The sequence below is a fragment of the Cypionkella sp. TWP1-2-1b2 genome, from assembly GCF_049896245.1.
Lineage (GTDB): Bacteria > Pseudomonadota > Alphaproteobacteria > Rhodobacterales > Rhodobacteraceae > Cypionkella.
Genome location: NZ_JAFCTX010000002.1, coordinates 1 through 56,164, shown reverse-complemented (window position 1 = coordinate 56,164; position 56,164 = coordinate 1). Strand labels below are relative to the sequence as shown.

The 56,164-nt window shown below is 60.1% G+C and carries 56 protein-coding genes; 28 read left to right on the top strand and 28 right to left on the bottom strand.

Annotated features, from left to right (window positions below):
• Positions 1-216 precede the first annotated feature (216 nt).
• From fdxA to ACP7AP_RS01460, 4 genes are read right to left on the bottom strand one after another with little or no spacing between them, the layout of a single operon-like run.
• A complete protein-coding gene (fdxA, locus tag ACP7AP_RS01475) occupies positions 217-555 on the bottom strand; it encodes a ferredoxin FdxA (RefSeq protein ID WP_304926256.1) in 339 nt (112 codons plus the stop codon).
• A 46-nt stretch (positions 556-601) separates the two neighbouring features.
• Positions 602-919: an RNA-binding S4 domain-containing protein gene (locus ACP7AP_RS01470; protein ID WP_426031505.1), complete on the bottom strand. Its 318-nt coding sequence runs from the start codon at positions 917-919 to the stop codon at positions 602-604.
• A 15-nt stretch (positions 920-934) separates the two neighbouring features.
• Entirely contained in the window at positions 935-3,853 is a 2,919-nt protein-coding gene (locus ACP7AP_RS01465) for a helicase-related protein (RefSeq protein ID WP_426031503.1), read from the bottom strand.
• A 15-nt stretch (positions 3,854-3,868) separates the two neighbouring features.
• Positions 3,869-4,384, bottom strand: coding sequence for a tetratricopeptide repeat protein (locus ACP7AP_RS01460; RefSeq protein ID WP_426031501.1), 516 nt, complete (start codon positions 4,382-4,384; stop codon positions 3,869-3,871).
• A 108-nt stretch (positions 4,385-4,492) separates the two neighbouring features.
• Between ACP7AP_RS01460 and ACP7AP_RS01455 the strand changes: the two genes are divergently transcribed.
• Positions 4,493-4,780 carry an SCP2 sterol-binding domain-containing protein gene (locus tag ACP7AP_RS01455; protein WP_426031499.1) on the top strand — a complete coding sequence of 96 codons (288 nt, stop codon included), beginning with the start codon at positions 4,493-4,495 and terminating at the stop codon, positions 4,778-4,780.
• Complete coding sequence (locus ACP7AP_RS01450; protein ID WP_426031497.1) at positions 4,777-5,709, top strand: alpha/beta fold hydrolase; 933 nt, start codon at positions 4,777-4,779, stop codon at positions 5,707-5,709. The genes ACP7AP_RS01455 and ACP7AP_RS01450 overlap by 4 nt, the downstream gene beginning before the upstream one ends.
• Before the next feature lie 91 nt (positions 5,710-5,800).
• Here the strand turns inward: ACP7AP_RS01450 and ACP7AP_RS01445 are convergent, their stop codons facing one another.
• From ACP7AP_RS01445 to ACP7AP_RS01430, 4 genes are read right to left on the bottom strand one after another with little or no spacing between them, the layout of a single operon-like run.
• Positions 5,801-6,526, bottom strand: a complete 726-nt coding sequence (locus ACP7AP_RS01445; protein WP_426031495.1) for a proteasome-type protease — start codon at positions 6,524-6,526, stop codon at positions 5,801-5,803.
• A gap of 29 nt (positions 6,527-6,555) precedes the next feature.
• Complete coding sequence (locus ACP7AP_RS01440; protein WP_426031493.1) at positions 6,556-7,365, bottom strand: transglutaminase family protein; 810 nt, start codon at positions 7,363-7,365, stop codon at positions 6,556-6,558.
• Positions 7,365-8,312, bottom strand: a complete 948-nt coding sequence (locus ACP7AP_RS01435; RefSeq protein ID WP_426031491.1) for an alpha-E domain-containing protein — start codon at positions 8,310-8,312, stop codon at positions 7,365-7,367. The genes ACP7AP_RS01440 and ACP7AP_RS01435 overlap by 1 nt, the downstream gene beginning before the upstream one ends.
• Positions 8,313-8,315: 3 nt before the next feature.
• Entirely contained in the window at positions 8,316-9,728 is a 1,413-nt protein-coding gene (locus ACP7AP_RS01430; RefSeq protein WP_426031489.1) for a circularly permuted type 2 ATP-grasp protein, read from the bottom strand.
• Between the two features lie 222 nt (positions 9,729-9,950).
• On the opposite strand from ACP7AP_RS01430, the gene ACP7AP_RS01425 reads away from it, so the two are divergent.
• Complete coding sequence (locus ACP7AP_RS01425; RefSeq protein WP_426031487.1) at positions 9,951-11,792, top strand: M3 family oligoendopeptidase; 1,842 nt, start codon at positions 9,951-9,953, stop codon at positions 11,790-11,792.
• On the opposite strand, the gene ACP7AP_RS01420 is transcribed toward ACP7AP_RS01425, so the two are convergent.
• The 6 genes from ACP7AP_RS01420 to ACP7AP_RS01395 form a co-directional block, all read right to left on the bottom strand.
• Positions 11,789-12,745, bottom strand: a complete 957-nt coding sequence (locus tag ACP7AP_RS01420) for a hypothetical protein (RefSeq protein WP_426031485.1) — start codon at positions 12,743-12,745, stop codon at positions 11,789-11,791. The two genes, ACP7AP_RS01425 and ACP7AP_RS01420, sit on opposite strands and share 4 nt — an antisense overlap.
• The gene (locus tag ACP7AP_RS01415; RefSeq protein ID WP_426031483.1) at positions 12,742-13,731 is read right to left on the bottom strand and encodes a Gfo/Idh/MocA family protein; all 990 of its coding nucleotides are present in this window, start codon (positions 13,729-13,731) and stop codon (positions 12,742-12,744) included. The genes ACP7AP_RS01420 and ACP7AP_RS01415 overlap by 4 nt, the downstream gene beginning before the upstream one ends.
• A 60-nt stretch (positions 13,732-13,791) precedes the next feature.
• Complete coding sequence (gene pssA / locus ACP7AP_RS01410; RefSeq protein ID WP_426031481.1) at positions 13,792-14,589, bottom strand: CDP-diacylglycerol--serine O-phosphatidyltransferase; 798 nt, start codon at positions 14,587-14,589, stop codon at positions 13,792-13,794.
• On the bottom strand, positions 14,586-15,278 hold the full coding sequence (locus ACP7AP_RS01405; protein ID WP_426031479.1) for a phosphatidylserine decarboxylase: 693 nt from the start codon (positions 15,276-15,278) through the stop codon (positions 14,586-14,588). Before ACP7AP_RS01405 ends, pssA begins: the two co-directional genes overlap by 4 nt.
• Before the next feature lie 101 nt (positions 15,279-15,379).
• Positions 15,380-16,276: an RNA polymerase sigma factor RpoH gene (rpoH, locus tag ACP7AP_RS01400; RefSeq protein ID WP_426031477.1), complete on the bottom strand. Its 897-nt coding sequence runs from the start codon at positions 16,274-16,276 to the stop codon at positions 15,380-15,382.
• A gap of 251 nt (positions 16,277-16,527) precedes the next feature.
• Positions 16,528-17,562, bottom strand: a complete 1,035-nt coding sequence (locus ACP7AP_RS01395) for an RluA family pseudouridine synthase (protein WP_426031745.1) — start codon at positions 17,560-17,562, stop codon at positions 16,528-16,530.
• Between the two features lie 43 nt (positions 17,563-17,605).
• Here ACP7AP_RS01395 and ACP7AP_RS01390 point away from each other — a divergent pair, with 43 nt between their 5' ends.
• The 9 genes from ACP7AP_RS01390 to ACP7AP_RS01350 all read left to right on the top strand — a co-directional run bounded on the left by ACP7AP_RS01390 (position 17,606) and on the right by ACP7AP_RS01350 (position 27,924).
• Positions 17,606-17,923 carry a DUF6476 family protein gene (locus tag ACP7AP_RS01390; protein WP_426031475.1) on the top strand — a complete coding sequence of 106 codons (318 nt, stop codon included), beginning with the start codon at positions 17,606-17,608 and terminating at the stop codon, positions 17,921-17,923.
• 73 nt (positions 17,924-17,996) lie between these two features.
• Complete coding sequence (locus ACP7AP_RS01385) at positions 17,997-19,745, top strand: response regulator (RefSeq protein ID WP_426031473.1); 1,749 nt, start codon at positions 17,997-17,999, stop codon at positions 19,743-19,745.
• A 114-nt stretch (positions 19,746-19,859) separates the two neighbouring features.
• Positions 19,860-21,293: an amidase gene (locus ACP7AP_RS01380; protein WP_426031471.1), complete on the top strand. Its 1,434-nt coding sequence runs from the start codon at positions 19,860-19,862 to the stop codon at positions 21,291-21,293.
• A 180-nt stretch (positions 21,294-21,473) separates the two neighbouring features.
• Positions 21,474-22,541: an ABC transporter ATP-binding protein gene (locus ACP7AP_RS01375; RefSeq protein ID WP_426031469.1), complete on the top strand. Its 1,068-nt coding sequence runs from the start codon at positions 21,474-21,476 to the stop codon at positions 22,539-22,541.
• Positions 22,542-23,453, top strand: coding sequence for an ABC transporter permease (locus tag ACP7AP_RS01370; protein WP_426031467.1), 912 nt, complete (start codon positions 22,542-22,544; stop codon positions 23,451-23,453). It abuts the gene before it with no gap.
• On the top strand, positions 23,443-24,246 hold the full coding sequence (locus tag ACP7AP_RS01365) for an ABC transporter permease (RefSeq protein WP_426031465.1): 804 nt from the start codon (positions 23,443-23,445) through the stop codon (positions 24,244-24,246). The genes ACP7AP_RS01370 and ACP7AP_RS01365 overlap by 11 nt, the downstream gene beginning before the upstream one ends.
• Before the next feature lie 25 nt (positions 24,247-24,271).
• Positions 24,272-25,297 carry an extracellular solute-binding protein gene (locus ACP7AP_RS01360; protein WP_426031463.1) on the top strand — a complete coding sequence of 342 codons (1,026 nt, stop codon included), beginning with the start codon at positions 24,272-24,274 and terminating at the stop codon, positions 25,295-25,297.
• 28 nt (positions 25,298-25,325) lie between these two features.
• Positions 25,326-26,369: an extracellular solute-binding protein gene (locus ACP7AP_RS01355; RefSeq protein ID WP_426031461.1), complete on the top strand. Its 1,044-nt coding sequence runs from the start codon at positions 25,326-25,328 to the stop codon at positions 26,367-26,369.
• A gap of 136 nt (positions 26,370-26,505) precedes the next feature.
• Positions 26,506-27,924: an amidase gene (locus ACP7AP_RS01350; RefSeq protein WP_426031459.1), complete on the top strand. Its 1,419-nt coding sequence runs from the start codon at positions 26,506-26,508 to the stop codon at positions 27,922-27,924.
• Positions 27,925-27,927: 3 nt separating this feature from the next.
• On the opposite strand, the gene ACP7AP_RS01345 is transcribed toward ACP7AP_RS01350, so the two are convergent.
• The 3 genes from ACP7AP_RS01345 to ACP7AP_RS01335 form a co-directional block, all read right to left on the bottom strand.
• Positions 27,928-28,893, bottom strand: a complete 966-nt coding sequence (locus ACP7AP_RS01345) for a Stealth CR1 domain-containing protein (protein WP_426031457.1) — start codon at positions 28,891-28,893, stop codon at positions 27,928-27,930.
• The gene (locus ACP7AP_RS01340) at positions 28,890-29,783 is read right to left on the bottom strand and encodes a glycosyltransferase family 2 protein (RefSeq protein ID WP_426031455.1); all 894 of its coding nucleotides are present in this window, start codon (positions 29,781-29,783) and stop codon (positions 28,890-28,892) included. Before ACP7AP_RS01340 ends, ACP7AP_RS01345 begins: the two co-directional genes overlap by 4 nt.
• Before the next feature lie 86 nt (positions 29,784-29,869).
• Entirely contained in the window at positions 29,870-30,967 is a 1,098-nt protein-coding gene (locus ACP7AP_RS01335) for an acetoin utilization protein AcuC (protein ID WP_426031453.1), read from the bottom strand.
• 167 nt (positions 30,968-31,134) lie between these two features.
• On the opposite strand from ACP7AP_RS01335, the gene ACP7AP_RS01330 reads away from it, so the two are divergent.
• The 3 genes from ACP7AP_RS01330 to ACP7AP_RS01320 are packed head-to-tail and all read left to right on the top strand — an operon-like array spanning position 31,135 to position 32,759.
• The gene (locus ACP7AP_RS01330) at positions 31,135-31,635 is read left to right on the top strand and encodes an NUDIX hydrolase (RefSeq protein WP_426031451.1); all 501 of its coding nucleotides are present in this window, start codon (positions 31,135-31,137) and stop codon (positions 31,633-31,635) included.
• Between the two features lie 51 nt (positions 31,636-31,686).
• Entirely contained in the window at positions 31,687-32,121 is a 435-nt protein-coding gene (locus ACP7AP_RS01325; RefSeq protein ID WP_426031449.1) for a DUF1178 family protein, read from the top strand.
• Complete coding sequence (locus tag ACP7AP_RS01320; protein WP_426031447.1) at positions 32,121-32,759, top strand: SDR family NAD(P)-dependent oxidoreductase; 639 nt, start codon at positions 32,121-32,123, stop codon at positions 32,757-32,759. Before ACP7AP_RS01325 ends, ACP7AP_RS01320 begins: the two co-directional genes overlap by 1 nt.
• A gap of 180 nt (positions 32,760-32,939) precedes the next feature.
• On the opposite strand, the gene ACP7AP_RS01315 is transcribed toward ACP7AP_RS01320, so the two are convergent.
• Positions 32,940-33,263: a 2Fe-2S iron-sulfur cluster-binding protein gene (locus ACP7AP_RS01315; protein ID WP_426031445.1), complete on the bottom strand. Its 324-nt coding sequence runs from the start codon at positions 33,261-33,263 to the stop codon at positions 32,940-32,942.
• A 220-nt stretch (positions 33,264-33,483) separates the two neighbouring features.
• Between ACP7AP_RS01315 and ACP7AP_RS01310 the strand changes: the two genes are divergently transcribed.
• Genes ACP7AP_RS01310 through ACP7AP_RS01300 form a run of 3 tightly spaced genes read left to right on the top strand, consistent with a single transcriptional unit; the run spans position 33,484 to position 35,159 of the window.
• Positions 33,484-34,035, top strand: a complete 552-nt coding sequence (locus ACP7AP_RS01310; protein ID WP_426031443.1) for a peptidoglycan-binding domain-containing protein — start codon at positions 33,484-33,486, stop codon at positions 34,033-34,035.
• Positions 34,032-34,673 carry an HD domain-containing protein gene (locus tag ACP7AP_RS01305; RefSeq protein WP_426031441.1) on the top strand — a complete coding sequence of 214 codons (642 nt, stop codon included), beginning with the start codon at positions 34,032-34,034 and terminating at the stop codon, positions 34,671-34,673. The genes ACP7AP_RS01310 and ACP7AP_RS01305 overlap by 4 nt, the downstream gene beginning before the upstream one ends.
• Positions 34,674-34,676: 3 nt before the next feature.
• Positions 34,677-35,159: a hypothetical protein gene (locus tag ACP7AP_RS01300; RefSeq protein WP_426031439.1), complete on the top strand. Its 483-nt coding sequence runs from the start codon at positions 34,677-34,679 to the stop codon at positions 35,157-35,159.
• 240 nt (positions 35,160-35,399) lie between these two features.
• Here ACP7AP_RS01300 and ACP7AP_RS01295 read toward each other — a convergent pair whose 3' ends face one another.
• The 6 genes from ACP7AP_RS01295 to rpiA form a co-directional block, all read right to left on the bottom strand.
• On the bottom strand, positions 35,400-36,824 hold the full coding sequence (locus ACP7AP_RS01295; RefSeq protein WP_426031743.1) for a Do family serine endopeptidase: 1,425 nt from the start codon (positions 36,822-36,824) through the stop codon (positions 35,400-35,402).
• A 337-nt stretch (positions 36,825-37,161) separates the two neighbouring features.
• A complete protein-coding gene (gene hflC / locus ACP7AP_RS01290) occupies positions 37,162-38,100 on the bottom strand; it encodes a protease modulator HflC (protein ID WP_426031741.1) in 939 nt (312 codons plus the stop codon).
• Positions 38,097-39,272, bottom strand: a complete 1,176-nt coding sequence (gene hflK / locus ACP7AP_RS01285; RefSeq protein WP_426031437.1) for an FtsH protease activity modulator HflK — start codon at positions 39,270-39,272, stop codon at positions 38,097-38,099. The genes hflC and hflK overlap by 4 nt, the downstream gene beginning before the upstream one ends.
• Positions 39,273-39,359: 87 nt before the next feature.
• Entirely contained in the window at positions 39,360-40,739 is a 1,380-nt protein-coding gene (gene gorA / locus ACP7AP_RS01280) for a glutathione-disulfide reductase (protein WP_426031435.1), read from the bottom strand.
• Entirely contained in the window at positions 40,736-41,197 is a 462-nt protein-coding gene (locus ACP7AP_RS01275) for a hypothetical protein (protein WP_426031433.1), read from the bottom strand. The genes gorA and ACP7AP_RS01275 overlap by 4 nt, the downstream gene beginning before the upstream one ends.
• A gap of 1 nt (position 41,198) precedes the next feature.
• On the bottom strand, positions 41,199-41,987 hold the full coding sequence (rpiA, locus tag ACP7AP_RS01270; RefSeq protein WP_426031431.1) for a ribose-5-phosphate isomerase RpiA: 789 nt from the start codon (positions 41,985-41,987) through the stop codon (positions 41,199-41,201).
• 177 nt (positions 41,988-42,164) lie between these two features.
• On the opposite strand from rpiA, the gene ACP7AP_RS01265 reads away from it, so the two are divergent.
• The 4 genes from ACP7AP_RS01265 to ACP7AP_RS01250 all read left to right on the top strand — a co-directional run bounded on the left by ACP7AP_RS01265 (position 42,165) and on the right by ACP7AP_RS01250 (position 46,893).
• The gene (locus tag ACP7AP_RS01265) at positions 42,165-43,493 is read left to right on the top strand and encodes an Nramp family divalent metal transporter (RefSeq protein WP_426031429.1); all 1,329 of its coding nucleotides are present in this window, start codon (positions 42,165-42,167) and stop codon (positions 43,491-43,493) included.
• Positions 43,494-43,723: 230 nt separating this feature from the next.
• Entirely contained in the window at positions 43,724-44,362 is a 639-nt protein-coding gene (locus tag ACP7AP_RS01260; protein WP_426031427.1) for a glutathione S-transferase family protein, read from the top strand.
• Positions 44,363-44,375: 13 nt separating this feature from the next.
• Positions 44,376-45,755 (top strand): L-serine ammonia-lyase, encoded by a 1,380-nt coding sequence (locus ACP7AP_RS01255; RefSeq protein ID WP_426031425.1) that lies wholly within the window; start codon positions 44,376-44,378, stop codon positions 45,753-45,755.
• Positions 45,756-45,972: 217 nt separating this feature from the next.
• Positions 45,973-46,893 carry a DMT family transporter gene (locus tag ACP7AP_RS01250; RefSeq protein WP_426031423.1) on the top strand — a complete coding sequence of 307 codons (921 nt, stop codon included), beginning with the start codon at positions 45,973-45,975 and terminating at the stop codon, positions 46,891-46,893.
• On the opposite strand, the gene ACP7AP_RS01245 is transcribed toward ACP7AP_RS01250, so the two are convergent.
• Positions 46,850-47,506: a thiamine diphosphokinase gene (locus ACP7AP_RS01245; RefSeq protein ID WP_426031421.1), complete on the bottom strand. Its 657-nt coding sequence runs from the start codon at positions 47,504-47,506 to the stop codon at positions 46,850-46,852. The two genes, ACP7AP_RS01250 and ACP7AP_RS01245, sit on opposite strands and share 44 nt — an antisense overlap.
• A gap of 143 nt (positions 47,507-47,649) precedes the next feature.
• On the opposite strand from ACP7AP_RS01245, the gene ACP7AP_RS01240 reads away from it, so the two are divergent.
• A complete protein-coding gene (locus ACP7AP_RS01240) occupies positions 47,650-50,241 on the top strand; it encodes a hypothetical protein (protein ID WP_426031419.1) in 2,592 nt (863 codons plus the stop codon).
• An 86-nt stretch (positions 50,242-50,327) separates the two neighbouring features.
• Here the strand turns inward: ACP7AP_RS01240 and ACP7AP_RS01235 are convergent, their stop codons facing one another.
• On the bottom strand, positions 50,328-50,561 hold the full coding sequence (locus ACP7AP_RS01235; protein WP_426031417.1) for a DUF2842 domain-containing protein: 234 nt from the start codon (positions 50,559-50,561) through the stop codon (positions 50,328-50,330).
• Positions 50,562-50,648: 87 nt separating this feature from the next.
• The gene (locus ACP7AP_RS01230; protein ID WP_426031415.1) at positions 50,649-51,941 is read right to left on the bottom strand and encodes an adenylosuccinate synthase; all 1,293 of its coding nucleotides are present in this window, start codon (positions 51,939-51,941) and stop codon (positions 50,649-50,651) included.
• 135 nt (positions 51,942-52,076) lie between these two features.
• On the opposite strand from ACP7AP_RS01230, the gene ACP7AP_RS01225 reads away from it, so the two are divergent.
• Positions 52,077-52,472, top strand: a complete 396-nt coding sequence (locus tag ACP7AP_RS01225; protein WP_426031413.1) for a DUF6524 family protein — start codon at positions 52,077-52,079, stop codon at positions 52,470-52,472.
• A gap of 3 nt (positions 52,473-52,475) precedes the next feature.
• Here the strand turns inward: ACP7AP_RS01225 and ACP7AP_RS01220 are convergent, their stop codons facing one another.
• Positions 52,476-52,844 carry a hypothetical protein gene (locus tag ACP7AP_RS01220; RefSeq protein WP_426031411.1) on the bottom strand — a complete coding sequence of 123 codons (369 nt, stop codon included), beginning with the start codon at positions 52,842-52,844 and terminating at the stop codon, positions 52,476-52,478.
• Positions 52,845-52,961: 117 nt separating this feature from the next.
• Here ACP7AP_RS01220 and ACP7AP_RS01215 point away from each other — a divergent pair, with 117 nt between their 5' ends.
• From ACP7AP_RS01215 to ACP7AP_RS01200, 4 genes are all read left to right on the top strand, one after another.
• On the top strand, positions 52,962-53,354 hold the full coding sequence (locus ACP7AP_RS01215; protein WP_426031409.1) for a VOC family protein: 393 nt from the start codon (positions 52,962-52,964) through the stop codon (positions 53,352-53,354).
• 179 nt (positions 53,355-53,533) lie between these two features.
• Entirely contained in the window at positions 53,534-53,971 is a 438-nt protein-coding gene (gene secG, locus ACP7AP_RS01210) for a preprotein translocase subunit SecG (RefSeq protein ID WP_426031407.1), read from the top strand.
• 152 nt (positions 53,972-54,123) lie between these two features.
• Positions 54,124-55,767 carry a CTP synthase gene (locus tag ACP7AP_RS01205; protein WP_426031405.1) on the top strand — a complete coding sequence of 548 codons (1,644 nt, stop codon included), beginning with the start codon at positions 54,124-54,126 and terminating at the stop codon, positions 55,765-55,767.
• A 37-nt stretch (positions 55,768-55,804) separates the two neighbouring features.
• A complete protein-coding gene (locus ACP7AP_RS01200; RefSeq protein ID WP_426031403.1) occupies positions 55,805-56,083 on the top strand; it encodes a hypothetical protein in 279 nt (92 codons plus the stop codon).
• Positions 56,084-56,164: the final 81 nt, after the last annotated feature.

Here is a 56,164-nt window from a genome sequence, read left to right as displayed (position 1 = left end):
CTTCTATTTTCGACTAGATTTTCACCCCAAGCGGGCAGCTTTGAGGTTTGTGCAGGCATCCGTGTTTATTTGTAACTTCTGCATAACACAAAAATGCACTGATTCCAACCACTGCGACAGATCAGCGCCGGCGCTTTACCAGTTGGAATCACGGTATTTTCAGGGTTCTGCATGATTTGTGAGGGCTGCTATGCCGAATCAGCGCATCTCCGCAGCTCAGTTGCCCTGCCCCGGCGCTTCCGAGAAATACTTCTCCCGCTTGCCGGTTTCGCCATCGCGGTCTTCATAGCCCGGCATCGGGTCTTTTTTGGTAACGATCACCGGCCACATTTCGGAATATTTACGATTGAACGTGACCCAAGCGTCCATATCCGGTTCGGTATCCGGGCGGATTGCGTCTGCGGGACATTCCGGCTCACACACACCGCAGTCGATGCATTCATCCGGGTGAATGACCAGCATGTTTTCGCCCTCATAGAAGCAATCTACCGGACACACTTCGACGCAATCGGTGTATTTGCACGCAATGCAGTTGTCGATCACAACGTAGGTCATGGCAGGCTCCTCTTTCCGCGCTGTCTGACTACTAAAGCTGGCGCGATCATTCAAGCGGTGCATCGGCGGTTGGGGCAAGATCATCGTAAAGCTGTTGCGCTTCTTGCGCGGGGCCACGGCGGTCTGACAGCGCCCGCACCCGGAGCAAGCGCAGGTTGCGGCCCTGCGAGAAGGCCAGCGTATCACCTTCCATCACGCCATGACCGGGCTTTTTACAGCGCTGGCCGTTCAAGCGCAGATGGCCGGACTCAATCACCTCAGCGGCAAGTTCCCTGTTCTTGAAGAACCGTGCCGCGAAAAGCCATTTGTCCAGCCGAAGTTTCGGTTGAACATCTTTTCGTGGTTTTGCCCCCGGCCCGGCCAATCAGATCCCTAAAGTTCAGAGCTTGGCCTTCAACGCCATCAAAGCGGCGAAGGGATTGTCGGGGTCAATCGGCTTTTCAACGCGCGGTGGGCGCTGTTCGTAGGTTTTCGGCTTGGTGTCGCGGTCATTCGGCTTGCCGCCATGCGGTTTGTTGCCTTTGTAGCCTTCGCGCTTTTCGCCATCACGGCGCGGGCCACGATCTGCTTGTGCAGGCTTGTCACCGTCAACACGCGGCGCGCGATCAGGGCGTGGGCCACGGTCGCCGCTGGGCGAATCGCCTTCCTTCTTCGGGCCGCGGTCTGGCCGAGGCCCGCGATCCGGGCGCGGGCCGCGTTCAGCCGCAGGCGCATCCAGGCTGCGCGGTGCGCGTTCGGGACGCGCGGGGCGTTCCGGGCGCGGGCGTGGTTTTGGCGCCCAAGTGAAGGTGTAGAACGTCTCCATCTCGGGGGCCGCTTCCGGGTCGGGCAAAACGAAAGCCGATTCGCCTTCGGGGATCGGCTGCACAGGCGCATCAGGATCAACCGCGACCGGAACCGGCACCGCCTTGATCTTGGCACGCTCAGCCTTTTCGCCCTTGTAACCCAAACCGCCCATCAAATCGTTGAACTGCTCCAGCGTCATCCCGGTGATCGACAGCATGTCTGGCGTGGCTTCAAACCCCGCGCGGCTGTCCTTGGTGCGCAGAATGTCGGCTAGACGCTCCAGCATATCAATGCGGATCGCCCGCGCGCCTGACGGGTGATAGCCCGCCAAAGTGTAGTGCATTTTCGGCACCGCAGGAATGTTCGGAATGGTCACCAGCCCCGGAGGCGGGCTTTCAGGAAACTCATCAAGGCCGTTCCACAAAGACCACAGCACCAGCCGCAACCGCGTGGGTGCAGGCTTTAGCAGCGCAGGCAGGAACACGGTGAATTGACCAAACCGCACACCATGTTTGCGCAAAGCGCCACGGGCCTCTTGGTCCAGCTCTTTGACTTCATTAGCGATATTTTCGCGCGGGATCACGCCCAGACTTTCGGCCAAACGGAAGGCGAAGCCGCGTGCAAGCCCGGTGAGGGTTTCGTCTCGGCCCATCGCCAGCAAAGGCTCAAAGTTTGCCGCCACCTTGCGGTCAATAAAATGCTGCAAACGACGGCGCACTTTATCGGCGACATCCGGGCCAGCTTCTTCATCGACAAACGCCTCGGCACCGGGACGCGCAGGTTCAGCGCCCTTCACCAGCTTGCCCATCGCCTGAGTGCCCCACATCAGGCCCCCCTGCTCGGTAAAATCCAGCTCGGTATCCGGCGCGTTATAGAACCGATCCGCCCGCAGATGGAATTCGGGCTTCAGCGCCGCGAAGGCCGCTTGCCGCAGCGTTGCCGCCTCTTCGTTAGATTCGGTCGCATCCTGACGGAAACGGAACCCCTCAAGACGGCCGACGAACTCGCCTGCAACCGTCACTTCGCCTTTGTCATTCACCTCGGCCACGAGGGTCTCCTTCTGCTTCAACCGCCGCAACAGCACGGACGTGCGCCGGTCAACAAATCGTTGCGTCAAAGCGCCATGCAGCGCATCCGACAATCGGTCTTCTACAGCGCGCGTCTCGGCGCGCCAATGGCTTTCGTTGTCTACCCAGCCCTTGCGCTGCGCAACATAGGTCCAGGTGCGGATATAGGCCAGACGTTTCGAGATGGTATCAATGTCGCCACCGGCTTTATCTATCCGCGCGATGGCCTTTTCCAGCCAATCCGACGGGATGCGGGTTTGTGCGAGGCCCCGCCCGGTCAGGAAATCGAAAATGCGGGCGAGCAGAGTGAAGTGCTCATTGCCCGCCACGTTGCGGAAATCGGGGATGCGGCAGACTTCCCACAGCAGTTTGATGCGCTGCGGCGTGTTCAGCTTTTCTTTGACCTCGGACAGTTCGGACAGATATTTCAGCGCCAGCACATCATCGGCATCGCGTGCGCGGGCCAGCCATTTGTTCTGCGTTGGGGCTTCGAGGGAGCGGACCAGCCGATCAACCGAGCCAAACTCCAGATCATGGTTGCGCCATTCCAGCTTGCGCACCGGATCAAAGCGATGTTTCTGAATCGCTTCGACGGTTTCTTCGTCCATCGGGCGCACCTCGCCCGTCACGCCAAAAGTGCCGTTTTCCTGATAGCGTCCCGCCCGCCCGGCAATCTGCGCCAGCTCCTGCGGATACAAAGCCCGCATCCGCCGCCCGTCAAATTTCGACGTGGCCGCGAAGGCGATATGCTTGATATCAAGGTTTAGCCCCATGCCAATCGCATCGGTTGCCACCAGATAATCGACATCGCCGTTCTGATACAAAGCCACCTGCGCGTTGCGGGTGCGGGGCGACAAAGCCCCCATAACAACCGCACACCCACCCTTGGTGCGGCGGATCAACTCGGCAATCGCATAGACGTTTTCCACCGAAAACCCAACGATGGCAGAGCGTTCCGGCATCCGGCTGATCTTTTTCGACCCCGTGTAGGTCAGCTCGGAAAACCGCTCGCGCTTGATGAACTGCACATTTTTCACAAGCCCCGCAATCGCAGGCCGCATGGTTTCCGCCCCCATGAACAGCGTCTCATGCAAGCCCCGCGCCCGCAAAAGGCGGTCGGTGAACACATGCCCCCGCTCTGGATCAGCGCAAAGCTGGATCTCATCCACCGCGACGAAATCCGCACCCAGATCCAGCGGCATCGCCTCAACCGTGCAGACCCAATACTGCGCCCGATCTGGCACGATGCGCTCCTCGCCCGTCACCAGCGCCACCACCGACGGGCCACGCGACGCCACAATCCGGTCGTAAACCTCGCGCGCCAGCAACCGCAAAGGCAGGCCGATTACCCCGGTGCGATGCCCCAGCATCCGCTCTATCGCGTAATGGGTTTTCCCGGTGTTGGTCGGCCCAAGCACCGCCGTCACCTGTCCGGCAGCCATCATATCTGTGGCCCTGCCCTATAGATCTTTGCCCTGAAGCTCGGTTTCGATCCGGCTTACGGCTTCTTCAACACCCGGCGCATGCGGGTCAATCTTCAACGTCGCCTTATAAACCTCTAGTGCCTGCGCGGACTTGCCGAGTTCCTCAAAGATCGAGCCCAAGCCCGACAAAGCCCCGAAATGCTTCGGATTCAGCGTCAAAACCTTGCCGATATCCGCAATCGCTGGGCCAAACTCGCCCAATTGATAATACGCGGTTGCGCGGGCATTCCAACCTTCGGCGAAATCCGGCGCATGATCGACCAAAGCCGTTAAATGCTGCACGGCCAGATCGGGCTGGCCGTTCGCCATCGCATCCTTGCCACGCTGCAACAGCAAATCCATCGCAGGCGAGCCGGATTTCGACCATTCCATCCAGATATCGGATTCGATCTGTTTGGCCTCGCCCTCATCGGCCTTTTGCAAACGTGCAAAAAGATCGTCAAGTTTGTCGGTTTGCGCGGCCACCGGCAGGCATGACGACAAAACCAGCATAAATGCCGCAACGATACGATTGTGTAACGAATGATGCGCTTTCATAAGGGTATAGGTAACGCAACGGGCGGGGAATTCCAGCCCCGCCTGCACAGATCGGAGAATGTGATGAGCGATGTGATCTCGACCGCCGTGGCGGCTTTGGCGAAAAAGCTACCCAACGGCTTTGATGGCGTGGCAAAGTTTGTGCTGGTGGGTGAAGGTTCGATTATGGTCGATCCTTCGGGCGCACGGGCGGGCGATGAGCCTTCGGATGTGACGCTGACCGCTGAACCCGAGGTTTTTCAAGCCATGCTGGCGGGCGAGATGAATCCGACCACGGCTTTTATGACCGGAAAACTAAGTGTTGAGGGCAGCATGGGCCTTGCCATGCAACTCGGCGCGGCGATGTCGTGAGCGACGCGCCGCTTTACGACATTGCTGAAGGGCCTGAGGGAGGCCGCGCTTTTTGGCTGAATGCTGCCGATGGCGTGCGCTTGAGGGTTGGGCTTTGGACGCATCCGGGCGCACAAGGCACAGTTTTGTTGCTGCCAGGGCGGACGGAATATGTTGAGAAATATGGCCGTGCGGCGGGTGATTTGCGAGCGCGTGGCTTTGCCACTTTGGTGATAGATTGGCGTGGTCAGGGTTTGGCAGACCGCGCTTTGGATGATCCGATGGGCGGTCATGTCACTGATTTTGCTGAATATCAGCTTGATTTTGATGAGATGGTGGGCTTTGCCCGTGCGCAGGGTTTGCCCGAACCTTATTACCTGATGGCGCATTCGATGGGCGGTTGCATTGGGTTGCGCGCATTGATGCGCAACGCTCCGGTCAAGGCTGCGGCGTTCTCGGCGCCGATGTGGGGCATTCTGATCGCGGCTTGGATGCGTCCGATGGCCGTGGCGCTGACCACCGCCTCGCGTTGGTTCAAGTTTGACAGCCGATATGCGCCGGGCACCGGAGCGAAGTCTTATGTGCTGACCGCACCGTTTGCGGGTAATTCGCTGTCCACTGACCCCGAGATGTGGGAATATATGCGAAAACAAGCGCTTGCCCATCCAGAGCTCGGTTTGGGGGGGCCGAGTTTGGGTTGGCTGAAGGCGGCATTGACCGAATGTCACGCGCTGACCTTGCTGAAATCACCTGCTATCCCGGCAATGACAGCGCTGGGATCACAAGAGAAAATCGTCGATACCGCACCGATTCATACCCGCATGGCGGTCTGGCAAAACGGCACTTTGGACCTTTATCCGGGTGCCGAGCATGAGGTGCTGATGGAAGGTGCCGCAGCGCGGGCGCGTTATTTTGACACCGCAGCGGCGCTGTTTTTGAAACATCGCTAAGCCCGGATTCGGCGTTGGTTAATGACAAATGAATGACCCAGAAAGCGGCCATATAACGGCCATAAGCGGGCCATACGCAGGCCCGTAAATCTTACAGCGTGATCTGGGTGAAGCCGTCCCGCAACGCCTTCGACCACGCTTCTGACATCAGCCGGAAACTTTCATCCCCCGCCTCAATCCGCCGCCTGCGACCGACCCGGCAGGCGTCTTTCTCGATGATGCTGAGGTCAAGCGGCATCCCGACCGACAGGTTCGAGCGCAACGTCGAATCCATCGACAGCAGCACGGCTTTTTCGGCATCGGCCAAAGAGGTGCCGGGCTTTACCACCCGGTCCAGAATCGGCTTGCCATATTTATGCTCGCCGATTTGCAAGAATGGCGTGTCTTCGGTGGCCTCGATGAAATTGCCCTCGGGGTAGATCAGAAACAACCGCATCGCGCCGCCCTTGCGCTGTGCGGCGACGATCATGCTGGCCGAAGCGCTTTGCTTCATTGTGGCCATTTTCTCATCAATCTCTTGCCGCACGGTTGAGAGCATGTTGCCGATGATCAGCGCCACCTTCAGCATGGTTGGGGCCTTCATAATCGAGCTTGTCTCGGTCGCGTCCGGGTCGTCAATCGCCTCACGCAGCCGCGCGATTGTCGTCTGTGTGACCGACAGTGACCCCGCCGTGACGATTGAAATCACCCGTTCGCCCGGTTCTTCAAAATGAAACATTTTGCGGTAGGTCGCGATGTTGTCCAAACCGGCGTTGGTGCGGGTATCCGACAGCAAAACCATGCCCGCATTCAACAAAAGTCCGACGCAATAGGTCATGGCACGCTCCGATCTTAGGTCGGGGGAGCCTATTGCTCCTGCGTCTGGACCGCAACCGTCACCGACAAGATTTCCGAGCCTGAACCGCGTGAAATTCCGCGAATTGGGGCTGCATCTTGTGCATCAAGCCCTGATCCGATCCGAATATAGCGATCATCAGGGCAGCATCGGTTCGCCGGATCAAAGCCGATCCAGCCGATACCTGCGATGTAAAGTTCGCCCCAGGCATGGGCGGCCTCGTGATCCATGCCATCTTGACCCGATTGCAAATAGCCCGAGACGTAGCGGGCCGGAATCCCGCCCGCGCGTGCGGCTGAAATCAGCGCCTGGGCGTGATCTTGACACACGCCTTCGCCTTGCGCCAAAGCCTCTGCCGCTGTGGTACGCGCACGGGTAGAGCCGGGTTTGTAGGCAATCGCATCGGAAATCGCGTCCGTCAGGTTATGACAGCCCGCAAGGGGCGATTGGGCGGCGGCGATGATCTGGCCCAGTTCCAGCAGCGCGGCATCGGCGAAGGTGGCTTCGGTGTTGCGCAGATAGGCTTCTGGCGGCACCAGTTCTTTGTGGCCGCGCAAAATCCCTGCCAGATCAGTGGTTTGCACCCGGCCTGATACGCGCACTTCAATCTCATCCACCGGGCCTGCGACAGTCCAGCCCTGCACCCAATCACCTGCGCCATCGCGAAACGCGCTGCCTAACTCGCCGCCGGTCATCGTGACCGACCAATCCAGCACCTTCTGGCCGTCAAATTTTGACGGCATCAAACGGTGGCTTTGCACCACGCCGCGCACCGGGCGGTCATAGCGATACACCGTGACATGTTCGACGCTGAGCAACATTACTGCATATCCCCCGAGAGATAGGAATTGTGGATGATCGCACCCAAACCTGCGGCCTCGTGGATGAAGCGAGACAGAAACTCGTGCAGACCTTCTTCAAAAATCTGCTCGGTCGACTGATTCTCCAGATCATGCAGCAACCGGGCGGCCACGGATTGCGCCTCTGTTTCGCGACCGTAGAGTTTGGCCAGACGAGTCAGATGGTTGTTGACCCCCGCCATGCAGGTGATCAGGCTGCGTGGGCATTGCGGATTCAAAATCAGGAAATGCGCGATCTTGCCCGAGGTGATCTCTCCACCGTAGGCCCAATGGAACGCCCGGTTGGCCGACATCGCGCGCAAAAGCATCGACCATTGATCGTTGTCGAGGCCCGATCCGACATAATCGGCGCGCGGCAAAAGGACGTAATATTTCACGTCCATCAGCCGCGCGGTACTGTCGCCGCGTTCCAGATAATAGCCGATATTCAACACGTTATAGCCATCATTGCGCAACTGGGTTGCATCAATGGCCCCGCGCACCATCGCGGTGTGCCGCATCACCCAATCTGTCAGGCGCGACAGTTCATGCGGCGTGGTCTGTGCGGAAAGCTGGCGTAGTTCCTGAAACGCGGTGTTCAGCGCATCCCAGACTTGCGTGGTCAAGGCGGTGCGGATGATGCGGGCATTTTCGCGGGCATTGGTGATGCAGGAGGCCACGGAGTTTGGATTGTCACGATCAAAAAACAGATAGGATTCGATCTTTGACTGCATCGGCGCACCGTATTTGGCGACATAGCCGTTGGTATTGCCGCTTGCGCGCAGAAGGCTGTCCCAATCGTTGCGATAGCCTTGGGCCGAGGGCAGCAAGGATATGCGCGCGCCCACTTCCAACAAACGTGCAGCGGTTTCTGCCCTCTCCATATTGCGGGCGATCCAGTAGAGGTTGTCGGCGGTTCTTGAAAGCATGATTTACTCCGCCAATACCCAAGTGTCTTTAACGCCGCCGCCTTGGCTAGAGTTCACCACAAGGCTGCCTTCGCGCAAGGCCACGCGGGTCAGGCCGCCGGGGACCAACTCAATACGTTCGCCAACCAGACAATAGGGGCGCAAATCGACGTGGCGGGGGGCGATGCCTTCCTCAACGAAGGTGGGCGTGGTGGACAAAGCCAAGGTCGGCTGGGCGATGTAATTGCTGGGATTGGCAAGGATCAGCGCGCGGAAATCTTCGACCTGCTGCTTGGTCGATTTCGGCCCGACAAGCATCCCGTAACCGCCCGAGCCGTGGACTTCCTTGACAACCAGTTCCGCCAAGTTTTCGGAGACATATTTCAGATCAGACACATCACCGCATTTCCATGTCGGCACGTTGTTCAGGATAGGCTCTTCACCCAGATAAAATCGTATCATTTCCGGTACATAGGTGTAAACCGCCTTGTCATCCGCAACCCCCGCCCCCGGCGCCGAGCAGATCGACACCCCGCCCGAGCGATACACATCCATCAGCCCCGGCACGCCCAGCATGGAATCGGCGCGGAAGCACAGAGGGTCGATGTAATCATCGTCCAAGCGACGATAGATCACATCGACGCGTTTTGGGCCTTCGGTGGTGCGCATATATACAAACGCGCCGTTGACGAATAAATCCTGCCCCTCGACCAGTTCGACGCCCATCAGATCAGCGAGGAAGCTATGCTCATAATAAGCCGAGTTGAAATGGCCCGGCGTCAGGATCACCACCGTCGGGTCGCGGTCACATTTGGCGGGGGCCACCGACGCAAGGGTGCGGCGCAGTTTGTCGGGGTAGCTGTCAATCGGCTCAATGCGGTTTTCGCGGAACAAATCCGGGAACATCCGCATCATCATCTCGCGGCTCTCCAGCATATAGCTGACCCCCGACGGCGTGCGGCAGTTGTCTTCCAGTACATAGAACTCACCCGGTCCGGTGCGCACGATGTCGATGCCAACGATGTGAGAATACACACCTTTTGGCGGGACAAAGCCGCAGACTGATTTCTCATAGGCTGCGTTCTGATACACCAGCTTGGCGGGGATTCGGCCCGCACGCACAATCTCACCACGACCGTAAACATCGACCAGAAACGCATTCAACGCCCGCGCCCGCTGTTTGATGCCACGCTCCAGCTTCGCCCATTCATTGGCGGTAAACACACGGGGGAACATATCGAACGGGATCAGGCGATCCGGGTCGCCGCCCTCACCATAGACCGCGAAGGTGATACCAATGCGGCGGAAAAGCGCCTCGGCTTCGGCCTGTTTGGCCAGCCGGATGTCGGCGGGCATGTCCGCGCTCCAGCCTTCCAAACCGGCATATGGCGGGCGCACCGCATTATTTTGGAACATTTCGTTGAAACAGGGGGTCATGCCGTGCCGCCTTTTCGTGCTGATTGATTCAAGTAAAGGCTGCGCGCTGTGCGCCGTAAAGAGCAGAAGATTGAAAGCGCTTCGATTTTCACACATCCGCCCGAAATAACCGCCAATCGCCGCCTAAATTTTAGGCATCCGGTTTTGCTCACCTTTCCGCGCGCCGCCTTGCACAACGCCCCTTTTGCCCCCTAGATACGTCCAACAAGCAAAGAGGTTCCCATGTCGCACGCCCTACACCGCCCCGGTCAACAACGCCCGGTTTTTGACGCCCGCATCGGCTCGAACTCGTTTGGCGATCTGCCCGATTGGGATTTGAGCGACCTTTACCCTGCCCCCGATGCGCCGAAATTGACGCGCGATATGGCGTGGCTGGACAAGGCTTGCGCTGATTTTGCCACGAAATATGAAGGCAAGCTGGCTGACCTGAGTGCCGCCGAATTGCTGGCCTGCGTGACGGAGTATGAGGCGATTGACGTGATCGCGGGCCGGATCGGGTCTTATGCGGGCCTGCGCTATTACCAGAATACGATGGATTCCGAGCGCGCCAAGTTCATGGCCGATGTGCAGGACAACATCACCAATTTCACCACGCCACTGGTGTTTTTTAGCCTTGAATTCAACCGCTTGGACGATGAACTTCTTGCAAAACTGACCGCCGAGAATGCGGCGCTTGCCCGCTATAATCCTGTGTTCGCCCGCATGCGCGCGATGCGGCCGCATCAGTTGTCCGATGAGATGGAGAAATACCTGCACGACGCCTCGGTCGTGGGGGCTTCGGCATGGAATAAGCTGTTTGATGAAACCATGGCAGGGCTGATGTTCACCGTGGCAGGTGAGGAGGAAGCGCTGAACCTTGAGGCCACGCTGAACCTGTTGACCGATGCAGACCGCGCCAAACGTGAGGCTGCCAGCCATGCTTTGGCGGAGGTTTTTGACAAACATATCAAACTGTTCGCGCGCGTTCATAACACTTTGGCGAAAGAGAAAGAGATCGAAGACCGCTGGCGCAAAATGCCCAGCCCGCAATATTCCCGCCACCTTGCCAACCATGTCGAACCCGAGGTGGTCGAGGCTTTGCGCAACGCTGTCGTCGCGGCCTACCCCAAGCTTTCACACCGTTATTACAAGCTGAAAGCCAAATGGATGGGGCTTGATCGGTTGCAAACTTGGGACCGTAACGCACCATTGCTGACCGAAGCGCCACGCTTGGTGAACTGGGCTGAGGCCACCGAAACGGTTCTCAGTGCCTACGCCGCCTTCGATCCCCGTATGGCCGAAATCGCCAAGCCGTTCTTTACCGATGGCTGGATTGATGCAGGCGTCAAACCCGGCAAGGCTCCGGGGGCGTTCGCACATCCGACCGTCACCACAGTGCATCCCTATGTAATGTTGAACTACCTCGGCAAACCGCGCGATGTGATGACGCTGGCGCATGAATTGGGCCATGGCGTACATCAGGTTCTGGCGGCGGGTCAGGGCGAGTTGCTCTCCTCCACTCCGCTGACTTTGGCCGAAACCGCCAGCGTCTTTGGCGAGATGCTGACCTTCCGCAAGCTGCTTGACGGGGCGAAAACGCCCGCCGAGCGCAAAACTCTGCTCGCGGGCAAGGTTGAAGATATGATTAACACTGTGGTGCGCCAGATCGCGTTCTATGATTTTGAATGTAAACTCCACGCCGCCCGTGCCGAAGGTGAACTCACCCCGGACGACATCAACGCACTCTGGATGTCAGTGCAGGCGCAGTCTTTGGGCGAAGTGTTTGATTTCGTAGATGGATATGAAACCTTCTGGGCCTATATCCCGCATTTCGTCCACTCACCGTTCTACGTCTACGCCTATGCCTTTGGCGACGGTTTGGTGAACGCCCTCTATGCTGCCTATGCCGACGGGCTGCCAGATTTCCAAGAGAAGTACTTTGACATGCTGAAAGCCGGTGGCTCGAAGCATCACAAGGAATTGTTGGCCCCGTTTGGTCTAGATGCCAGCGATCCGAAATTCTGGGACAAAGGCCTGTCAATGATCGCGGGGTTCATCGACGAATTGGAAGCGATGGAAGACTAACGCTGCGCAAAGTAGCCTGTTGCTGTGATCTTGGCCAAGACATCCTGACCAAGGCTGGGGGATTTCAGCGACAGGCAGTTTTGCTTGTAAAACCAATAAAGAAATTCTGCATATGGCCAGTCACGGGCCTCGGCACGGGCGATGGCGGCATCAAAATCATACCTGCTGCGCACAACTTCGGTGCAATGGTGAAAATCCGCCTGTCCGCAGGTGATCACCGGGCGGCCATGCACCATGGCTTCAATCCCGACGGCGGAGTTGATCGTGACCACCAGCGCACAGGCATCCAGAATATCGTGGATATTGGCATAGCTGATCTGAAGCCGCGCGTCTTTTTGGCTTTGACGCAGCAGCCATCCAAATGTGTCAAAATTAATGTCCATCGGATGCGGTTTCACGATGATGGGGCGCGGATCCGCGCGAGATAACAAGGCTTTGATCATCCGTCGCATCGTGACGTAAAGCGCCTCAGTGACGCCGCGATGGCTTTCGGTTTGTAGAAATACGGCGATGCAGCCCTGCGGCAAGGGCAGCTTTTCGATGGGCTGATCATAGCGCGATTTGCGCTTGGCGGCGGTGGTGGCGTAGAGGTCTGCCTGAAATTGTTTCGCCGCGAAACGATCGATCACCGCCGCGTCAAACGGTTCAGCTGCAATCGACGACAGATAGCGGGTGCCGTCAGGATCAAGATAGCAATACGGTGCGATATAGGCGGACCCGAAGTTCAGCGCCCTAGGGTGCCGGATTTCGCCGCGATCAAAGATGTGGAATGCCTGATCCGCCTCGATTTGCGCCAATGCGGTGTCGCGGTTGTGCAGCACCAGTTCACAGACAGCACCCAGAGGCGTCAGCGCCTGCATAAGCGGGCCATAAGCCTGCCTGCGCTCCCAAGCAGAGTCCAGCAGCCGTTTGGGCACATGGAAGCTGAGTGGGAACGCGGGGTGTATGCTCACAGGGTGATTTCAACCCCAACCTTGAACACTGTGTCGATCATCGCTTGGGTGCCCTTCACAAACTCCAGCGGGCATGGATAGGCCGCGCCTTCGCGCACCGAGCGGCCAAATGCCTCGACTTGCAGCACATAATGGTTCGCGGTTGGGAAGCGTTCGGTGATCACCTTGTTGCCGTTCTGGTGCAATTCAGTCTCGGCAATATCGTTGGTGTTGGCGTTGAACGGGCCGCCATCCAGCCGGATCATGCCTTTGTCGCCTTGGAACGTCACCACTTGCCGATTGTATAGCCGCATCGAGGTGATCGACTCGTAGGTGAAGCGGCCATGCGGGCCATCCATGATGCCCGACACTTGCGCAAAGGTATCGACGCCGTTTTCAAGGATCAGCCGCGCTGCAATATCAACGGGTTCTGATCCGGTGACAAAGCGCGCCGAGCCAAAGGTATAGACGCCGATGTCGCGCAAAGACCCGCCGCCCACTTCGGGACGATTGCGGATGTTTTCCATATCGGTCAGGCAATAGGTGAAGGCGGCATCGACGTGGCGCAGGGTGCCGATCTCGCCGGCCTCCAGCCATTTTTTCGCCAACTGCCACTGCGGATGATGCACGATCATATAGGCTTCTGCCGCAAGCAAGCCCGAGGCATCCCGCGCCGCGATGATCTGATCGATCTCAGATGCCTGCATCGCAATTGGCTTTTCGGTCAGCACATGCTTGCCTGCCGCCAAAGCTTTCAGGGTCCATTCAACATGCAGATGGTTCGGCAGCGGCACATAAACCGCGTCAATCGTGGGGTCGGCGAGCAGAGCATCGTAACTGGAATGGATCTTGATGCCGGGGCAAAACGCCTGAAACCCGGCGGCTTTTTCCGGGCTGGATGTCGCCAAAGCCGCCAGCTCCGCACCTTTTGCCGCATGTATCGCCGGAGCCATCTGCTCTTTGGCGAAATTCGCAGCCCCCAAAATACCCCAACGCACTGGCTTCATCTTTTCAATCCCTTATGTTTCGCTGCGAAACTAGCGGGCCTGACATGTTAGCGCAATCGCTTAGGCCTCGGGTGTCACGTCTTCCACAGGTTTGCGCGGTTTTTTGACGAAACTGTAGACCAGTGCCGCGAGATAGGCGCAATCTACCAGAGCCAGCGTTGTCCAAGGATAGGTCAACAACGCCGCGACCAGACCGACGAAGGCGAGCAGCACAAAACTGACATTCTCGGCATAGATCGTGGCGCGTTTGAACGACGGCGTGCGGAAACGCCCCACCATCAGCCAGCCCACCAGCGCCATCCACAGCGCCACAAGGCCAGTGGCATGCGGCTGCCCGTCGTCCAGCGCGAAAGCGAGAAACATCGGCAGCATCACCAGCAGTGCGCCCGCTGGGGAAGGCACGCCTTGGAAGCTGTTGGAATCATTGTCAGGTTGGCGATTTCCGATATTAAAGCGGGCAAGGCGCAACAAGCAAGCGACGGCATAGATCAGGCAGGCGATCCAGCCCTCGGCACGCATGCCCTGAAGCGCCCAAAGATAGGTGATAAGCGCCGGAGCCACCCCGAAATTGACCAGATCACAGAGGCTATCAAGTTCAGCCCCCATATCGGATTCGCTTTTCAAAAACCGCGCGAGGCGGCCATCAAGGCCATCCATCACCGCCGCCGCGATGATCAGCGCAACCGCCAGACCAAATCGCCCCTCAATCGCAAAGCGCACCGCTGTCAGCCCCGCACAGAGCGCCGCCACGGTCATAAAATTCGGGATCAACTGCACGATATGCAGCTTTTTGCGCGGACGCCGCCCGGCCTTTGCAGGCTGAGGTTCGGCAGGCTGCGGCGCGGCGGGCACCTTCATTCCCGCACTGCCGCGCGGCGCAGCATGTCGCGGTCCAACTCGGCCAGAACGGTTTCGCCGCCGAGCATGGTTTGACCCAGCGCGACCAAGGGTTCGACCCCATCGGGCAGATAGACATCAAGGCGCGACCCAAAGCGGATCAGGCCGAAACGTTCACCTGTGCGCAGCGACTGACCTTCCGACACGAACGGCACGATGCGGCGGGCGACAAGGCCTGCAATCTGCACCACGATCAGGTGGCGACCATCGGGAAGCTCCAACAGCAGGCTGTTGCGCTCATTGTCTTCCGAGGCTTTATCCAGCGAGGCATTGAGGAATTTACCCGGACGATACGCCATTTTGGCGATGCGTGCGGCAATCGGCGCGCGGTTCACATGGCAGTTGAATACCGACATGAACACCGAAACCCGCGTCAGCGCATCATTGCCCGCGCCAAGTTCCGGCGGCGGCACCGCGCGTTCAATCAAAGACACCACGCCATCGGCGGGTGAGACGATCAGGCCACGCCCCTGTGGGACCGAGCGTTTCGGATCGCGGAAAAAGTAATAGCACCAGACGGTTGCGCCAACGCCAAGCCAACCCAACGGGTCCCATATCCAAAACAACACTAAGGTGATGACGGCGAAGATGCCGACAAACTTATAGCCCTCGCGGTGCATCGGTTTCAGAAAGGTTTCCAGCATGGTCATAGGGTGGCCCTTTTATGGCACATCAGTTTGATCCAGCTATCTAGCCTTTGCTCACGCATGGCGCAACCTTTGGGCGCAAGATACGCCCAAAGGAGTTTGTCTTAGGCCGGGATTACCATGCCTTTGCCAACGGCCAATGAGCGCATCCGCTCTTGCAGCTTTTCAAACGCGCGGACTTCGATCTGACGAATACGCTCACGGCTAACGCCGTAGCTTTCCGACAGTTCTTCCAGCGTGATCGGGGTTTCCGACAGGCGCCGCTTCATCAGCACGTCTTTTTCGCGGTCATTCAGCGCCGACATGGCTTGGTGCAGCAGGTCCATGCGGATGTCGAATTCATCGCGCGCCTCATAATCGCCAGCCTGATCGCTATCTTCATCTTCCAACCAATCCTGCCACTGCGTGGTGCCTTCACCGTCGGAACCAACCGTTGCGTTCAGCGAAGCATCACCCCCCGACAAACGCCGATTCATATCAACGACCTCGTGTTCCGACACGTTCAGATCGGTGGCGATGCGGGTGACGTTTTCCGGCCGCAGATCGCCTTCCTCCAACGCGCCAACCTTGGCTTTGGCTTTGCGCAGGTTGAAAAACAGCTTTTTTTGCGCCGAGGTGGTGCCGAGTTTGACCAAAGACCACGAGCGCAGGATGTATTCCTGAATACTCGCGCGGATCCACCACATCGCGTAAGTCGCGAGGCGGAACCCCTTTTCCGGGTCAAAGCGTTTGACAGCCTGCATCAAACCGACGTTTGCCTCAGAGATAACTTCGGCCTGCGGCAGACCATAGCCGCGATAGCCCATGGCAATTTTGGCGGCCAGTCGCAGATGACTTGTCACCATGCGATGCGCGGCTGGGCTGTCTTGGTGATCGACCCAGCGTTTGGCCAGCATGTATTCTTCTTCGGGTTCAAGCAGCGGAAATTTGCGGATTTCCTGCATGTAACGGTTCAGCCCCTGTTCGGGGCTGGGTGCTGGCAGATTTGCATAGGTGCTCATGTTTGACGCTCCCTCGTTGGTCCGGTGCAGTTTCGCCCCCGGACAGTCGAATTTATATATGCCAGACGCCGCCTTCAAGCATCATAGGCATAACTTGTTTAACGAAAGATGGTTCCACTTCCGTCGCAGCGGAAGGTTTGTAACATTCCGGTCACGGGAATGTTAGCGAACGCTCCTCAAGCCTATCGGCTTTCCTCGCTGTCACAGGCGCGGCGTAAGCGAAGAAAGCCGTCAGGCTTGATGAGCGGCCCTCAGCGGCGCAAAGCCGCCAGCAGCCCCTCCAGATCAGCGGGCAAGGGCGAGGTGAATTCCAGCATCTCGCCCGTCACCGGATGCGCGAAGCCCAAGGTTGCCGCGTGCAAGGCTTGGCGGGGGAAGCTGTTGCCGAGTTCCGCCACTTCAGGCCCGAACAGTTTGGGCGAGACTTTTTTCTTGCCGCCATAGGTCTGATCGCCGACCAAGCCATGGCCCGCATAGGCCATATGGACGCGGATTTGGTGGGTGCGTCCGGTTTCCAGCCAACATTCCATCAGGGCAGCACCACCCTTAAAATCTTCCATCACCCGCGTGCGGGTCACGGCGTGGCGGCCCGAATTCCACACAACGGCTTGGCGTTGGCGGTCGGTCTTGTGGCGCTCCAGATGGGTGGCGATTTTCAGGATGCCGCCTGCTTCAAAGGTGATACCCTTCAGGCCACGGATGCGCGGATCATAGGCTGAAGGCACGCCGTTCACCACCGCGAGATAGCGGCGATTAACGGTATGGGCCTCAAACTGCGCAGCCAATCCGTGATGCGCGCGGTCGGATTTGGCGACCACCAACAGGCCCGTGGTGTCTTTGTCGATGCGGTGGACGATGCCGGGGCGACGCTCACCGCCAATGCCAGACAAGGTATCGCCGCAATGGTGCAACAGCGCGTTGACCAAGGTACCGGAAGGTGTTCCAGGGGCGGGATGCACCACCATGCCTGCAGGCTTGTCTATCACGATCAGGTCGCCATCTTCCCAGATCACGGACAACGGAATATCTTCCGGCAGGGTCGCCACATCGACGGCGGGGGCGAGGATCAGGGTGTAGACCTCACCCGCTTTCACCTTGGTCTTCGGGTTGGTCACCGCCACGCCATCGCGCAAAACGTCGCCTTCGTCGATCATCTTCATCAAACGCGAGCGCGACAGTGCAGCTTGCTCTGGCACCGCGGCCGCAAGCGCCTTATCAAGACGAGGAGTCGCGTCTTCGCCAATCACGATGACCAGACGGTTGCTCGCCACGTCGTCGTCTCCCATTTCTGCGCCATCAACAGCGTCTTCGTCTTCATAAGGGCTCGCCATGTCTGACACTCCGATCGAGCCGGGCTTGCCGCCCTCGCTCCGCTTGCTGAAAGTTTTGGTGATCGTGCTGATGATCACCATGATTGGCGGTGTCATAACCGTGGTCGGCCTGCTTGTCACCCGTATGCCGAACGCAAACAGCTTGACCCCCGCCCTGCCGGCAAGCTTGCAAATGCCCGCCGGGGCCACAGCGCAGGCGATCACCATGGCGCCCGGTTGGATCGGCGTTGTCACCACCGACAACCGCATCCTGATTTTCACGCCGCAAGGCGCATTGCAGCAAGAGATCGCCATAGCGCCAATTCCCGCGCCATAACCCAAGCTTTGTCTTGACCAGATACAGCCCGTGATCTTTGCTGAGCCAGACAGAGTTTGAGGATGCCCGCGCGATGAAAATATTGCGGTTCTTAATGCCGGGCCCCGATGCAGCTGCGCAAATCAGCACCCAATTACAGATGCTTACTGCGGTAGAGCCCACCCGCCTTTTAAGCACATCTGTCGCTTTTGGCCTGATGGCGCTGTTTCTGCCGCCTTGGCTGGTGCTGGCGGCGCTGGGAGTGGATATGGCGCTGGAGGGGCTCGGATTTCAGCTGATGCGCGCACTTGATCCAAGCAGCCAACCGCGCCGCTACCTCGCAACCGTGGCGGCGGTTTTTCTTACCGAGACATCTTACACTTTGTGTTGCGCGTTGATCTGGCAGCAGGACACCGAATTTGCCAAAGCGGCGGCGGCGGGGCTACTCAGCATGACGTTGTTTCAGCTGAGCACGGTGCGGGCGATCCACATGCCGTTCGGCATCGCAGGCATGACTGCGGCCACGCTGACGGCGCTGATCGGCAACGGATTTTACTGGCTGGAGAAACAGGATTGGATGGGCTTTGCGGCCTCATCCGTAGCCCTGCTGGCTGCCATTTCTTATGGCTTGGGGGCGATGCGATCCAATCATGCGCTGCATGTGGAAATCAGCAGTCGCGGCGTCAGGGCGGATGCCGCCAACCGCGCCAAGGGCCACTTTCTGGCGCAGATGAGTCACGAGTTGCGCACCCCGCTCAACGCGATAGTTGGTATGGGCGAGTCGGAACTGCTGCACACGCCCAGCCCTGCCACGCAGGCAAGGATGCACACGCTGGTCAGCTCGGCTCTGGATCTGGCGGCCATCCTTGATGACATTTTGCAAATGGCTGCGATTGAAGAAAACCAACTGCCGCTCCGCCCGATCATCGCCAGACCGAAAGAGGTGGTTGAGGCCACGGTGGCGCTGTTCCAGCCAGTCTTTGCCAAAGCCGGGCTTTGGCTGCGGTTGGAGTTTACCGCGCCGCGGTTGCCAGATGGCCACCTTGCCCCCGATCTGCCGGAAACCGCCGAATTCGATCCGCAGCGCTTGCGGCAATGCCTGTCAAACCTTTTGTCCAATGCGTTGAAGTTCACCAAAACCGGCGGTGCGACCTTGCGGGTCAGCTACCGCGCACAACCTTTGCCCCACGCCGGCCAAGCTATGGGCGGTCAGTTGCAGATAGATGTCTCGGACACCGGCAAGGGCATCCCGGCGCATGAACACGGCCTTGTGTTTCAACCCTTCCAACGCGGGGCGGGCGCGCACAGCGGCACCGGTCTTGGGCTGGCGATCAGTCGTAGCATCGCCCAGCATATGCAGGGCGATCTGGTGCATTTGCCAAGTCAGATCGGCGCGCTGTTCCGGCTCAGCGTGATGATCCGCCCGGTCACGACACCCGCCTACCTGCCTGCACATGCGGCCAATCTGTCCGGGCACCTTATCTTGGTGGTGGATGACATCGCCACCAACCGCTTGGTCGCCGCGACCTATCTGCGCGGTATGCAGGTGCGTGTCGACGAGGTGGAAAGCGGGGCCGCAGCCCTGCAAGCCATTGCCACCCAGCGCCCCGACCTGGTGCTGCTTGATCTGCACATGCCGGGTCTGTCGGGGATCGAGACTCTGGCCGCGATCCGCGCCTTGCCGGGGCCGCATTTGCCGGTGGTGGCGATGACGGCGGATGCCTCTACGGCCGACCGCGCACTGTATCTCGCTGCGGGCCTGGACGGCTATCTGACCAAACCGCTGACGATGGAGGCGCTGCGGCTTGGCCTTGCCAAACACCTGACTAGCCCAAACATCTGACAAGCGCTGCGCCCTTGGCCTAACCGCCGCCTGTTTGCGACATCGCTGGTCATCCCGGACGGGACGCAACCGCTTTGTCGGCGTCAACTGCGCCAAACAAGCGGGAGAATCGGGATGATGGGTGATCTGGGCGCGCGCGATGCGACGGAATTGGCGGGGATGGTGGCATCGGGGCAAGTGACGCCGACCGAACTGCTGGACGCAGCCCTTGCAGCGGTCGAGGCGCGCAACCCCGCGATCAACGCCGTGGTGCTGATGCAAGAATCCGCCGCCCGCCGTGCGATTGCCGAAGGTTTGCCGCGCGGGCCGTTCCGGGGTGTGCCGTTCCTCTTGAAAGACCTTGGCTGCGAGGCGGTGGATTTCCCCGGCCATAACGGCTCGCGTCTGCTGATGAACACCACCTACGCGCGCGATTCCGCGATCTGGGAACGGATCAGGGCAACGGGCGTGGTCAACTTTGGCCGCACCACCAGCCCCGAGGGCGGCGTCGGCGCTGTCACCGAAGCCGCAGTCTATGGCGGCCCGACCCGCAACCCGTGGAACCTAGATTATACCTCGGGCGGCTCATCCGGCGGCGCGGGCGCTGCGGTGGCCGCCGGAATTGTGGCCTTCGCGCATGGCTCGGACGGTGGCGGTTCTGTACGTATCCCAGCATCCTCCTGCGGGTTGTTCGGCTTCAAATCCACCCGAGCCCGACTGCCCGATGGCCCCTATTCCGGTGAAGGCTGGGCGGGTATGGCGATTGACGGCTTTTTGACCCGCTCGGTGCGTGATACCGCGATCATGCTGGACGCCTGCGAAGGGCCTGACCTTGGAGCGCCCTATGTCGCACCTGCGCTGGCGCATGGTCATGCAGCCGCGATCAGTCGCCCGCCGCGCCGCCTGCGCATCGCACTCTGTGATACCACCTTCACCGGTGAAGCGATTGATCCAGAGGTGGCGCAAGCCGTGCGCAATGCGGGAGTGCTGCTGGAAAGACTTGGTCATCATGTCGAGCAGGGTCGGCCGAGCGCGGATGTAGATATGATGATGCGGGCCTGGACGGATATTGTCGGTGTCGGCACCGCTTTGTCGATCCAGAAAGCGCTGAACGGTCGCGCCCTGACGCCCGATCTGGTCGAAGGCATCGGCCGCTCCGCTGTCGCCTATGCTGCCACCCTGCCCCCAACCCGCTATCTGGAAGCCGTGGGCGAGATACACAGCTTCGGTCGCCAGATGGCCGAATACTTTGCCAGTGGCACCGACATTCTGCTGTCCGCCACCCTCGCCGAGCCACCTGCCCGCGTTAGCCGCTATCACCACAACCGCGACGACTATGTGAATTACCGTATCGGCCCCGGCGGCATCTTCTCTTACTCGCCGTTCTGCGCCGTGTTTAACGCCAGCGGACAGCCTGCCGCCTCGCTGCCATTAGGCCAATCTACGACAGGTTTGCCCATCGGCATCCATCTGGCGGCATCCTACGGGAACGATGAAGAATTGATCGCGCTCTGCGCTGAAATCGAATCTGCGGCACCTTGGAACACCCGCCGCGCCGCAATGGCTTAAGCCACGCCTAAGCACTGCCAAGCCTAAGCCTTTGCGCGCGTTATCATCCTGCCGCGCGCTTAGGCATCCGCACAACCTAAGCGGCAACTGCCTGGTCTTTCGGCACAAGGGGCGAAGTTTATGTTGCGCAGGGGCTTGCCCGCAGCACAATATGATCAAAACCAACGGGAGCGAGTCACCTTGAGTCAACTGAACGCCGTCGAGGCCCGCAATGCCGTAAAAGCCTTCGGACAGGGCGATAACACCGTCCGCGCGCTGAATGATGTGTCGGTCGAAATCCGCAAGGGCGAATTCTTCACCCTGCTCGGGCCATCTGGCTGCGGCAAAACCACTCTGCTGCGGCTGATCGCCGGGTTTGAGATGCCGACCTCCGGCACCATCCTGCTCGATGGCCAAGACATCACCTACCTGCCGCCGAACAAACGACCGGTGAACACGGTGTTCCAAAGCTACGCCTTGTTTCCGCATCTGACGGTGGCGCAGAACATCGGCTTTGGTCTGGAAATGCAGGGCCGCCCGCGCGCCGAGGTCAAGGCGACGGTGGACCGGATGTTGGCACTGGTGAAGCTGGAGGCGATGGCCTCGCGCAAAACCTCGCAGCTTTCGGGCGGCCAGCAACAGCGCGTCGCCCTTGCCCGCGCTCTGGCGCCCTCGCCGAAAGTGCTGCTGCTGGATGAGCCGCTCTCTGCGCTCGATCTGAAACTGCGGCGTGAAATGCAGGGCGAGTTGAAACGCCTGCAAACCGAAACTGGCATCACCTTCATCTTCGTCACCCACGACCAGGAAGAAGCCCTGACCATGTCTGACCGCATTGGCGTCATGTCGGCGGGCAAGCTGCAACAGGTTGGCACCCCGCGTGAAATCTACACCCGCCCTTTGAACCGCTTTGTCGCCAGTTTCATCGGCGAGACCAATTTCATGCCCGCCACCTCGGACGGCACCACCCTGACGCTGGCGGGCGGCTATAAAATGCCCGCCCCCGCGGCCACAAAATCCGGCGCGGTCACCGTCACCGTGCGCCCCGAACAAGTGAAGCTGACCCCCACCGCCGAGCCCGGCACCCTACCCGCCACCGTGCGCGGCGTGGTCTACATGGGCACAGACATGAACTACCAACTGCATCTGGCCGATGGCACCGAGATTGAAGCCTGCGTGGTGTCAGACGTGACGGGCGAGGCAGCACTCTGCGCAGGCCAAACCGTGGGCGTCACCTTCACGCCGGGCTCCGCGCAAGTGTTGGAGGACTGAATGAGCGCCGCTGAAAAAGCCCAGGCCGCGCAATCCACCCGCAACGGCTGGTTGCTGTCCACCCCCGCGCTGGTGATCCTGACGCTGTTCGCCGTTGGCCCCTTGATGATCGTGGCGGTTTATTCCTTCCTCGCCCCCGGCCAATATGGCAATGTCGAATGGAAGTTCTCGCTGGACGGTTGGCGCGGCATCCTTTGGACCAAGGATATCTTTGACGACACTTACGGTCTTGCCGATGCCAATGTAACGATCTTCTGGCGCTCGATCAGACTGTCGGTGCTGACCACGCTGCTGACCTTCGCTGTGGGCTTTCCGACGGCTTGGTTCATCGCCACCCGTCCGACCAAATCGCGGGCTTTGTGGTTGTTTCTGATCACCATTCCGTTCTGGACCAACCTGTTGATCCGCACCTATGCGATCAACGAGGTGATCCGCAATGAAGGCCTGCTGAACACCTTGCTGCTGAAACTCGGCGTGATCACGGCGCCGATCCAACTGCTGTATACCGACACCGCCGTGTTCATCGGCATGGCCTATGTCTATCTGCCGCTGATGGTTCTGCCGTTGTTCGCCGCCATCGACCGATTTGACATGCGGCTTTTAGAGGCGGGCTATGACCTTTACGCCAGCCGGATGCAGGTGTTGCGCCGGGTGATCCTGCCCATCGTCAAGCCCGGTATCATTGCGGGCTCGATTCTGGTGTTCGTGCCCTCCCTTGGCGCTTACGTCACCCCCCGCGTGCTCGGCGGTGGCAAGCAGATGATGATCGGCAACTTTATTGACCTGCAATTCGGTCAGGGCCGCAACTGGCCGTTAGGCGCTGCCTTGTCGCTGACGCTTTTGGTGATCGTGACCGCCGCGCTGCTGATCTATGTGAAATACGCAAACCGGGATACCGCTCATGGCCACTAAAACCTTCTCAGTCGCCAAACTGCCCGGCTTCACCACCACCGCCGTGCTGGTGTTCATAGCGCTTTACCTGCCGATCTTCACGCTGGTGGCCTATTCCTTCAACGCCAGCCAATCGGTTGCGGTCTGGGGCGGGTTTTCCTTGGATTGGTATGCCAAGGCCTGGAACAATGATCAGGTCAAAGACGCCACCGTGCGATCCTTGATCATCGCCGTTTCTGCCGCCGTGATGTCCACCGCTGTCGCCACTATGGCGGCTTTGGGCACCACCCGGCGCAAGGCGTTCAAGGGCCAGACCTTTATCTATGTGATGATCAACCAGCCGCTGATGGTGCCGGAGATCGTCACCGCCGTGTCGTTGCTGATCTTCTTTGGCATGATCAAACAGGCGACAGGTATTCAGGGCATCGGCTATGTGATCTTCGCCCATGCCGCCTTTTGCATCCCCTTCGCCTATCTGCCGATCCGCGCCCGGCTTGAGGGCATGGATCTGACGCTGGAAACCGCCGCCGCAGACCTCTACGCCTCACCTTGGCAGACCTTTCGCCATGTCACCCTGCCCTTGCTGCTGCCCGGCGTGATCGCAGGCGCGATGCTGGCCTTTGTGATCAGTCTGGATGACGTGGTGATCACCGAATTCGTCAAATCCGGCGGCCAAGACACGCTACCGACCTATATGCTTGGCCAAATGCGCCGCCAACTCACGCCGGAGATTAACGCGATTTCCTCAATGCTGCTGTTGCTGACGGTGGTGCTGCTGACCGCGTTCTTCCTGCTGACCCGCAAAAACGACTGACCCCAACCATCGGAGCCTCCCCCGGATGAAAAAACCCGCTCTTGCCGCCGCCTTGCTACTGACCACTGCCCTACCCGCCCTCGCAGAAGGCCAACTGAACCTGTTCAACTGGGGCGATTACACCTCGCCGGAACTGCTGGAAAAGTTTGAAAAAGAGACTGGCATCAAGGTCACTGTCACCGATTACGACAGCAACGACACCGCTTTGGCCAAGGTTTCGGCAGGTGGTGCTGGCTTTGATCTCGTGGTCCCCTCAGCGCATTTCGTGCAGATCTATGTCGAGAAAGGCCTGATCCAGAAGCTTGACCTGACCCGCCTGCCGCACCACGATAACATCGCACCGGAATGGATGGATGTGGAATGGGACAAGGGCCGCAACTACACGGTTCCGTGGCAATGGGGCACGACGGGGATTTCAGTGGATACCTCGGTTTACAAGGGCGATCCCAACACCTCCGAGCTGTTCCTGAACCCGCCGGATGAGTTGAAGGGCAAGATCAACGTCGTGCCCGAGATGAACGAAGTCGTTGGCCTTGCCGTGATGTGGGCGGGTGGCAAACCCTGCACCGAGGATGTCGCCGTGCTGAAAAAGGCGCATGACGCGCTGATGAACGGCAAGCAATACTGGACCTCGATGGATTACGGCACCACCGAACATATGGCCAATGGCGATTGGGCGGCATCGGTGAACTGGTCGGGCGAAACCTTTCGCTCGCGGCTGAAAAATCCCAATGTGGTCTATGGTTATCCGAAAGAGGGCTATCCATTGTGGATGGACTCGGTGGCGCTTTTGTCGGACGCTCAGAACGTCGATGAAGCCTATAAATTCCTCGACTTCATCAGCCTGCCAGAAAATGCCGCCCTGATCTCGGCCTTCGCGCGCTATCCCAACGGCATCACCGGATCGGCAGAGTTCATGCCCGCAGACATGGCCACCGCGCCGGAAGTCAACATCCCGGCCGAGTTCAAAGCGGCGGGGCATTTCATGCCAGCCTGCTCTGGCAAGGCGCTGGAATATATGACGGCAATCTGGACGGATCTGCAAAAATAACACGAGACTGAAACCAAGGGAGACGACAATGACAAAAACAAACGTGTCGAAACAGCTTTTCTCAGCCACCCTTCTGTTGCTCGCCAGCACCGCGCTGGCAAGCGCGGAGGGCACGCTGCAACTGTTCAACTGGGGCGACTACACCAGCCCCGAACTGCTGGCGAAGTTTGAAAAAGAGACCGGCATCAAGGTGACGGTCACCGATTATGACAGTAACGACACTGCACTGGCCAAGATCGAGGCGGGCGCTTCGGGGTTTGACCTTGTGGTGCCCTCGGCGAACTTCGTGCCGATCTTCATCGAGAAAGGCCTTATTCAAGAGCTTGATCTGACCAAACTGCCGCATCACAGCAATATAGCACCCGAATGGATGGATGTGCCTTACGATCCGGGCCGGAAATTCACCATTCCGTGGCAGTGGGGCACCACCGGCATGGCGGTGAACCAGAAGGCCTATTCCGGCGATGTGAACACCAGCGCGATCTTCCTTGATCCGCCGCCCGAACTGATCGGCAAGGTCAACGTGACGCCCGAGATGAACGACGTGCTGGCGCTGGCCACGATGTATATGGGCGGCGAGCCCTGTTCGGAAGACGCCGAACTGATGAAAAAGGTCCGCGACAAACTGCTGGAGGCCAAGCCGAAATGGGGCTCGATGGACTATGGCATGACCGAGAAAATGTCGAGCAATGACGTGATGGCCTCGGAATATTGGAACGGCGCGATCTTCCGCGTGCGTTTGGCCAACCCGGATGTGAAATATGGCTATCCAAAAGAAGGCTATATCAAGTGGATGGATCAGGTCGCCTTGCTGAAAGACGCCAAGAACGTCGAGGAAGCCTATAAGTTCCTTGATTTCATCAGCTTGCCGGAAAACGCCGCATTGATTTCGTCGTTCGCCCGCTACGCCAATGGCATCAGCGGGTCCGAGGCTTTCATGCCGGAAGACATGAAGACGGCCCCGGAAATTGTGGTTCCGGCCGAGTTCGAGGCAGCGGCGCATTTCCTGCCCGCCTGCACCGGCAAGGCGCAGGAATATATCACCGCGATCTGGACCGAGTTGCAAAAGTAACCTGCGGGATCTGATAGCGATGCGGGGGTACACCCCCCGCATCCTTGTTTAAGCGCTTTGGCGCAAGAATGGAGAGGGCTTTCCGCCCCCTCCAAACCTCCCCCCGCATAACGCCTTGGGGGAGTTGAGCCAGAGGATGACCACATTGGCATTGCATGAGTTGTCAGCCTCCGAGTTGTCGCGGATGATTGCCGCCCGCAAGGTGGCCCCCTCTGAAGTGATGGCAGCACATCTCGACCAGATCGCAGCGGTCAATCCGGCGATAAACGCGGTGATTTCGCTGCGGGATCGCGATGAATTGCTGGCCGAGGCCAAGCGCGCCGATGATGCCACGCCCGCAGGCTGGCTGCACGGCCTGCCGCTTGCGGTGAAAGATCTCTGCGCCACCAAGGGCTTACGCACCACCTATGGCTCACCTTTGTTTGCCGATTTCATCCCCGCGAAGGACGATCTGCTGGCTGCCCGGATGCGCGCGGCAGGCGCGATCTTCATCGGCAAAACCAACACGCCGGAATGGGGCCATGGCAGCCATTCCTTCAACCCGGTGCATGGCGTCACCCGAAATCCCTATGATCTGGCTGTGACCGCAGGCGGTTCTTCGGGCGGTGCGGCAGCAGCACTGACCGCGCGGCTGGTGCCTGTCGCGGATGGCTCGGATATGATGGGGTCGTTGCGAAACCCGGCGGCGTTTTGCAATGTCTACGGCTTTCGGCCCTCTTGGGGCTTGGTGCCGGGGGATGCCGAAGGCGACACCCATATGGCGACTTTGGCGACCGAAGGGCCGATGGCGCGCACTGTGGAAGATGTCGCGAACCTGCTGACGGTGCAGGCCGGGGTGAACCCGGAAGTGCCATTTGGCCGCGCGGGCAGCAATTTTGCCAGCCAGCTTGCCACCGACCTGAAAGGCAAACGCATCGCATGGCTCGGCGATTGGGGTGGTGCGTATCAATTCGAGCGAGGGATTCTCGACCTCTGCGAAACCGGCCTTCGGGTGTTCACTGATCAGGGTGCCAAGGTTGAAGCCATCGCCGCGCCCTTCCCGGCTGAGAAGCTGTGGCAGGCGTGGACCACCCTGCGCGCGATGCTGAACGCGGGTGGCATGAAGCCGCTTTACGACGATCCGGCCAAGCGCCTGCAGCTGAAACCCGAAACCATTTGGGAAATCGAACAGGGACGCGGCCTGACGGCGCAGGCCGTCTATGAAGCCAGCACGATCCGCAGCCGCTACTACGCCCATATGGCCCGCCTGTTCAGCAAATATGACGCCGTTATTCTGCCGACCGCCCAAGTCTGGCCGTTCCCGGTGGAGTGGCGCTGGCCGCAAAGCATCAACGACCATGCGATGGACACCTATCACCGCTGGATGGAAGTGGTGATCCCGGTCAGCCTGATCGGCCTGCCCGCGTTGAACGTGCCGGTGGGGTTTAATGCGAGTGGCCTGCCGATGGGGATGACGATTGCGGGGCCGGTGGGGGCGGATGCCAAGATATTGGCGATGGGGCAGGCCTATCATCTGGCCACCGATTGGCCCGGCAAGCGTCCGCCGCAGCTTTAAGCGCTATAGAATCCGCCGCCGCAGGAAGCCCAGAATATCCGCCTGCACCTGCGGCGATGCCTGATCGAGACTGTTGACGCAGATGAACAGCGCATCATCGCGCGAGTCCGCCTCAGCGAGCTTTTCAGCGATGCGCTGCGGCTTATCGACATCAGCGCGGAAATAGACGGTGTTGTCCGACGCCGCTATGCTGGCTGTCCCCGCCGCCAGTTCAAGATGATTGGCCAAACTCGCCGGGTTAAACTGGCTGCCATGCCGGAAGCGCGGTGCCATATTCGCCTCGATCACACCCGGATGTGCCGCCTCAAACCGCTGCAAGGTCGAGCGGCGCAAAGGATGAGGCGTATGACCGATGCTGAAAAACCGCAAACCCCAGCCGACCAGCCGCGCCGCGCGCAACTGTTGCAGCTTGAACCCCACCGGCTGCCAATTTTTGCCCCGGCCTTTCAGCCGCCCCACGGCCAGTTGCAGCCATGGCACCAAACCATAGGCCCGCGTCATCCAGTGGCCGCGCAGCACGGGTCCGGTTTGCGTAAAGAAATCAGCGGGCTGCACTGGGCGGATCAAGAAAAAATCATCGTTCAGGTAAATATAGCGCTCCGCCAGATCGGGGATGCGATAGAGCGCGGTTTCAATCGTGCGGCCCGAAAAGATCGGCAACAAAGCCTCATGGCCGCGATAGATCACCGCGTGATCGACGATCTTTACCCGGGCGCGCATGGCAGGGTCAGCCCATAACTCTTGCACCACGCTGGGAATTTGCCCGTCAGTGACGATATGAACCTGCCGCAGCCAAGGCGCGAATTTCAGCAGGGCCATCAGGCTAAAGCGAATCTCGTCGCGGCTGGCAAAACGCGTGGCCTCTACCCCCGCAGCCCCAAACCCCGGATCATAGACCTTGCGCTTGGCCACATGCAAAGGGTCTTCGCCGTCCACCCAAGTCAGCACCGCATCAATCGGGTCGCTCAAAGCACCGCCCTCAGCCGCTCTGGGATCATCACCACCGGCGGCCCCGGCAGTTTCGCGGGCTTATTCCACGCCAAAGGCCTGCGCACCCAAGTCAGGCGACGGCGGAAGCCTTCAAACAAAGGCTCGCCCTCGACCGCAGTCGCGGCCTCGACCATCCGAAACAAAACCTCGCGCCGCTGCATATGTGGCCCCCAGCCTGCGGCGATCAGGTTCGGATCATTGGCGCGGCCCATCGCTGTTTCATAATCAATCATGCCGAAGTGGAACATGTAGAGATCAGGATGGATGTGGAAATTCCGCCGTTTGACGCGGTGTAGGCCCGCGCCCCATGTCACAGGTTTAAACGCCAGAACCGGTTTGGTGTAGGCGTTTGAGACGACGGCCGCTCGCCTTTGCGCCAGAAACGGCTGCGACGGATCAATCGCAGGTTCCGATTTCAGATCCTGCACCACATCCAAGCCCAGCCCCGACAAAGTCGATGTCCGCGCCTGATGGCCCTGAATGAACGCGTTCAAACTGGCATGCCGCGCGGGGTCCGCTACCAGAAACTCATCGACATCCGTCGCAATCACTGCATCGTAATCGTAGCGCCACAACGTCCGCGCCAGATCGGAAATTGCGCGGGAGCGGTTATGCTCCATCACCACCCGCCGCATCGGCGTGTTAGAGATTTCTGCCGCCCAGTCGCGGTGACGCAGATGCAGAAAGTTCACGCCCTCAAACCCGGCAGGGATCGTCTCATCCAAGCCGTCAATGATCACAAACAGCGATTGCCGCCCGAAATTTCCGCCATAATAGTTAATCCACTTGCGCAGAAATATCCGGTCATTGCGCACCGTGGTGATGCAGGCGACCTTCACACGCGGAGTTGGCACAGCAGTTTCTGACACGGGTTTCTCCGGCTTGGGGTTGGCTCGGCTTACCGCAAGGCCGCACAAACCGCAACTTGAGGCACCCAGAGGCTGCGAAACCCGGCCTAAGCCCGCGCCAAAACCGCCACCCTCGCGCGCAACTCATCTCTGATCGGCCCCTCACGCGGCACGTCCCGCAAAGTGGTCAGCAGCACGGGCGCAGGCAAAGGCCGCCCGCCACCGCCCCAACTTAAAGCCTGCAACACCGCCTGCGCCGCCTCGGGCAACAGATCGGGCACCGGTTGGCCCGACAACTCCGCCCACAACAACGTCCAACACCGCCCCACCGACCAGGGATTATAGCCGCCGCCGCCCAGCAACATTAGCCGAGGCGCCAACACCTTGATCGCCCGCAACGCCTCGACATAAGCGTTGTTCGACAAGGCCAGCCGCGACAAGGGGTCTTCCTGCAATGCATCCGCCCCAGCCTGCAGCACGATCACCTGCGGCGCAAACGCCTGCAAACGTGGCAAGATCATCTCATGGAGCACCAGCCGCGCCTCAGTGTCGTTATACTGCGCAGGCAGGGGAAGGTTGACGCAATTCCCCCCAGCCACCCCCAAGGCCCCGGTAAGCGGCCAACGCGCTTCCTCATGCACCGAGATCAGCAGCACCTCCGGCACCCCGGCAAAGGCAAATTCTACCCCATCGCAATGATGCGCATCCAGATCGACATAAGCCACCCGCAGGCCCATCCGACGCAACGCCATGATCGCCAGCACCGGATCATTCAGATAGCAAAAGCCATTGGCGCGGTCGGGCATTCCATGATGCGTGCCGCCGCCCGGCACATGCACCGCACCGCCCGCAGCCAACAATTCGGCTGCCAGCAACACCCCACCCGCCCCCGTCGCCGGACGGCGGTAAATCTGCGGAAAGATCGGATTGGACAAAGTGCCGATGTGATGCCGCGCCATTGCCGCAGCCGCGATGTTCCCCGCCTCTGCCACCTGCAAGGCCGCAATATACTCTGCCGTGTGAAACGCCCAAAGCGCCGCTGGCTTGGCGCGCGGGCTGGTCCGATAGCGCCCCTCCAGCCAGCCCAAAGCCCGCGCCAGATCCATCACCGTCGACACCCTCGGCACCCGCAACGGATGCGCGCCGCCATAGCTGGAACCGCGATAAATCTCTGATCCGATGAACAATGCGGCAGTCACTGCCATTCCCGCCTTTTTGACCGTCGCTACCTAATTGTAACGCTTGTGTAACAGGTTTTGACTAAGGAACCCGTTGCAATGCTATGCAAATCATACAGAATATGCGATAGATACTCTTGAATGCGGCTCTGAAGAACCGCAACTTTATAATGTACGAGTGAAGGCCGATGCAGATGAACCAAACCCTTGCCATAACGCCTTTGGACGAGGTGACCGCTTGCCCGTTGCAATATGGCGCGATCTGCTGGCGCATGCATCGCGGCAAGGTTGAGGTGCTGTTGATCACCAGCCGCGATACCGGGCGCTGGGTGATTCCCAAAGGTTGGCCGATGGACCAACGCTCGCCGTCCGAGGCCGCGCAACAAGAAGCCTGGGAAGAAGCCGGCGTGTGCGGTGAGATCGCCGAAACCGCGATCGGGCTGTTCAACTATGTCAAATTGCTGACCCCCAGACGCAGCTGCGAATGTGCGGTGCAAGTGTTTGCTTTGCGTGTCTCGGAACTGGTCGACAAATTCCCCGAACGCAATGAGCGGCGGCGCAAGTGGTTTGCTGCCGAGAAAGCCGCCCGCAAGGTGAACGAGCCGCAGTTGCGTCAGGTGCTGATGGGCCTCAGCGCCAATTTCATCACCGAACCGCCAGAACTGGTGGTCGAGCAAGTGCTTGCAACGGCTTGAAAAGCAGCGCAGCCTGCTTAGGTAAAGACCGTACGCAGTTTTGGCTCAGGCATGATCAGCTATTCCCTTCGGTGCAGCAAGTTCCACGGTTTTGACAGCTGGTTTCAGTCTGCCGCAGGCTATGAAAGCTTGGCTGGTGCGGGCCGGATCAGCTGCCCGATCTGCGGCGATACCACCATCGAGAAAACCCTGATGGCCCCGGCTGTGCGTCCCGCCCGCAACGCAGGTGAGGCTGCGATCAAGCCGAAACTCAGCGCGCCTGCAACCGAACTGGAAGCCGCACTGGCCGAATTGCGCCGTCAGGTTGAGGCCAACTCGGAATATGTCGGGCTGAACTTCGCCGCGGAAGCCCGCCGGATGCATGACGGCGACATCGACCCACGCGCGATTTATGGCGAGGCCAAACCTGCCGAGGCTCGGGCTTTGATCGAAGACGGTGTGCCGGTGGCCCCGTTGCCGTTCATGCCGCCGCGAAAGACCAACTGATGACCACCCTGATCACCGGAGCAACCCGAGGCATCGGCCGCGCCTTGCTGCAGCATTACCAAGCGGCGGGTGCGGTGGTGATCGGCACCGCCCGCAAGCCTGCGCCGGGGCTGAGAACGCTGGATGTGACCGATGCCGCGGCCCAGCACGCCTTGGGACAAAGCATTGACAGCCTTGATCTTTTGATCTGCAACGCCGGGGTCTACCCAGATCGCGGTCAGCGCTTGGATGACGGCTATGCCCCCGCACTTTGGGCCGAGGGCTTCAACACCAATGTCGTCGGCGTGTTCCTGACCATCCAAGCCCTGCTGCCTGCCCTACGTCGTGCGCAGGGCAAAATCGCGATCATTTCCTCGCAAATGGCCTCTGACACCACCGCCCCCGGCGGCAGCTATATCTACCGCGCCTCAAAAGCCGCAGCGCTGAACCTTGGCCGCAATCTGGCCAGCGATCTGAAAGCGCAAGGCATCGCGGTGGGCATCTATCACCCCGGCTGGGTGCAGACCGATATGGGCGGTGCGAGCGCGGATATCACCGAGGCGCAATCCGCACTGGGCCTCGCCGCCCGCTTTGCCGCCTTGTCGCTGGCGACAACCGGGTGTTTTGAGACCTGGGACGGCCAAGCACATCCGTACTGAGCCGCATCCATTCTGAGCAGAAGTCGAAATTCATAGAAAAACGAATTTCATTGGGGGCTCGCCCCCAAAAACCACATTGGCCCTAGGCCAAAGTGGCCTACCCCCAGAGTATTTCGAAAAGAGCAAATGCTTAAAGCGATTTGCGTTTTATCTGGCTTAGAAACATCAACGTAAGCCGCTCTAGATCTGCTTTTGCGGCATTTGCACGCGCAGACCGTCCAAGGCATCGTTCACCTTGATCTGGCAGGTCAGGCGCGATGTTACCGGATTGGGATTCCATGCGAAATCCAGCATATCCTCTTCCATCGCATCCTTCTTGGGCAGTTTGTCCACCCAAGCCGGATCAATATAAACATGGCAGGTCGAACAGGCGCAGGCCCCGCCGCAATCGGCCTCAATCCCCGGAATGCCATTGTCGCGCGCGCCTTCCATCACGGTCAGGCCGTTTGCGACGTTGACCACGTGTTCCTTGCCACCAAATTCGACGTATACGATTTTCGCCATGCTGCTGTCCCTGTTGCTTTATGCCCAACGGCTCTGTCGCCGACATAGGCCAAAGCCAGAGCATTTGCCAGTGCAGCACCGTCACAGTTCGGTGCAATTCCGTCACCCCCGCCGATCACCCGCAGCACCCTGCCCCCAAGCATCTTTGCACAGCCACGGTTTGCGGTTAAGCTTTGCCGCAACAGGACCCGGAGCAACCGGGGCAAAATACGGGCATGGCATGATTTTTCGTCTGATTTTTGTCTGGGCGCTGATTTTTGGCTGGGCGCTGATTTTGGCTGGCTGTACCCAGCAGGTCTCGGTGGCAGCCCCCGTCGTCGGCAATCTTGGCATTGATCTTGTGCGCTTGAAGGAAGGTGCGCGCCCGCCGCAGTCTGAAGGCGCGTGCTGGTCGAAAGACACCACCCCCGCCGTGATTGAAACCACCACCGAGCAGCTTGTTGTCACCGATGAGCAGCGCGATGCGCTTGGCAAAGTGACCTCTCCTGCCACCTATCAGACAAAGACCCATCAGCGTTTGCTGCAAGACCATGAAGAGGTCTGGTTCCGCGCGCCCTGCCCGCAGGATATGACGGTGAATTTTATAGCCACCCTGCAACGGGCGCTGAAAGCGCGGGGGCTTTATATGGCCCCGGTCACCGGGGTGATGGATGCCACCACCTCGGAAGCCATTCGGCAGTTCCAAGCCGCACGCGGTCTTGACAGCCCCGAACTTTCGCTTTCTGCCGCCAAAGAGCTTGGCATCATCGCAACGGATGTCTCAAAAATATGACCTTACCCGCCGCCCAAACCCGCTACGAGGCCGAAGTCACCCGGCAATGGTGTGCCCACCCGGCGGATGGCGCGCATGATCTGGGCCATCTGCGGCGGGTTTGGGCGCGGGCACAGCTGATCGCGATGGATGAGCCTTGCGATCTGCAAATCCTGCTCGCCGCCTGCATGTTCCATGATCTGGTCAACCTGCCAAAATCCCACCCCGAGCGCGCCCGCGCCTCAACGTTGTCTGCCGAAGCCGCCTGCCATTTCCTGCGCTTGGATGGCTTTCCCGAGGCCAAACTATCTGCCGTCGGCCATGCCATTGCCGCGCACAGCTTTTCCGCCGCAATCACTCCGATGACTGCCGAGGCCCGCGTGCTGCAAGACGCGGACCGGCTAGAGGCTTTGGGTGCCATCGGCATCGCCCGGATGTTTCATGTCTCGGGGGCGATGGGCGGCGGTTTGTTTGATGCCGAAGACCCGATGGCGCTGCACCGTGCGCGTGATGACCGTGCCTATGCGCTGGATCACATCGAGACCAAACTGCTGAAACTGCTCGACACCATGCAAACCGCGCCCGGTCATGCCATGGCCATTGAGCGCGCCGACTGGATGCTGTCGTTCCGCACCCGGCTGCTGTTTGAGATTGGCTAGGCGATGCGGACCCGGCTTTCGCTGCGCTTCATCCTTGTGCTGGTGCTCACCGCCGCGGCCTGCATCGCCTTGCTGACCATGTTCGAGGCGGTGATTCGCGCCCAACTCAGCTTCAGTGTGGCGCTTGTCGTCGTGCTGCCGCTGCTGGTCGCCGCCCGCTTCTGTGGCAGCGCTTGGGTCAGCCGCCACCAAACGCCCGCCGGGATCAAGCCCGTGCTGGCCTATGGCGCGTGGTTTGCGCTGCTGGCGCTGATCATCTTGCTGCTGCACGGCATCGCCCTGCGGCTTTGGATCGGGCAAAACCCGGCTGATACGGCGCGGATGCTTGCCCAGCGCCCGCTGACCATCCTGACCATCGCAGCCCTCGCCTATGCAACCTGCGCTTTGATCACCTGCACCGGCTTTGCCTTAGGCGCACGCGCGCAAGCCCGTTTGTTGCCAAAGCGCTGGATTGGTGCAGAGACGGGGACCAGCCATAAGACCTGATCCTGTCCGGCCCTCTGCGCTTGGCCAGACACGTTTCAGCAGCCAGCGATAATCTTCCCAGCGGGGAATGACTTGTGCTTTACGTCAACATCAAAGGCATTTTACACAACATATAGTGGTCACAGGTTATGATCGCGCCGTTTTGCGGTTTATTGCAGTGGTATTTCAAAAGCAAAATGCGCGCCGGGTGTGGCGCGCATTGAGAGGATTTGGTGTTGGATAGACCGCGTGGCGATAGGTTTACTCGACCGACAGCGCCACGAACCGCGGATCGCCCTCGCGGCGTACCAACAGCAGGATCGACTTGCGCCCTGCCGCTTTCGCCTCGGACAGACGGTCTTGCAGATCGCTGATGCTGATCACTTTCTGCTGTCCCGCTTCGACGATCAGATCGCCCGGCGTGACGCCCTTTTCAGAGGCCTCCGACGTCGCATCGACATGGGTGACCGCAAGCCCGGTCGCCCCCGCAGGCAGCTTGAGATCCTTGGCCACCTGCGCGTCTACCGGAACCAAAGTCAGCCCCAGCACTTCGGCCTTTTGCGGCTCGACCGGCGTGTCCTTCTGCGCCGCAGGCACCGGCTTGCCGGCCTCATCGGTTTCGCGGCGCCCCAGCTTGATCTGCAAGGTCTGCTGCTTGCCATCACGCAGCACCACGGCGGGCACTTCCTCGCCAATCGGGCTATCGGCCACGGTGCGGGTCAGGCTGCGCACATCGGTGATTTCCTTACCGTTGAAGGTCTGGATCACATCGCCCGCCAACATGCCGCCCGCTTTCGCCGGGCCCTCCTGCACGTCGGTGATCAACGCGCCCTTCGCCTCGGTCAGACCCATCGCTTCCGCCACATCCGGCGTCACGTCTTGGATTCGCACGCCAAGCCAGCCGCGCCGGGTTTCGCCGAACTGTTTCAACTGGTCCACCACATGCGCCACCACGTTCGAGCCCATCGAGAAGCCAATGCCAATCGAGCCGCCCGTTGGCGACAGAATGGCGGTGTTCACGCCGATAACCTGCCCCTCCATATTGAACAGCGGCCCGCCCGAGTTGCCCTTGTTGATCGCCGCATCTGTCTGGATAAAGTCGTCATACGCGCCGTTCAACTCGCGCCCACGCGCCGAGACGATCCCGGCAGACACCGAGAATCCCTGCCCCAGCGGGTTGCCCATCGCCATCACCCAATCACCGACCCGCATCGCATCCGAATTGCCAAACGCTACAAACGGCAGCGGTTCGGGGCTTTCGACCTTCAGCACGGCGATGTCGGTTTTCAGGTCGGTGCCGACCAGCTTGGCTTTCAGTTTCTTGCCCGAGAAAAATTCAATCTCAATATCATCCGCGCCCTCGATGACGTGGTTATTCGTCACGATATAGCCGTCCGCCGAGATCACAAAACCCGAACCCAAGGCTTCCGAGCGTTGCGGCTCGTTGCCGCCATGGCCGTTCTGGTCCATGAAATCCTTGAAGAAATCCTCAAACGGCGAGCCCGGCGGCACCATCGGCCCGCCATCGGTGGCAGAGGCTACCATCGAGGATGTGGTGATGTTGACGACCGAGGGGCTGATTTGCTGGGCCAGATCGGCAAAGCTGTCAGGCGCACCGAACGCCAGCGCCTGATGCGCGGGGCCAGCGGCCAGCGCCATTGACAGACCCAGACCAAGCGCCAGCATCAGCCGGGGACGCTTGGGGCTGGCGATTGCTGGAACAGTCAGCGCGCGCCCACTCAAAACATTACGGGCATTGATAAGTTGAAGCACGTCCGAACTCCTTTTCGTAGTGCGGGGCGCGATCCACATCGCCCGCCGCATCGGATCACATCCGCATATTCATTTAGGGGCCAAAATACGCAATGCAAACCAGATCGCGCCGCCTCAACCCTGCGTGAATGAATTTGTCACCTGCGTGAGGCTGCGTGCAAGGGCTATCGGCAGATTGCGCCAATCCTCGCCGCAAAACAAAAGGGCCGGCGTCAAGCACCAGCCCTTTCAATCAACTTGATCGCGCCGGTTACGGCTGCGTCGCGGCAGGTGCAGGCGCAGTGGTTGCTTGCGCGCCTGTCGCTGGCGTCGCGGCAGCAACCGGAGGCTTCTCGCTGCGCAGATAGTCAAAGAACTCGCTGTCCGGCTGCATCACCATCGAGGAATTCCCCGACTGCAACGCCCGCTCATACGAGGTCAACGAGCGGGTAAATGCAAAGAACTCGGGGTCTTTGCCAAACGCTTCGGCATAAATTGCGTTGCGTTTTGCATCGGCCTCGCCGCGAATGACCTCGGCCTCTTTGCCCGCCTGCGAGACGATCTCAACCTTAGAGCGTTCCGCCGCGGCCCGCACCCGTTGGGCGGCTTCGTTACCACGGCCGATCTCGTCTGCCGCTTCCCGGTCCCGCTCGGCCCGCATCCGCGCGAAGGTGGCCTCAAGGTTCTGTTCCGGCAGATCGGTGCGCGTCAGCCGCACGTCAATCACATCCACCCCAAGCCCCGCCGCCTTGGCGCGCGAGTTATCGCGGATCTGGTTCATCAGTGACGTGCGGTCTTCCGACAGCACCTTCTGGCTGTTGACCCCACCCAGAACCTCGCGAATTTCGGCGTTGATGATCTTGTCAAGGTTGCTGCGCGCAGCCTCGACCCCACCCGAACCCACCGCGCGCCGGAACGCTTCCAGATCAACGATCCGCCAGCGCGCAAAGGCATCGACAACCAAACGGCGATCATCCAGCGGTGTGACTTCCAACGGCTGCGTCGGCAGGCCAAGGATGCGGTCGTCGTAGCGGTAAACCTCTTGCACGAAGGGAATTTTGAAGCCCAGACCGGGCTTGTCCACCACCTGCTTCACTTCACCAAACTGCAAAACCAGCACTTTTTCACGCTCATCCACGATGAACACCGAAGACAACAGCAAGGCCCCCACAAGGATCAGGCCGGGAAGAATATAGATCGGACGCATCAGTTCGACCCTCCGGTTGGGGTTGCAGGTTTGTTCAGGCCCTCCAGCGGCAGATAGGGCAGAACGCCCTGCCCGTTTTGGCCAGAGACGCCATCCAGAATGACCTTATTCATCCCGCCCAGCACTTTCTCCATGGTTTCCAGATACATCCGCTTGCGCGTCACCTCCGGCGCTTTCACATATTCCGCATAGATCGACGAGAAGCGGCTCGCTTCACCTTCGGCGTTGTTCACCACCTGCGCCTGATAGCCGCGCGCGTCTTCCAACAGTTGCGCCGCTTGACCGCGCGAGGCCGCGCCAATCGTGTTGGCGTAAGCATCGGCTTCTTTTTCCAAACGGTCGCGTTCTTGCTGTGCTGCCTGCACCTTGCGGAAGCTGTCGATGACTTCGCGCGGCGGATCGGCCTTGTCGAAGTTCACCCGGATCACATTGATCCCGGCATCATAGCTGTTCAGCGTGCCTTGAATGGCCGCCGTTACTTCCGCAGCGATCACGCCCCGGTCGCGGTTCAACACAGGCGACAACTCCGACCGCGCAATGATATCGCGCATCGCAGATTCGGAAACCGCACGGATGGTGTCCTCAGGGTCCGCCAAGTTGAACAGGAATTTCGACGGATCAGAAATGTTCCAAACCACCTGAAACTCGATATCGACGATGTTCTGATCGCGGGTCAACATCAGACCATTGTCCAACTCGCCCGCCGCGCCGTTGCCGATATCGGTGGTGCGCTGCTTGCGCGCTTCAACGATTTCCGCCGTCATCACTGGCCAAGGCGCGAAATGCAGACCTTCTTCGGTCACACCGCTGGACTTGCCCAGCATCAGCGTCACCGCTTGTTCTTCCGGCTTCACCGAGTAGGCAGAGGCATAGACCCAAACGCCCAGCGCCACAATCACGCCCAGCGCCACGCCCTGCTTGGTGAACAAAGCACCACCCGGCCCGCCGCCACCCGCAGGCCCACGGCCATTGCCACCGCCACGCCCGCCCACCAGCACGCGCAGATGTTCCTGGCCCTTCTTCATCAGCTCGTCAATCTCGGGCATCTGCGGACCCTCGCCCGGTTTGCGCCCACCCGGACGCTGCCCCGGACGCTCGCCCTCTGGCCGCTGGCCATTCCGGTCATCCCCACCAGAACCGCCATTTCCGCCCCAAGGGCCGCCACTACCCGCCATTGATCAACCTTTCGTCTTGTTACGTTACTAACTGAATTGGGCATGAATGGACGAAAATCAAGCAGATAGACCGCGCAAATTGCCGCATCAGACCACTCTTACCGGCTTTCGCATCGTCACCAGTTCTTCCGACACTGTCGGATGCACCGCCACGGTGCGGTCAAAATCGGCCTTGGTGGCCCCCATCTTGATCGCGATCGCCGCAAGCTGGATCATCTCGCCCGCCCCCGGCCCGACGATATGGCAGCCGAGAACGCGTTGGCTGGCCTGATCCACCACCAGTTTCATCAGCACCCGCGCCTCTGTCCGCCCGGCGAACAGGCTGCGCATCGGGCGGAAATTGGCGCTGAAAATCTCAATCGGCCGCTGACCTTCAGCAGAATTCAGGCCAACAGCCGCTTGCTCGGACAAACCAATCGAGCCCAATTCCGGTTGCGTGAACACCGCCGAGGCCACCAACTCGTGATCCGCCTTGGTCGGCACCCCTCGAAACACCGTATCGGCAAAGGCATGCCCCTCGCGGATCGCCACCGGAGTCAGATTGATCCGATCCGTCACATCCCCCACCGCATAGATCGACGGCACCGCAGTCTGCGACCACTCATCCACCAGAACCTGCCCACGCGCGCCAATCCCCACGCCCAAAGCCTCCAGCCCCATCCCGCCCGAGTTGGGTTTGCGGCCTGTGGCATACATCACCAGATCGAACTCCTGTGCCCGACCATCGGTGCCCTGCGCCAAAATCCCGCCCGCCGCCTTCTCCAGCCGCGCCACATCCACGCCGCACTGAATATCAATCTCGCGCGCCACCATCGCACCGGCCACCATCCCCCGCGCCTCATCATCAAAGCCGCGCAAAATTGACGCCCCGCGATACATCATCGTCACCTGCACGCCCAAGCCGCGCAGGATACAGGCGAACTCGGACGCAATATAGCCGCCGCCCACCACCAACGCCCGCTTCGGCAAAGCCGGAAGGTGGAACATCTCATTCGAGGTCACTGCCAACTCACCGCCCGGCACCTCCGGCACAAATGGCCGCCCGCCAGTGGCCACCAGGATATGCTTGACGCTGAACTCCTCACCGGAAGCCAACCGCACCCGATGCGGATCGACCACCACCGCGCGGGCATCATAAATCACCACCCCCGCGTTCAATAGCGTGCTGCGATAGGCACCTTCCAGCCGATCCAATTCGCGCTCCAGCGCGCCGCGAAACCGCCCCCAGTCAAACGCCCCCACCGAGGCATCCCAACCGTAGGCCCGCGCATCCGCCACCGCCTCGGGCATCTCGGACGCAAACACCATCAGCTTCTTCGGCACACAGCCCCGGATCACACAAGTGCCACCCATCCGGCTTTCCTCGGCCAAAGCCACCTTCGCGCCACCCTCGGCAGACGCAATCCGCGCCGCCCGCACCCCGCCCGAGCCACCGCCGATGACGAAAAGATCGTAGTCAAAAGTCATGATGTCCTCATTTCGGTGGCCTTGGCCTTAAACAAATCCGGTCTGCACTCTCGGATCATCTCCACTACTTCATAATAAACGCCATCGTCTGTTTGCCCTCTGGTAAAAAGCCAGTGCCTTTTGATGTCGTGTTGATTTCGGTAAGTCAGAAAAACGGCTCTGTTGAAAGGAAGCAAGCGCACCCGCTTCAAATTCTGCCAGACCATCACATCTTCGCCATACCATGGCCTGACGATGCTGAGTCTTTCATCGTCCAGTTCAGCCAGCACTGCCCCACGACGTGTCATATAAATAAGGCCGACCGTCATCAAAACAGGAAGCATCGTCGGGCCTACACCATCAGCGAAGCCATGCCGCAAGGCTTGTGTGACTACAAGCAAAGCAATAAGCCCTGAGAAGCACGCCATCGCACATAGCAGCCTGCTGACGCTCCGCTTTCGCTCAACCACTAACCCCAAATTACTCCCCTAAATCGGCGAAGATATTATCCGTCGGCGCGAAGATAATCCGGTCGTCGGTTTCCGACCCCGAGTTGATATCGCGCACCGTCACCCGGCCGTCGCCGTGGCCAATGATCACAATGTCACAGATATCTATGAACAGCCCGTTTTCAACCACGCCCGGAATCTGGTTCAACACCAAGGCCAGTTGGCGCGGGTTGCCGATCCGCTTTAGATGCAGGTCCAGAATGTAATTGCTCTCGTCCGTCACCAACGGGCGGTCGCCATTCATTCGCAGGGTCACATCGCGCGCCAGCACATCCATCGACACCAGCATTTCCTCAACCAACGCTTTCGAGGTCTGCCAGCCGAACGGAATGATCTCAATCGGCAGCGCAAACGCCCCCAGCTGCTGCACTTCCTTCGCCGCATCGGCGATCACGATCATCAGATCGCTAGCCGTCGCCACAATCTTTTCTTGCAGCAGTGCCGCACCGCCGCCCTTGATCAGCGCAAGGTTCTGGTCAAACTCATCCGCGCCATCAATCGTCACGTCCAGCCATTTCGCCTCATCGAGTGAGGTGACATGGATGCCAACCTGCCGCGCCAGTTCGGCAGTGCGGGTGCTGGTCGGAACGCCAACAATCTTCAACCCCTCCTCACGCACCCGCTCGCCCAGACAGCGCACCATCCATGCGGCAGTCGATCCGGTGCCTAAGCCCACCTTCATGCCATTTTCAATGAAATCCACCGCCCGTTTGGCGGCCACGAATTTGGCTTTGTCGATGGGGGAAAGATCGGCTGGCATAAGATTTCCTCAGTCTGATGCGCCCACTCTGATGTACCCACTGGGGCGCGGGGTCCTTGGGCTGTTGCGCCCTTATAGGCAAAGCAAGCCGAGGGGGCGAGAGGGGAATCACTTGGCCCTTGACAGACTGGCCCGCAAAGCTACATTGCGAATAATTCTCAATGTCAGAAAGCCATCATGAATTCCTTCTTCGATCTCCGCAACGACTGGAGGCAACCCCGTGGGGATGCTCCTCTCGCTGACGTTCACCGCAGCGTGCAACTGCCGAAAGGCACATGGCGCCGCTTCGCCGCTTTCCTTGGCCCCGGCTATATGGTCGCGGTCGGCTATATGGACCCCGGCAACTGGGCGACATCGCTCGCGGGTGGCTCCAAATTCGGCTACACCCTGCTGGTGGTGGCGCTGATTTCCAACCTGATGGCCGTCGTGCTGCAATCGCTCTGCGCCCGCCTTGCCATCGCTTCGGGACGTGACCTTGCGCAAGCTTGCCGCGACGCCTTCCCGCGTTTTGTGTCGATCCCGCTCTGGCTGGCCGCAGAAATCGCCATCATCGCCACCGATATAGCCGAGGTGATCGGCACCGCCATCGGCCTGAACCTGCTGTTCGGCATCCCGCTGGAACTTGGCGTCCTGATCACCGCTCTGGATGTGTTTCTGATCTTGTGGTTGCAGACCAAAGGCTTTCGCTGGCTTGAGGCTTTCATCATCACCCTTCTGGGCGTCATCGCCGTCTGCTTTGGCCTGCAAATCGCTATGGCTGACCCGATCTGGTCAGACGTGATCAAAGGCTTCGCGCCCACCACCGAGATCCTGCGCAACCCCGAAATGCTGTATCTCGCGCTCGGCATCCTTGGCGCTACCGTGATGCCGCACAACCTCTACCTGCACTCCGCCATCGTACAAACCCGCAATTACGGCGACAGTATCGAGGAAAAGCGTGAGGCGCTAAAATTCGCCACCATCGACAGCACCGTCGCCCTGACTTTCGCGCTGCTGATCAACGCCTCAATCCTGATCCTCGCCGCTGCCTCGTTCAATGCGGTGGGCAAGACCGAGGTTGCAGAACTCGGCGATGCCCACGAACTTTTAGGCCCATTGCTCGGCTCCGGTATTGCCCCCAGCCTGTTCGCCATCGCCCTGCTGGCCTGCGGGCTGAACTCCACCGTCACCGCCACGCTTGCAGGCCAGGCCGTGATGGAAGGCTTCCTGCAAATCCGCCTGCCGCCATGGCTGCGCCGCCTGATCACCCGCGCCATCGCCATTATCCCAGCCGCTGGCGTCACCATCTATTACGGCAGCGCAGGCACCGGCCGTCTGCTGATCCTGACGCAAGTCATCCTGTCGCTGCAACTGTCCTTCGCCGTGGTGCCCTTGGTGATGTTCACCGCAAACCGCGCCAAAATGGGTGCCCTCGCCGCCCCGCGCTGGCTGGTCGCCTTGGCCATCCTGATCGCTGTGGTGATCATCGCGCTGAACCTGAAACTGCTGTGGGATTTCTTCGGCTAGCCCTGACAAGGCGAGCCACCCGCAACTCGCTAAAACTTATCTAAAATTTGCTTTCATCTTGGCGAAAATACTCCACGGGGGTGCGGGGGTGTGAAACCCCCCCGCACGTCAACGCCAAACATGCTGCTACAGAACCAACGCCCCTCCGCCGCTGCACACCAAATAGTGTCGGTTTTTGCATGGCTTCCGCCGCGCCTTGCGCCATACTGCCGCGAAATGAGGAGCCCGCGATGTATGTCCTGCACCACACCCCCGACTCGGCAGCCCTGATCGTCCGGCTGGTGCTGGAAGAACTCGGCCTGCCCTACCAGATCGCCCCGCTTGACCGCGAAGGCGGCGGGCTCGACAGCCCCAGCTATCGCAAACTGCAACCCTTGGGCAAAATCCCCGCGCTGGAAACCCCTGATGGCACGATGTTTGAGACCGCCGCGATCCTGCTGCATCTGTCCGAAATCGCAGGCAAACTCGCGCCTGCCCCCAACACGCCCGAGCGCGGCCAATTCCTGAAATGGCTGTTCTTCACCTCCAGCAATCTGCATCCGGTGGCGATGATCTATTACTACCCGCATCGCGTCGCAGGCGATCAGAACGCCGCAGCCGCCAAGGCCCAAGCCGAAACCACCCTCAAATCGCTGGTGAAAACCCTCGACGACATGGTGGCATTGGAAGCCCCCGACTGGCTATCGACTGCGCCCTCCATCCTCGGCTATTATGTCGCTGTGCTGATGCGCTGGCTGTCCGAGCCTTGCCCTGCCAAAGACTACCCCGCCTTGCACAAAATCCTGCTTGCCTTGGAAACCCGCCCAGCCGCACAAACCTGCGCGCAGGCCGAGGGCTTGGCCAGCACGATGTTCTCGAACCCCTATTGATCGGACCCGCCTTATGTTCCTCTCGGTTTTCGACATGTTCAAAGTCGGCGTCGGCCCGTCCTCGTCGCACACCATGGGCCCGATGGTCGCCGCCGCCCGCTTTCTCGATCTGATGCGTGCCTCGCCGTTCAAATTCGGCGGCGTCAAAGCCTCCTTGCACGGCTCGCTCGCCTTCACCGGCATTGGCCATGCCACCGACCGCGCCACGATCCTTGGCCTCGCAGGCTTTCACCCCGCCACTTATGATGCCGCGAAAGCCGAAACCACGCTTGCGGCGATCAGCGAGACACACACCATCCATGCAGACGGCCTGCCGCCCCTGCACTTCAACCCAAAAGCCGACCTCGCCTTCGACTACGGCCCGGCTTTGCCCGGCCACGCCAATGGCATGGTGCTGAAGGCCACCGACGCGCAAGGCGACGTGATCTTGCAGGAAACCTACTATTCCATCGGCGGCGGCTTTGTGCTGAGTGCTGGTGAGTTGACAGAGGCAGGTGCTGGCAAAGCAAAGATCAAAGCCGATGTGCCCTATCCGTTCGAGACCGCCGATGAAATGATGGCGATGGCAAAGGAGTCTGGCCTTTCCATCGCCCAGATGAAACTCGCCAACGAGCTGAAATTCCGCAGCAAGGCCGAGATCGACCAAGGCATCGCCCGGCTGTGGCAAGTGATGAACGATTGCATCTCGCGCGGCATGGAAGGTACCGGCATCCTGCCGGGTGGCTTGAAAGTGCGCAGACGGGCCAAAGGCATCCACGATGCCTTGCTGGCCGAACGCGGCTTGAACATGACCGCGCCGCACACCATCAACGACTGGATGAGCCTCTATGCGATGGCGGTGAACGAGGAAAACGCCGCAGGCGGCCAGGTTGTCACCGCCCCCACCAATGGCGCGGCGGGCGTGTTGCCTGCGGTGCTGCGCTACTACCTCGACCACGTCCCCGGCGCGTCCACTTCGAAAATCGCTGATTTCCTGCTCACCGCCTCGGCCATTGGTGGCTTGTGCAAACACAACGCCAGCATTTCGGGTGCTGAATGTGGTTGCCAAGCCGAGGTCGGCTCTGCCGCCGCCATGGCCTCCGCCGCCCTCGCCGCCGTGTTGGGCGGCACAGTGATGCAAGTTGAAAACGCCGCCGAAATCGCACTTGAGCACCACCTCGGCATGACCTGCGATCCCGTCGCGGGCCTGGTGCAAGTGCCCTGCATCGAGCGCAACGGTCTGGGGGCGATCAAAGCCGTCTCGGCAGCCAGTCTTGCCCTGCGCGGCGACGGCGAGCATCTGGTGTCACTGGATGTCTGCATCGAGACCATGCGCCAAACCGGCAATGACATGCATGAGAAGTATAAAGAAACCTCGCTCGGCGGCCTTGCTGTCAATGTGCCGAACTGCTGACAGGGTGATCTGGCGGAGCCGCAAAGCGGCACGTGTTTTCCCTTCCCCCGGCTCCCGCCGGGATGAAGGGGCTGCCGCCGCGATGAGATTGAGACCGTGAGCATCGTATGGCGGTTGCATGTGAGTATTTCCAAAAGAGCAACTTCTGCATCTGCTGCGCCGTGCGAGGTCGCTTTTAGGCACGACACCCGAACGTCGCCCGGGCTAACCATTGCCTATGAACAATGATCGCATCCTTCGTGGCATCCTGCTGATGCTGGCGTTTTGTGTGATGGCGCCTTTGCTCGACACCGCCTCGAAACTTGCCACCGCCGCGATCCCGGTCGGCCAGATCACCACCGCCCGCTTTCTGGTGCAAGGCGCTTTGATGCTGCCCATCGCCCTGCTGATGCGGGTGCCTTTGCGGATGAGCGGCAAAACCGCCGCCCTGATCACCCTGCGCGCGGTCTTTCTGATCGCCTCGACCTATGGCTTCGTTGCAGGCGTGCAGGTGATGCCGATCGCCGACGCGTTGGCCATCGTGTTCATCGAGCCGTTCATCCTGTTGATCCTCGGCTATCTGATCTTCGGCAACCCGGTCGGCCCGCGTCGCATCGCAGCCTCTATCGTTGGCTTTGCCGGGGCTTTGCTGGTGATCCAGCCCTCAATCACCCATTACGGCACCGCCGCGCTCTATCCGCTGGGCACCGCGTTCAGCTTTGCCTTCTACATGCTGATCACCCAAGCCATCGCCACCGGGATGCACCCGGTGACCCAACAGTTGCACACCTCCATCGCCGGAAGCCTGATCTGCCTGCCGATCCTGCTTTGGGCCAATGGCAGCGGCATCACCGAACTTGACCCGGTCCTACCGCAGGGTCTGAACTGGCTTTGGCTGTTCGGCGTCGGCTTTTGGGCGGCGGCAAGCCATATGTGCATGACCGTGGCGCTGAAATGCGCCCCCGCCTCTACCCTCGCGCCGTTGCACTATCTGGAGATCGTCACCGCCGTTACCCTCGGCTATCTGGTGTTCGGCGATTTCCCCAATGCGCTGACTTGGGCGGGCATCGCGATCATCGTGGCCTCTGGCCTGTATATCATCCACCGCGAGCGGATCACGCTACACCAAGCCCGCTCAGTGCTGCCGCCAGAGATTTGATCGGCAAGATCACCAGCATCTTGCGCGCCGAGAACCGCAATTCCACCGGGCCGGATACTTCGTTCGAGGTGCCAATCATCGCATCGGGCGCGAAATCCAAGCCCTGCAACGGCCAGCGCAGACCTTGGCTTTCCCCGGTCACCGCCGCCATCGGAAACAGCGAGAACCGGCTACCCAGCGGCAGGTTCAGCCGCATCTGCAAAGGTGCCAGAAAGATCACATCCTGCGGCGACAGCACCAGACAGCGCTGATCGGGCGCGCGCACCAAAGCGTTCAGCACCGCCAAACCATGATCCAGCCGTGCCCCTGCGAATCCTATACCGAGCACGAAGGGTGCCTTGATCGAGCGCAGCGCCTTGTCGAAATCGGTGGTGATTTGTTCGGCAATCGGAAACAACCGTCCCGCCAGCCGGGCCTGCGCCTGATCACTGATCGAATCCATGTCGCCAATCACCGCCTCAGGCGCCACTCCCAGCGCCAAAAGCCGGTCCGCACCGCCATCAGCCCCAACAATCCTTGGGGCAAACCGCATCGCCCGCGTAAGCTGCGCTTTGCCGAACGGCCCGCCGCCCGCCAAAGTTACCCCCTGCAAAGAGTCGACAATCACCTGCATAATCCCGATACTGTCCTTCGAATTGCGGCACAAACCCCGCAGCGTGAACACAATCAATCCTTCAAATTACCCTGTTCTGTCCACGGAATTGAACAAAGCGCAGTGCAGGTTGGCGACGTGAACTTTGTAAAGGCGGCATCCCGATGATCGGTGCAAGTAAAATTCTTACCGTTTCTTACGGAACTTTCAGCTGCACGCTGGAAGGGTTCGACGAGCCTTTCAACACCATGAAGGCCATCGCCGAATATTTCCGCGATCTCGCCGCCGAAGACCGCTATTTCGGGGCCGAGCCGCCCACCCCCGATGCCGCCATGCTGCACCGCATCGCCGAGCGGGAAATTCAGCGCCGAGTTGAGGCGAAAATTCAGGACAATGGCGTGATCTTGCGCGCTGGCGACGTTGAAGCGCCTGCGCTCGCCGCCCCCGTCATTGCACCTGCTGTCGCCCCCCCTGCTGTAGCCGCTGCCGTGGATGCCAATGGCGAATCCGTCGCCGAACGGCTGTCCCGCCTGCGTGCCGCCCAATCCGCTCCAATGGCTGCCGAACCCGCCATTCACCACATCGCCGAAGCCGCCGCTCTTGCCGACGACAGCTACAGCGAAGACCAACATTCCGATGACATTCTGGCCAATATCGCCGCTTTGGCGGCCCCGGAAGCTGGCTCGGAAACCACTGTCGAAGCGGATGCACCCGCACCGCAATACGCTAACGAACCCGAAGCCCTGATCGTCGCAGAGATCATCCCTGATCATCAAGACACATCAGAGACCGAGATCGAGTCGCAGGATCTTGCCGATCTGACAGCCCTTGACGCTCCAGTGCTTGCCGAAGCTGCTGACACCAGTGCCGCGTTGCCCGCAGCCGAAGAAGGCTATGACGAAGACCCCGCCTTGCAGACCGACAGTTCCGCCGATCTTGCCGCCGCCTTCGCAGATGATCTGCCCGAAGTCGAAAGCCTGATCGCAGCCGAAAGCCTGATCGCCAGCGAAGATCCGGTGATCGAAGATTTTGCAACTGCTGCGCAAGAAGCGCCCGCAGCCGAAGACTATGACGACGAAATCCTCGCTGATGTGTTGCCCGAGCACGATCCGATTGCCGAAGCTGCGGCCTATGCCGATGAAGACATGCTGGCCTCACTTGGCGCTCTGATCGCCGAGAACGATCAAGTCCAGCCTGAAACTGATGCAGCCTCGCCGATCTCAGAGCCGCTGATCGCGGTTTCCGATGCAGTATCTGAAGCCACTCTGTCAGAAGTTGATCTGTCAGAAGTTGATCTGCCAGAAGCCGCTGACGCAGCAGAAGACGATGCGGAAGGCGACATCTTGCTCGCCAGCTTGCCTGCGACACCGGAAACCACCCCGGAATTTTCCATCGCCCCCGAAATCCAGCCGGAACCAGAAGCGCAGGCCGCTGCCACAGCTTTCCCCGAAGCAGCTTCCGAGTCGGGCGAGAAAATCCAGCGTGCCCGCGCCCGTGTGATCAAAATCCGCCGCGCCGATACACCGCGCGCGCCCGAAGCAACTCAAGCCGAAACCGCTCAAACCTCGCTGCTCTCGCCCGAGGCCGAGGCAGCCCTGCAAGCCGAACTCGCGGCGCTAGAGGCCGAGGTCCCGGCGGCATCCGCCCCAATGTCAGCTTTGCCGGTGCGCCCGACCCGCCCCGTGCGTCAACTGACGCCGCGCCCGATTGAGGCCAGCTTTGACGACGACGATCAACTCGCAGCCGCTCTGGCCGACGCGCCCGTCGCTGATGCACCTGCCGCAGAAATCCTGCCCGAGATCACCCCCGCAGCGGACGCCGTTGCAGCCTTGCTGGCCTCCACCGCGCCCGCAGAAGCTGAAACAGCTGCTGAAAGCGATGCCCAACCGCAGCCGACCCAACACACCGAGGGTCGCAAACTGTTGGAAACCGAATCGGATGACGACGCCGTCACCCGGCTGATGGCCGCGACCAATTCCGCGATGGACGATGAAGACAGCCGCCGCCGCCATTCGGCGATCTCGCATCTGAAAGCCGCCGTCGCCGCAACCGAGGCCGAACGCCAAATCAAAGCCGCCAACCCCGGCCGCCCGCAACCTGATCGTCAGGACATTTACCGCCACGATCTGGAAAGCGTGGTCCGCCCGAAGCCCGCCGACGGCAGCATCGAGGCCCGCGCCGCCGCCAATGCCGAACGCCTGACGCCGTTGGTTTTGGTGTCGGAACAACGCATTGACCGCGCCAAGCCCGTCGCGTTTGTGCCTCCCGTGATCCAGCCGCCCGCCGCCCCAACCACCCCCCGCGTGGTGATGCCGGTGCGCCCGCGCCGCGTCAGCGGTGCCGCCAGCATGGCCGCGATGCAAGCCATGCCAAATGAAGACAGCCTGATCGGCGACGCAAGTGACGATCTGGACGACGAAGATCTGCTCACCGCCGAAGATGACGGAAATTTCTTCGCCGAGGGCCAGAACTTCGCCGATTTCGCCGAAAAACTTGGCGCAACTTCCTTGGCCGAACTGCTGGAAGCCTCTGCGGTCTATTGCACGCAAGTGCTGGGCCGCCCGAACTTCAGCCGCCCCCTTGTCATACGTCAGCTGGAAACCCTGATCGACGAACCAGATCACCAACGCGAAGACTGCCTGCGCGCTTTCGGCACCCTGCTGCGGCAAGGTCGGATCGCGAAAATTAAGCGTGGCCAATTTGCCATGACCGAGCGTTCGCCCTTGCTGGCGGAGGCGCTTCGCTTTACCGCATAAGCCAACACAACAGGGCCGAGGCTGCCACTCGCGCCCGATAAAACAGCCGGAACGTTGGGGAATGTTCCGGCTGTTTTCATTGCTGATCAGGGTTTGCGATCAACAGGTGCGTCAGGATCAGGCTGCCCTACCCCCAAAAATACCGATTTGAACGGCAATATCCACGCCACGCCCAACAGCAGGTAGGCCGGAACCTCGGCCCAGATTGGCAGACGATCAATTTTGCCGATCAGATTGACCGCCACCACGACATAAATCGGCATCCCGACCAACAGGATCAGCAAAGACCACCGCTTCCGGGCCTTGTAACTCAGCGCCATCGCACCCTCCTACTGCCGCTCCTGTCTCGCTGCGCAGCGGTCCTCGCCCCAGCGAAGCGCGAAGCACAGCGCGCAATGAGCGCCCGTTCAATCCGCAAACGGATCGGTCACCAGAATCGTATCATCACGCTCGGGCGAGGTTGAAAGTAGCGCCACCGGACATTGGATCAATTCCTCAATCCGCCGCACATATTTGATTGCAGCGCCCGGCAGATCGGCCCAAGACCGCGCGCCTGCGGTATTCTGGGTCCAACCTTCCATTTCCTCATAGATCGGCGTGCAGCGCGCCTGTTGATCGGCGGCGGTTGGCAGATAATCCAGCCGCACGCCATCCAGATCATAGCCGATGCAAATCTTCAGCACCGGAAAGCCGTCGAGCACGTCCAACTTGGTCAAGGCAATCCCCGACACGCCAGAGGTCGCACAGGTCTGCCGCACCAAAACCGCATCGAACCAGCCGCAGCGCCGCTTGCGCCCGGTGACGGTGCCAAATTCATGCCCACGCTCACCCAACCGCGCGCCATCAGCGTCAAACAACTCCGCCGGGAACGGGCCTTCACCCACCCTGGTCGTATAGGCCTTCACGATCCCCAACACGAAATCAATCGCCGTTGGCCCCAACCCCGTGCCCGTCGCCGCCTGCCCTGCGATCACATTCGATGAGGTCACAAACGGATAGGTGCCGAAATCAATATCCAGCAAAGCCCCCTGCGCGCCCTCAAACAAAATCCGCTTTCCGGCCTTACGCGCCTCGGTCAAAACCTTCCACACCGGCTTGGCATAGGGCAAAACCTGCGGCGCAATCGCGCGCAACTGATCGAGCAGAGACTCGCGGTCAATCGGCGCAATCCCCAAGCCCCGGCGCAGCGCATCATGGTGGCCCATCAAGCGATCCACCCGAGCTTCCAACGTCGTCTCGTCCGCCAGATCGGCCACCCGAATGGCCCTGCGACCCACTTTATCCTCATAGGCCGGACCAATGCCGCGCCCGGTGGTGCCGATCTTGGCCACCCCGGTCTGCCCCTCACGCGCCCGATCCAACTCGCCATGAATCGGCAGGATCAACGAGGCATTCTCGGCCACCATCAGGTTTTCCGGCGTGATATCAACACCCTGCCCGCGCAGCTTTTCGATCTCTGTCACCAGATGCCACGGATCGACCACCACGCCATTGCCGATCACCGAAAGCTTGCCACCGCGCACAATCCCCGAGGGCAGCAGCGACAGCTTATACACCTTGCCGTCAATCACCAAAGTATGCCCGGCGTTATGCCCGCCCTGAAAGCGCGCAATCACATCGGCCCGCTCTGAGAGCCAGTCGACGATTTTCCCCTTACCTTCGTCGCCCCATTGGGCTCCGACGACAACAACATTGGCCACGGCATATCCTTCGCGTTCTGGAAAAACCGCGCGACCTATAGCGACACCTGCGCAGCTATGAAACCGCTAAATCACGTGGGCCCGCTAGACAGACCGCCGCAGATGCGCCACCAAAGACCAAACGAGGGGGAAAACATGGGCATTATCCTGCGCTGGCTTGGGGCATTTCTGTTGCTGTCAGCCACCTACAACCCGACCCAAATCAACTTCACCCGCTGGGCCGAGGCGAATTGGCACACCCAAATGCCGCTGACCCTCCTGCTCGGCCTCCTTCTCGGTGTCGGCTATATGATCTACATCGGCGCCACCCTGCGCTCGATCGGCACGTTCGGCATCCTGCTGGTCGGCGCAATCGTCGCCGCCCTCGTCTGGGTGCTGATCGACTACCAGATCCTCACCCTGCAAAACCCGTCCCTGAACCTCTGGCTCGGCATCTTCGCGCTTTCGGTGGTGCTGGGCATCGGCCTGTCATGGAGCATCATCCGCCAGCGCCTCTCCGGCCAAGCCACTGTGGATGAGGTGCAGGACTAACCGTCAGCGCACCGACCAGCCGAACACCACCATCCCGACCGCCATCGCCAGCATCAAAACCAGCAACGCTATACTGCGCCGCCCCAAAACCAGCATAATCACACCCTGAACCGTGGTGATCAGCCCAAACACCAGCAAAAACAGGCTCGCCATCCCTGGCAGACTGCGCAGCCGCTGCTCATCACTCGAACTCGCATCCAAGCCGTCAATCCGCAAACCCGCCCCCGGCGTGATCGCCTCTGGCACCCAATCCGGCATCGGCCTTGCCAGCACAATCCAGATCAACCACAGCCCCACTGCCAACAGCGGCAGCCCGCAGATCAGCACAAACACACCCCGGATACGGGCGCTTCTCGCCGTCATCTTTTGCATAATGTCTCACTCAACTTATCGCCTGAATATCGCGAGTATGTCCCGGATTTCCAACGAAGCAAGTGGCTTGCCCCAACGCGTTCCGCTAGACTGGGCGCACCCAATCAAGGACGCCTCATGCTGCTCTACATCACCCTCGGCACCAACGACATCGCCCGCGCCAAACGTTTCTACGATGCCACCCTAGCCCCCATCGGCCTGCATTTCATGGGCGAATATGACGGCGAAATCGGCTATGGCCCTATCCTCGCCGCAAACCCCCTCGTCTGGATCAACCAGCCCTTTGACGGCAACCCCGCCACCGTGGGCAACGGCTCGATGCCCGCCTTTAGCGCCCAAACCCGCGCCGCCGTCGATGCCTTCCACCAAGCCGCCCTCGCCCATGGCGGCCGCGATGAAGGTGCCCCCGGCCTGCGTTATGATCCGAATTTCTACAGCTGTTACGTCCGCGACCCCGACGGCAACAAACTCTCCGCCGTCTGCACCGCCGTCTGCACCGCGCCAGAATAGCTCCGACCTTAGCCATTCACATTGGCTCAAATACTCCCGCCGGAGGCACCTTAGGCCAGCCGAGCTAGCCTCCGGCGGGGATATTTGAGCAGAGAGGATGACCAAGAGCACCCGAGGGGCTTGCACGCCTGACTGCATCCGCCTAGATAGGCCGCGACCTCTTAGAAAGCCCGGCCCGTATGGAAAACGTCGTTCTCACCGTCCACCTCATCCTCGCTTTGCTGTTGATCGGCGTGGTGCTGTTGCAACGGTCGGAAGGCGGCGGGCTTGGCATGGGCTCGTCGGGCGGGGCAATTTCGGGCCGCGCGGCCGCGACAGCCTTGGGCAAAGTCACTTGGGTGCTGGCGGCGATGTTCATCGTGACCTCGATCACCATGACCATTCTGGCCGCGCGCTCGGCTTCGACCGCTTCGGTGATCGACCAGATCGGGGCCGAACAACCCGCCGCAAAAGCCCCGGCTCCGGCACTGCCCGCAGGCGGTGATCTGCTGCCGCCCTCGAATGATGGCAGTCCGGCAGCACCTCCGGCCGCGACCGCACCCGCAACGCCTCCGTCAGCCCCGGATGCCACAGCCCCTGCGGCACCTGCGCCAGCGACGCCTCCGGCCTCGAACTAACACCAACTGTTGCAGCGCAACACCGCCAACCGACAGCATCTAGCGGTCGGGTTGCGCATTGGCTTTGCTTAAGCTATTGCTCAACTCCCGTGATGCTGTGATTCCAAACCTGCGAATCAGAGCCGTTTTAACCAATGCACGGGGGCCCCCACATGGCACGCTATATCTTTATCACCGGCGGCGTGGTGTCCTCGCTTGGCAAAGGCCTCGCCTCTGCCGCCCTTGGCGCATTGCTGCAAGCCCGTGGCTACACGGTGCGATTGCGCAAACTCGACCCCTACCTGAACGTCGATCCCGGCACGATGAGCCCGTTTGAACACGGTGAGGTCTTCGTCACCGATGACGGCGCGGAAACCGATCTTGATCTGGGCCACTATGAGCGTTTCACCGGCGTCTCCGCCCGCCAGACCGACAGCATCTCCTCCGGCCGTATCTATTCCAACGTGCTGGAAAAAGAACGCCGTGGCGACTACCTTGGCAAGACCATCCAAGTCATTCCCCACGTCACCAATGAAATCAAAGACTTCCTGCGCATCGGCGACGAGGAGGTTGATTTCATGCTGTGTGAGATCGGCGGCACCGTTGGCGACATCGAAGGCCTGCCGTTCTTCGAGAGCATCCGCCAGTTCATCCACGAACGCCCGCGCGGCCAATCCATCCTGATGCACCTCACCCTGCTGCCCTACCTCGCAGCGTCAGGCGAGTTGAAAACCAAACCCACCCAACACTCGGTCAAGGAACTGCAAAGCATCGGCCTTGCCCCCGATGTGCTGGTCTGCCGCTCTGAACACCCGATCCCGGATCGTGAGCTGGAAAAGATCTCGCTGTTCTGCAATGTCCGCAAAGAACATGTCATCCCGGCCTATGATCTGAAAACCATCTACGAGGCCCCGCTCGCCTACCACCGCGCGGGCCTCGACCAAGCCGTGCTGGATGCGTTCGGCATCACCCCCGCCCCCAAGCCCAACCTCGCCCGCTGGATCGACGTGATGGACCGTCTGACCCATGCCGAAGGCGAGGTCCGCGTTGCTATCGTCGGCAAATACACCCAGCTGGAAGACGCCTATAAGTCGATTGCCGAGGCGCTGACCCATGGCGGCATGGCCAACCGCACCCGCGTCAAAGCCGAATGGATCGACGCCGAAATCTTTGAGCGCGAAGACCCCGCGCCCTACCTTGAAAACTTCCACGCCATCCTCGTCCCCGGCGGCTTTGGCGAGCGCGGCACCGAAGGCAAAATCAAGGCCGCCCAATTCGCGCGGGAAAAGAAAATCCCCTATCTCGGCATCTGTTTGGGGATGCAAATGGCCGTGATTGAGTCCGCCCGCAACCTCGCAGGCGTCACCAACGCAGGCTCGGAAGAATTCGACGTTGAGGCCGGTGCCAAACGCTTCACTCCCGTCGTCTACCACCTGAAAGAGTGGATCCAGGGCAACCACGTCGTCGCCCGCAAAACCACCGACGACAAAGGCGGCACCATGCGGCTTGGCGCCTACACCGCCGCCCTCACCCCCGGCAGCCATGTCGCCGAAATCTACGGCACCACCACGATTGAGGAACGCCACCGCCACCGCTACGAGGTCGACGCCAAATACATCACCGAGCTGGAAAAATGCGGCCTGATCTTCTCCGGCATGAGCCCGGATGGCCGCCTGCCCGAGATCGTCGAGGTCAAAGACCACCCATGGTTCATCGGCGTGCAGTTCCACCCGGAGTTGAAAAGCAAACCCTTCGCCCCGCACCCGTTGTTTGCGGATTTCGTGCGGGCGGCGAAGGAAGTGGAGCGGTTGGTGTGAGTCAGTCAATTTAACGAATTAAAATCATAGGTTTAGCATGGCAAATCAACTTTTACAGAATATTCTTGATCAAATTGGAGAGGGCAAATCACCAACAACAACTGTGCGAACATTTTTGGCATGGTTTGATGCCTATCGTAGACGTGCTGGCGTGGTTGATCGCATTAGAGCCGAGCTTGCTGAATATGAGTTGGAGACAGTACCTGATTTTGAATCGGCTTGGATTGACAGTTTTATATCATTTGTAGCGATTGCCCCACCAGATATTGAAGCAGATCGGCTCTGTTGCACAAATCGTGAGGGATTCCCTGCGTGACTGCAAGGTGTTAGTCGCAGGGTATGAGCAAACCTGCACCTCCGACCTACCGCACGACGAACTGGCGCTCTTACAACGCCG

Bases quoted from the DNA above. Each gene is read 5' to 3' on its own strand.
- pssA (WP_426031481.1), bottom strand. From the start codon at position 14,589: ATGAAGGTGCCCGCCGCGCCGCAGCCTGCCGAACCTCAGCCTGCAAAG.
- ACP7AP_RS01205 (WP_426031405.1), top strand. From the start codon at position 54,124: ATGGCACGCTATATCTTTATCACCGGCGGCGTGGTGTCCTCGCTTGGC.
- ACP7AP_RS01460 (WP_426031501.1), bottom strand. From the start codon at position 4,384: ATGCTGGTTTTGTCGTCATGCCTGCCGGTGGCCGCGCAAACCGACAAA.
- rpiA (WP_426031431.1), bottom strand. From the start codon at position 41,987: ATGCCAGCCGATCTTTCCCCCATCGACAAAGCCAAATTCGTGGCCGCC.
- ACP7AP_RS01380 (WP_426031471.1), top strand. From the start codon at position 19,860: ATGATGGGTGATCTGGGCGCGCGCGATGCGACGGAATTGGCGGGGATG.
- ACP7AP_RS01440 (WP_426031493.1), bottom strand. From the start codon at position 7,365: ATGTTGCTCAGCGTCGAACATGTCACGGTGTATCGCTATGACCGCCCG.
- ACP7AP_RS01365 (WP_426031465.1), top strand. From the start codon at position 23,443: ATGGCCACTAAAACCTTCTCAGTCGCCAAACTGCCCGGCTTCACCACC.
- ACP7AP_RS01320 (WP_426031447.1), top strand. From the start codon at position 32,121: ATGACCACCCTGATCACCGGAGCAACCCGAGGCATCGGCCGCGCCTTG.
- ACP7AP_RS01295 (WP_426031743.1), bottom strand. From the start codon at position 36,824: ATGCTGGCGCTTGGTCTGGGTCTGTCAATGGCGCTGGCCGCTGGCCCC.
- gorA (WP_426031435.1), bottom strand. From the start codon at position 40,739: ATGACTTTTGACTACGATCTTTTCGTCATCGGCGGTGGCTCGGGCGGG.
- ACP7AP_RS01330 (WP_426031451.1), top strand. From the start codon at position 31,135: ATGAACCAAACCCTTGCCATAACGCCTTTGGACGAGGTGACCGCTTGC.
- ACP7AP_RS01225 (WP_426031413.1), top strand. From the start codon at position 52,077: ATGGGCATTATCCTGCGCTGGCTTGGGGCATTTCTGTTGCTGTCAGCC.
- ACP7AP_RS01255 (WP_426031425.1), top strand. From the start codon at position 44,376: ATGTTCCTCTCGGTTTTCGACATGTTCAAAGTCGGCGTCGGCCCGTCC.
- ACP7AP_RS01430 (WP_426031489.1), bottom strand. From the start codon at position 9,728: ATGACCCCCTGTTTCAACGAAATGTTCCAAAATAATGCGGTGCGCCCG.
- ACP7AP_RS01235 (WP_426031417.1), bottom strand. From the start codon at position 50,561: ATGGCGCTGAGTTACAAGGCCCGGAAGCGGTGGTCTTTGCTGATCCTG.
- ACP7AP_RS01335 (WP_426031453.1), bottom strand. From the start codon at position 30,967: ATGGCAGTGACTGCCGCATTGTTCATCGGATCAGAGATTTATCGCGGT.
- ACP7AP_RS01300 (WP_426031439.1), top strand. From the start codon at position 34,677: ATGCGGACCCGGCTTTCGCTGCGCTTCATCCTTGTGCTGGTGCTCACC.
- ACP7AP_RS01395 (WP_426031745.1), bottom strand. From the start codon at position 17,562: ATGGGAGACGACGACGTGGCGAGCAACCGTCTGGTCATCGTGATTGGC.
- ACP7AP_RS01455 (WP_426031499.1), top strand. From the start codon at position 4,493: ATGAGCGATGTGATCTCGACCGCCGTGGCGGCTTTGGCGAAAAAGCTA.
- rpoH (WP_426031477.1), bottom strand. From the start codon at position 16,276: ATGAGCACCTATGCAAATCTGCCAGCACCCAGCCCCGAACAGGGGCTG.
- ACP7AP_RS01245 (WP_426031421.1), bottom strand. From the start codon at position 47,506: ATGCAGGTGATTGTCGACTCTTTGCAGGGGGTAACTTTGGCGGGCGGC.
- ACP7AP_RS01325 (WP_426031449.1), top strand. From the start codon at position 31,687: ATGATCAGCTATTCCCTTCGGTGCAGCAAGTTCCACGGTTTTGACAGC.
- ACP7AP_RS01215 (WP_426031409.1), top strand. From the start codon at position 52,962: ATGCTGCTCTACATCACCCTCGGCACCAACGACATCGCCCGCGCCAAA.
- ACP7AP_RS01200 (WP_426031403.1), top strand. From the start codon at position 55,805: ATGGCAAATCAACTTTTACAGAATATTCTTGATCAAATTGGAGAGGGC.
- ACP7AP_RS01425 (WP_426031487.1), top strand. From the start codon at position 9,951: ATGTCGCACGCCCTACACCGCCCCGGTCAACAACGCCCGGTTTTTGAC.
- ACP7AP_RS01405 (WP_426031479.1), bottom strand. From the start codon at position 15,278: ATGACCATGCTGGAAACCTTTCTGAAACCGATGCACCGCGAGGGCTAT.
- ACP7AP_RS01445 (WP_426031495.1), bottom strand. From the start codon at position 6,526: ATGACCTATTGCGTCGGACTTTTGTTGAATGCGGGCATGGTTTTGCTG.
- ACP7AP_RS01240 (WP_426031419.1), top strand. From the start codon at position 47,650: ATGATCGGTGCAAGTAAAATTCTTACCGTTTCTTACGGAACTTTCAGC.
- ACP7AP_RS01465 (WP_426031503.1), bottom strand. From the start codon at position 3,853: ATGATGGCTGCCGGACAGGTGACGGCGGTGCTTGGGCCGACCAACACC.
- ACP7AP_RS01390 (WP_426031475.1), top strand. From the start codon at position 17,606: ATGTCTGACACTCCGATCGAGCCGGGCTTGCCGCCCTCGCTCCGCTTG.
- ACP7AP_RS01435 (WP_426031491.1), bottom strand. From the start codon at position 8,312: ATGCTTTCAAGAACCGCCGACAACCTCTACTGGATCGCCCGCAATATG.
- ACP7AP_RS01370 (WP_426031467.1), top strand. From the start codon at position 22,542: ATGAGCGCCGCTGAAAAAGCCCAGGCCGCGCAATCCACCCGCAACGGC.
- ACP7AP_RS01310 (WP_426031443.1), top strand. From the start codon at position 33,484: ATGATTTTTCGTCTGATTTTTGTCTGGGCGCTGATTTTTGGCTGGGCG.
- ACP7AP_RS01315 (WP_426031445.1), bottom strand. From the start codon at position 33,263: ATGGCGAAAATCGTATACGTCGAATTTGGTGGCAAGGAACACGTGGTC.
- fdxA (WP_304926256.1), bottom strand. From the start codon at position 555: ATGACCTACGTTGTGATCGACAACTGCATTGCGTGCAAATACACCGAT.
- ACP7AP_RS01265 (WP_426031429.1), top strand. From the start codon at position 42,165: ATGAATTCCTTCTTCGATCTCCGCAACGACTGGAGGCAACCCCGTGGG.
- hflK (WP_426031437.1), bottom strand. From the start codon at position 39,272: ATGGCGGGTAGTGGCGGCCCTTGGGGCGGAAATGGCGGTTCTGGTGGG.
- ACP7AP_RS01385 (WP_426031473.1), top strand. From the start codon at position 17,997: ATGAAAATATTGCGGTTCTTAATGCCGGGCCCCGATGCAGCTGCGCAA.
- ACP7AP_RS01350 (WP_426031459.1), top strand. From the start codon at position 26,506: ATGACCACATTGGCATTGCATGAGTTGTCAGCCTCCGAGTTGTCGCGG.
- ACP7AP_RS01415 (WP_426031483.1), bottom strand. From the start codon at position 13,731: ATGAAGCCAGTGCGTTGGGGTATTTTGGGGGCTGCGAATTTCGCCAAA.
- secG (WP_426031407.1), top strand. From the start codon at position 53,534: ATGGAAAACGTCGTTCTCACCGTCCACCTCATCCTCGCTTTGCTGTTG.
- ACP7AP_RS01305 (WP_426031441.1), top strand. From the start codon at position 34,032: ATGACCTTACCCGCCGCCCAAACCCGCTACGAGGCCGAAGTCACCCGG.
- ACP7AP_RS01250 (WP_426031423.1), top strand. From the start codon at position 45,973: ATGAACAATGATCGCATCCTTCGTGGCATCCTGCTGATGCTGGCGTTT.
- ACP7AP_RS01355 (WP_426031461.1), top strand. From the start codon at position 25,326: ATGACAAAAACAAACGTGTCGAAACAGCTTTTCTCAGCCACCCTTCTG.
- ACP7AP_RS01260 (WP_426031427.1), top strand. From the start codon at position 43,724: ATGTATGTCCTGCACCACACCCCCGACTCGGCAGCCCTGATCGTCCGG.
- ACP7AP_RS01220 (WP_426031411.1), bottom strand. From the start codon at position 52,844: ATGCAAAAGATGACGGCGAGAAGCGCCCGTATCCGGGGTGTGTTTGTG.
- ACP7AP_RS01360 (WP_426031463.1), top strand. From the start codon at position 24,272: ATGAAAAAACCCGCTCTTGCCGCCGCCTTGCTACTGACCACTGCCCTA.